This window comes from Pseudomonas sp. (assembly GCF_017744435.1).
In the GTDB taxonomy this organism is placed as follows: domain Bacteria; phylum Pseudomonadota; class Gammaproteobacteria; order Pseudomonadales; family Pseudomonadaceae; genus Aquipseudomonas.
The window spans coordinates 1-55887 of the sequence record NZ_JAGIBG010000004.1; the positions used below are offsets into that span (position 1 = coordinate 1).

The window sequence follows — 55887 nt, forward strand, 5'->3', positions numbered from 1 at the left end:
CCCTGCCTGTCGCGCCAGCTGGGCGTGGAGTTGGGCCAGCCGGCCTGATTGAACCTGTCCCGGCCTCTTCGCGGGCACGCCCGCTCCCACAGGATTTGCACAGTTCTCGAAGGCTGTGCAGTACCTGTGGGAGCGGGCGTGCCCGCGAAGAGGCCGGGACAGGTTCAATCAGGCCGGCTGGCCCAACTCCACGCCCAGCTGGCGCGACAGGCAGGGCCAGCGCTTCCAGGCGGCGCCGGTTTCCGGGCTGCACAGGGTGTCGCGATAGGCCTCGACCGATTCGGCGGCAAAGCTATCGTCATCGAGCATCTCGTCCACCGAGTGGTGCACCACTTCATCAAGCTGGTTGGCGAAGGTTTCACCAATCAGCTGGTGGGCGATCAGGTTGGCCACCGTGGTGTCGACCGGGATCAGCGGTTGCTGGAAGTGGCGGATATACAGGTCGTTGACCTCCTCCACCAGGCGGTGCGCCAGGTAGGCTTCATCCAGCAGGCAATCGAGCCCCACATGCCCCTGCATCACGCTCGGCGGCTGCAGGAAATAGGCCTCGGCAATTTTCAGCACAGGTTTGATCTGGGATTCGATTCCCGCTTCGCGGGCCACGTCGTGGGCGGCTTCCAGCAGCTCCGGAACTTGATCGATGTAAGCGCTGACGAAGCGCGCCAAAGTACCCTGGGCGTCCTGCTCAGGCAGTTGGATCGAGGGGTGCAGGTGAGGCAGTTGCAGCTCGAGACGCTCTTTCAATTGGCCGGTACGGCCTTCGTGATCGTGGGCTTGGCTAATCTGCTCGCGTACAGCAGCGATGTTCATGACAACTCCAGGGACAAGACGTTTCAAACGGAAGACACTAAATTAGCTCGGTATACAGAATACCTAAGACGCATTTGTTATAAACCCCGCAAACGTGTGCGCACTTTGATATATCGCGGCGCCACTATTTTGCCACAACCCTTCAAGTCCGCACCTTTGCAGGCTTTTCCTTATTTCGCGAAGTTCATTTCACCGGTGCCGTTGCGTGCCGTTGGTCGCTGTCTATACTCCCGTTGAACGTGATTCGTTGATGAGGCCCGACTGCTTTTGCAGGGGCTCGGTCGTCGAAGCCAGGCAGTCTTGACCGCCGTTCCCTCTTGCCGCAGGCCACGCCTCCGGGACTACAAGAACGAGAAGGGGAACCCGCAATGATGCGACATCCACATGTCTGGATGGGCCTCCTGTTGTGGTCGGTTTTTGGTCAGGCCAACGCTGCCTGGACCGTGAACATGCACCCGGGGGCGACGGAAGTCTCCAACGCTGTGTTCGACCTGCACATGACGATCTTCTGGATCTGCGTGATCATCGGCATCGTGGTTTTCGGTGCGATGTTCTGGTCCATGGTCATCCACCGCCGTTCCACCGGCCAGCAGCCAGCGCATTTCCACGAGCACACCTGGGTGGAAATCCTCTGGACCATCGTGCCCTTCCTGATTCTGGTGGCCATGGCCATTCCGGCCACCAAGACCCTGATCGACATCTATGACGCCAGCGAGTCGGACATCGACATCCAGGTCACCGGCTACCAATGGAAATGGCACTACAAATACCTGGGCCAGGACGTGGAGTTCTTCAGCAACCTGGCCACACCCGCCGATCAGATCCACAACAAGGCACCCAAGGACGAGCACTACCTGCTTGAAGTCGACCAGCCGCTGGTGCTGCCGGTGGGTGCCAAGGTGCGCTTCCTGGTAACCGCCGCCGACGTCATCCACTCCTGGTGGGTGCCGGCCTTCGCGGTCAAGCGCGACGCCATTCCCGGCTTCGTCAACGAAGCCTGGACCCGTATCGAGAAGCCCGGAATCTACCGCGGCCAGTGCACCGAGCTGTGCGGCAAGGACCATGGCTTCATGCCGGTGGTGGTGGAGGTCAAGTCCAAGGCCGACTACGACACCTGGCTCGGCGAGCGCAAGGCCGAGGCGGCCAAGCTCAAGGAACTGACCAGCAAGGACTGGACCCTCGAAGAACTGGTCGAGCGTGGCGACAAGGTCTACCACACCACCTGCGTGGCCTGTCACCAGGCCGAAGGCCAGGGCCTGCCACCGATGTTCCCGGCGCTCAAGGGGTCGAAAGTGGCCACCGGGCCGAAGGAAGAGCACCTGAGCACGGTGTACCACGGCCGCCCGGGCACGGCGATGGCCGCGTTCGGCAAGCAGCTCTCGGAAGTCGACATCGCCGCCGTGGTCACCTACGAGCGCAACGCCTGGGGCAACAACAAGGGCGACATGGTCACGCCGAAGGACGTGCTGGCGCTCAAGCAGGCAGAAGCCAAGTGAACCGGGTTTTGCGCGGCAATCAGCGGATTGCAGGAGACAGGACATGAGTGCAGTGATCGACGACCACGCCCACGGCCATGACCACGCCCACGGCCCGGCCAAGGGCCTGATGCGCTGGGTGCTGACCACCAACCACAAGGACATCGGCACGATGTACCTGTGGTTCGCCTTCACGATGTTCCTGCTCGGTGGCTCGTTCGCCATGGTGATCCGCGCCGAGTTGTTCCAGCCCGGGCTGCAGATCGTCGAGCCGGCGTTCTTCAACCAGATGACCACCATGCATGGCCTGATCATGGTGTTCGGCGCCGTGATGCCGGCCTTCGTCGGGCTGGCCAACTGGATGATCCCGCTGATGATCGGCGCGCCCGACATGGCCCTGCCGCGGATGAACAACTTCAGCTTCTGGCTACTGCCGGCGGCTTTCCTGCTACTGGTTTCGACCCTGTTCAGCCCCGGCGGCGGTCCGAACTTCGGCTGGACCTTCTACGCCCCGCTGTCGACCACCTATGCGCCAGCCAGCGTGACCTTCTTCATCTTCGCCATCCACCTGATGGGCATCAGCTCGATCATGGGCGCGATCAACGTGATCGCCACCATCCTCAACCTGCGCGCCCCGGGCATGACCCTGATGAAGATGCCGCTGTTCGTCTGGACCTGGCTGATCACTGCGTTCCTGCTGATCGCGGTGATGCCGGTGCTGGCCGGCGTGGTGACCATGATGCTGATGGACATCCACTTCGGTACCAGCTTCTTCAGCGCCGCCGGTGGCGGTGACCCGGTGTTGTTCCAGCATGTGTTCTGGTTCTTCGGCCACCCCGAGGTGTACATCATGATCCTGCCGGCCTTCGGCGCGGTCAGCTCGATCATCCCGGCGTTCTCGCGCAAGCCGCTGTTCGGCTACACCTCGATGGTCTACGCCACCGGCGCGATTGCCTTCCTGTCGTTCATCGTCTGGGCCCACCACATGTTCGTGGTCGGCATCCCGGTGGTTGGCGAGCTGTTCTTCATGTACGCCACCATGCTCATCGCCGTGCCTACCGGGGTGAAGGTGTTCAACTGGGTCAGCACCATGTGGGAAGGCTCGCTCAGCTTCGAGACGCCGATGCTGTTCGCCATCGCCTTCGTCATCCTGTTCACCATCGGTGGTTTCTCCGGGCTGATGCTGGCCATCGCCCCGGCGGACTTCCAGTACCACGACACCTACTTCGTGGTGGCGCACTTCCACTATGTGCTGGTGCCGGGGGCGATCTTCGGCATCTTTGCCTCGGCCTACTACTGGCTGCCGAAATGGACCGGCCACATGTATGACGAAACCCTCGGCAAGCTGCACTTCTGGCTGTCGTTCATCGGCATGAACATGGCCTTCTTCCCCATGCACTTCGTGGGGCTGGCCGGCATGCCACGGCGTATCCCCGACTACAACCTGCAGTTCGCCGACTTCAACATGGTGTCGTCGATCGGTGCCTTCCTGTTCGGCACCACGCAGCTGTTCTTCCTGTTCATCGTCATCAAGTGCATCCGTGGCGGCGCACCCGCCCCGGCCAAGCCCTGGGATGGCGCCGAGGGCCTTGAATGGTCGATCCCCTCGCCGGCGCCTTACCACACCTTCCAGACGCCACCGGAAGTGAAGTAGGAGCGCCGCCATGAAAGGCTCGTCGCTCAAGCGCCTGGTTACTCGCCTGCTGCTGCTGACGGTGGTGATGTTCGGCTTCGGTTTTGCCCTGGTGCCGATGTATGACGTGATGTGCAAGGCCTTCGGCATCAACGGCAAGACGGGCGGGCAGTACGAAGGCAGCCAGGTCAGCGACCCGACGCGTTCGGTGCGGGTGCAGTTCATGTCGACCAATGCCGCCGACATGGTCTGGGACTTCTATTCCAAGGGCGACGAGCTCGAGGTCAACCCGGGGGCGGTGAACCAGATGATCTTCGTCGCGCACAACCCGACCAACCGGCCGATGAGTGCGCAAGCGATACCCAGCATCACCCCGGCCGAGGCCGCGGCGTATTTCCACAAGACCGAGTGCTTCTGCTTTACCCAGCAGGTGCTGCAGCCCGGCGAACGCATCGAGATGCCGGTGCGCTTCATCGTCGACCGCGACCTGCCGGAAAGCGTGAAGCACCTGACACTGGCTTACACCTTGTTCGACATCACTGCGCGTCATCCGCCGGTCGCCCATGCCGCGGTACAGGACGTCCAGGGCGCCCGTTGAGGGAAGGAGAACAGCAATGGCAAGTCATGAGCACTACTACGTTCCGGCGCAGAGCAAGTGGCCGATCATCGCCACCATCGGCATGTTCATCACGGTGTTCGGCCTGGGCACCTGGTTCAACGACATCAAGGCCGGCCACCCGTCCTCGCACGGGCCGCTGATCTTCTTCGTCGGCGCGCTGTTCCTGGCCTACATGCTGTTTGGCTGGTTCGGCTCGGTGGTCCGCGAAAGCCGTGCCGGGCTGTACAGCCCGCAGCTGGACCGCTCGTTCCGCTGGGGCATGAGCTGGTTCATCTTCTCGGAAGTGATGTTCTTCATGGCCTTCTTCGGCGCGCTGTTCTACGTGCGTGTACTGGCCGGGCCCTGGTTGGGCGGTGAGGGGCACAAGGGCATCGCCCACATGCTGTGGCCGAGCTTCGAGTTCGCCTGGCCGTTGCTGCACACACCGGACCCGAAACTGTTCCCGCCGCCCAAGGAAGTGATCAACCCGTGGCACCTGCCGCTGATCAACACCATCCTGCTGGTCAGCTCCAGCGTGACCATCACCATCGCTCACCACGCCCTGCGCCGTGACCATCGTGGCCCGCTGAAATTCTGGATGGCGTTGACCATCCTGCTGGGTATCAGCTTCATCACGCTGCAGGCCTACGAGTACCACGAGGCCTACACCAAGCTGGGGCTGACCCTGGGCTCGGGCATCTATGGCGCGACCTTCTTCATGCTCACGGGTTTCCACGGGGCCCACGTGACCTTGGGCACGATCATCCTGATCGTGATGTTCGTGCGCATCCTGCGCGGGCACTTCAACCCCGACAAGCACTTCGGTTTCGAGGCGGCGAGCTGGTACTGGCACTTCGTCGATGTGGTGTGGGTGGGGCTGTTCATCTTTGTGTATGTGCTGTGATCAGAACGGTGCGTGAGACACCAGCTGACCACTGATGAAACCCCAGGCGACCAGGCCGATGGTCAGGGTGGCGAGGGCCACCCGCACGGTCAGGGCTTTCAGCAGGCGGGTCGAGTTTTCATCGTCCTTGACCAGAAACACCAGGCCACTGAACAGGCTGGCAACCGTGGCCAACAGCATCAGGACAATCGCGGCCTTGAGCATGGCGATACTCCGGGGGGATGCGGTGATGTGGATAAGTATAGCGATTGGCCCGGCGAGGCTGCGATGAGGCGCTTTCGCCCAGGCTGGATACCGACCCTGGTGGTGCTTGCGCTGCTGCCGGGGCTGATCGCGCTTGGCTGCTGGCAACTCGGCCGGGCCGAAGAGAAGCGCGTATTGCTGGAGACCTATGCCCAGCGTGAGGTCGATGCCCCGCTGGCCACCACCCAGTTGCAGCAGACCCAGGACACTGCCTTCCGCCGTGTGCATCTCTATGGCCGCTTCGACACCGAGCACAGCGTGTTGCTGGACAACCGCATACGTGACGGCCAGGCCGGCGTCGAGCTGCTGCAACCCTTCCATGACCAGGCCAGTGGCCTCTGGCTGCTGGTCAACCGCGGCTGGATGCCGTGGCCAGACCGCCGCGTGCCGGTGCATTTCGACACCCCCGACCAGGTACTGGCGCTGAACGCGTCGGTGTATGTGGCACCGGGCAGCACCTTCCAGCTGCACCCCGACCCGGTCGGGGGGCAATGGCCGCACCTGCTCACTGCGGTCGACGCTGCGCAAGTGTGGCAGCAGCTCGATCGTGAAGGCTTCGCCCATGAAGTACGCCTGGAGCCCGGCCCGGCTGCTTATCGGCTGGACTGGCCGGTCGTCGCCATGGGCCCGGAAAAACACCTCGGTTACGCCGTGCAGTGGTTCGCCCTGGCCACTGCGCTGGTGCTGCTCTACCTCTACTTCGGCTGGCACAACAACAAGGAGAAACAGCATGGCCACCGCCCCTCCACTGAGCGTGCCTAAGCGTGGCAAACCCACAGCCCGCGGGCGTTTGCAGCTGATTCTGATCCTGCTGGTGGTGCTCGGGCCGATGATCCTGGCTACCTGCATGTACAAGCTCCAGTTCTGGGTACCGGACGGCCGCAGCTACCACGGCGCGATGATCGGCAACGGCGAGAGCCGCGCCGATATCGGCATTGCCGGCGAGGACGAACGCTGGCAACTGCTGGTCAGCGCGCCCGAGGCCTGCGCCGAGGAATGCCAGCGCCTGGTGTATCTGGTGCGCCAGATCCAGGTCGGCCTGGGCCGCGACGCCAGCCGTGCCAGCCACGCCTTGGCTGCCGCCCAGCCACTGGCCAGCGACTATCAGGCGCTGCTGGGGCGTGAGTATCCACAGCTGCAACGCTACCCACTGGATGCCCAGCGCTACCTGCAGAAGGTCGGCGAAACCGGCCCGCAACTGTGGATCGTCGACCCGCACGGCAACCTGGTGCTGCGCTACGACGGCAAGGTCAACGGCAAGCACGTGCTCGATGACCTGCGTCACCTGCTCAAGCTGTCCAACATCGGCTAGGAGCCTGCCATGGCCAGACCCGGATTCCGCATCGCTGTGTTCGCCACCCTGCTGGCACTGCTGGTCGTCCTGCTCGGTGCCTACACCCGCCTGACCCACGCCGGGCTCGGCTGCCCCGACTGGCCGGGTTGCTATGGTTTCATCAGTGTGCCCAGCAGCGAATCGCAGCTGGCCCATGCCGGGCTGCACTTCCCGGACCACCCGGTGGTAGAGGCCAAGGGCTGGGCCGAGATGGTCCATCGCTACTTCGCCGGCACCCTCGCCGTGGTGATCGCCCTGCTCGCCCTGCAGGCGCTGCGCCGACATGCCCGCGATGGCCAGCCTTATCGCCTGCCCCTGCTGTTGCTGGGCGTGGTGCTGGCGCAGGCAGCGTTTGGCATGTGGACCGTCACCCTCAAGCTGTGGCCGCAAGTGGTTACTGCGCACCTGCTGGGTGGCTTCACCACCCTGAGCCTGCTGTTTCTGCTGTCCCTGCGTCTGTCCCGGGCCTTTGCGCCCTTGCCAAAATTGCCGCTCAGCCTGCGGCGGATAGCCGCATTGGCCTTACTGGTGGTGATCGGCCAGATCGCCCTGGGCGGCTGGGTCAGTGCCAACTATGCGGCGGTCGCCTGCATCGACCTGCCCACCTGCCATGGCCAGTGGTGGCCGGCGGCCGACTTCAGCAACGGCTTCCACCTTAGCCAGCACGTCGGCCCCAACTACCTGGGCGGGCAACTCGACAGCGATGCGCGCACGGCCATCCACATCAGCCACCGCCTGGGCGCGCTGTTGGTGACCTGTGTGCTGCTGATGCTCAGCTGGAAGCTGCACCGCTGTGGCCTTACTGGCCTGTCGCGGCTGGTGCTGCTGGCGTTGGCCGTGCAAGTCGGCCTGGGGATCAGCAATGTGCTGTTCCACCTGCCGCTGGCCGTGGCCGTCGCGCATAACGCGGGTGGGGCATTGCTGCTGCTGAGCATGGTGCTGGTGAACTACCGCATCCGCGTGGTCGACAAGGTCCGTGTCGGCGTCGGGCAGGGCTGGCGCCTGCGGCCTGTAGCCGGAGTGAGCATCAACCATCACATGAGGAACGATTCGTGGCGACGCTTCTGAGCGCACGGCGTGCCGTTTGGCGCGATTACCTGGAGCTGACCAAGCCCAAGGTGGTGGTGCTGATGCTGATCACCTCGCTGGCGGGCATGTTCCTGGCAACCCGCGCCGGGGTCAGCTGGAGCGTGCTGCTGTTTGGCAACCTGGGTATCGCCTTGTGCGCGGGCAGCGCGGCAGTGGTCAACCACGTGGTGGACCGGCGCATCGACGCGCTGATGGCGCGTACCCACAAGCGCCCATTGGCCCAGGGCCGGGTCGAGCCGTTGCCGGCATTGCTGTTCGCCCTGGCCCTGGCGCTGCTTGGCATGCCCCTGCTGCTGGTGTTCACCAACGCCCTCACCGCCTGGCTGACCCTGGCGTCCTTACTCGGCTATGCGGTGCTCTACACCGGCTTTCTCAAGCGTGCCACACCACAGAACATCGTCATCGGTGGGCTGGCCGGCGCCGCGCCACCGCTGCTGGGCTGGGTCGCAGTGAGCGGCCATGTCAGCGCCGAGCCCTTGCTGCTGGTACTGATCATCTTTGCCTGGACGCCACCGCACTTCTGGGCGTTGGCCATCCACCGCAAGGAAGAGTACGCCAAGGCCGATATCCCGATGCTGCCGGTTACCCATGGCGAGCGTTACACCAAGCTGCATATTCTGCTGTACAGCCTGATATTGCTGGCAGTGAGCCTGCTGCCGTTTGCCATCCACATGAGCGGCCTGTTGTACCTGGCCTGCGCCCTGGCACTGGGCCTGCGCTTCCTGCAATGGGCCTGGGTGTTGTACCGTGGCAGCCAGCCGCACGCGGCGATCGGCACCTTCAAGTACTCCATCGGCTACCTGTTCGCGCTGTTCATCGCGTTGCTCGTTGACCACTACCTGTTGCTGACTCTATGACCCGAACCCAGAAAACCGTCTTCATCCTCGTCGCCCTGGTCGCGCTGATCCTGGGCCTTACCGTCAACAAGGTGCTCAGTGAACGGGGCCAGCTGAACCCGACCGAGCTGATCGATGCCGGCATCATCCTGCTGCCGCAGAGCCGCGCGGTGGCCGACGTGACCATGACCAACCAGGATGGCCAGCCGGTGCAGCTGGACGACCTGAAGGGCAAATGGTCGCTGCTGTTCTTCGGCTATACCTACTGCCCGGACATCTGCCCGACCACCCTGGCCCAGCTGCGCCAGGTGAAGAGCGAGCTGCCCAAGGAGGCCGTGGACCGGTTGCAGGTGGTGCTGGTGAGCGTGGACCCGAACCGCGATACACCGAACCAGCTGAAGCAGTACCTGGGCTATTTCGACAAGGATTTCGTCGGAGTGGCGGGGTCGATCGAAGATACCCAGAAGCTGGCCAATGCCTTGAGCATTCCGTTCATTCCAGCGGATACCAGCAAGCCGGGGTACACCGTGGATCACAGCGGCAACCTGGCGGTCGTCGGGCCGGATGGGCGTCAGCGCGGGTTCATTCGTGCGCCGTTCAACAACCAGAAGCTGGGGGCGCAACTGCCTGGGCTGGTCAAGCGGGATTGATGGGGCTTTAAAAGCTTCGCGGGGCAAGCCCGCTCCTACAGGGGAATGTAGGAGCGGGCTTGCCCCGCGAAGAATCCTGCGCGATTGTTCGGCTTAGAACGCCGGCACCACAGCGCCTTTGTACTTCTCGTTGATGAACTGCTTCACCTCAGGCGAGTGCAGTGCAGCAGCCAGCTTCTTCATCGCGTCCGAGTCCTTGTTGTCCGGGCGGGCAACCAGGATGTTCACGTACGGCGAGTCTTTGCCTTCGATGGCCAGGGCGTCTTTCTCCGGGTTCAGCTTGGCTTCCAGCGCGTAGTTGGTGTTGATCAGGGCGATATCGACCTGGGTCAGCACGCGCGGGATGGTGGCCGCTTCCAGCTCACGGAACTTCACGCTTTTCGGGTTTTCGGCAACGTCCTTCACGGTCGACAGGATGTTGGTGTTGTCCTTCAGCTTGATCACGCCGGCCTTGTCCAGCAGCAGCAGGGCGCGGCCGCCGTTGGTGGCGTCGTTGGGGATGACCACGGTGGCGCCGGAGGACAGCTCGTCGAGCTTCTTGATCTTGGTCGAGTACACGCCCAGCGGCTCGATGTGCACGCCGGCAACGCTGACCAGGTTGGTGCCCTTGGCCTTGTTGAACTCATCCAGGTACGGCTGGTGCTGGAAGAAGTTGGCGTCCAGGCGCTTCTCGGCCACTTGCACGTTCGGCTGGATGTAGTCGGTGAATTCCTTGACCTTCAGGTCCACGCCCTCTTTCGCCAGCTGAGGTTTGACGAAGTTGAGGATCTCGGCGTGCGGCACCGGGGTGGCGGCGACGGTTAGGGTTTCGGCGGCGTTGGCCGAGAAGGCCGCGACAGCGGCGACAACAGCAAGCAGCTTCTTCATGAATCACTCCTTGTGAGGGCCGCGACGGCCCCCGAACGGGTCGGCCGGGCCGACCCCATTGGGGTTACTTACGGGAAAAATGCACGACCAGTTTGTCGCCCACGCTCTGCAGGACTTGAACCAGTACCAGCAGCAGCACCACGGTCACGACCATCACGTCGGTCTGGAAACGCTGGTAACCGAAGCGGATGGCCAGGTCGCCCAGGCCGCCAGCGCCGACCACGCCGGCCATGGCGGTGTACGACACCAGGGTGATGGCGGTGACGGTAATCGCCGCGAAGATGCCCGGACGGGCCTCCGGCAGCAGTGCACTGGTGATGATCTGGCGAGTGGTGGCGCCCATCGACTGGGTGGCCTCGATGATGCCGCGGTCCACTTCACGCAGGGCGGTTTCCACCAGGCGCGCGAAGAACGGCGTGGCACCCACCACCAGCGGCGGGATGGCGCCGGCGACGCCCAGCGAGGTGCCGGTGATCAGCACGGTGAACGGGATCATCACGATCAGCAGGATGATGAACGGCAGCGAGCGCAGGATGTTGACCACCAGCGACAGCAGTGCATACACGCCCTTCTGCTCGAACATCTGCTTCGGCCCGCAGAGGAACAGCAGCACGCCCAGTGGCAGGCCCAGCAGCACGGTGAAGAACAGCGAGCCGAACAGCATGATCATGGTATCGACGGTGGCCAGCCAGATTTCGGCCCAGTCGACGTTGGCGAAGAAATTCAGGGCGTCCATCAACGCAGTACCTCCATATGTACGTCAGCTGCCTTGAAGCGGGCGAACGCCGCTTCCATGTCCCCGCCGATCAGGGCGAGGGTGAGCTGGCCATAGGGGACATCCTTGATGCGGTCGATACGCCCGGCGAGGATGCTGTAGTCCACGCCGGTTTCGCGGGCCACGGTGCCCAGCAGCGGGGCGTAGGTAGCGTCGCCCTGGAAGGTCAGGCGCACGATACGGCCTGGCACGTGGGCGAAGTCGTCGCGTTGCTCGCCTTCGTCGACCTGTTCATCTTCCTGGACGAAACGCTTGGTGGTTGGATGCTGCGGGTGCAGGAACACATCGGCCACCGGGCCTTGCTCGACGATCTGGCCGGCATCCATCACCGCCACGCGGTCGCAGACACGGCGGATCACGTCCATTTCGTGGGTGATCAGCACGATGGTCAGCTTCAGCTCACGGTTGATCTCGGCCAGCAGCTGCAGCACCGAAGCGGTGGTCTGCGGGTCGAGGGCGCTGGTGGCTTCGTCGCACAGCAGGATCTTCGGGTTGGTCGAAAGGGCGCGGGCGATGCCGACGCGCTGTTTCTGGCCGCCGGACAACTGCGCCGGGTACTTCTTGGCGTGGTCCGAAAGGCCCACGCGGGCCAGCAGCTCGGTAACCCGCTTGTCGATCTCGCTGCGCGACAGCTCACCGGCCAGGGTCAGCGGCAGGGCAACGTTGTCGGCGACAGTCTTGGACGCCAGCAGGTTGAAGTGCTGGAAGATCATCCCGACCTGCTGGCGGAAGCCGCGCAGCTGGCTGGCGTTGAACGCGGTGACGTCTTCGCCGTCGACGATGATCGTGCCGCCGGAAGGCTCTTCGAGGCGGTTGATCAGGCGCAGCATGGTGCTCTTGCCGGCGCCGGAATGGCCGATCAGGCCGAACACCTGGCCATTTTCAATGGTCAGGCTGGTCGGATTCAATGCGGGGATTTCCCTACCGGCAACGCGGTAGGTCTTATGTACCTGTTGGAACTCGATCACGTAGCGAACCTTGTGGGGCGCATGGAATGTGGGGCAGCGGTTAGCTGAGGTCGCGCATTTTAGCCTTTTCCCATAGCTGTTCTTAGCATTTATTTCGTAATGCACCAATCTTTCGGGCATATCGCGACAACCGGTAATTCTGATTGAACGCTCGACAAAGCCCTCCAGTCACTACTTGCACAAGCCCGACAGGGGCACGCCTGAAGACTGACGAGGAGAGCCGACCATGCCCAGCAAGAAAACGGACGCGCCCAAACACAGCGAGGCCGCTGGCACCCAGACCCCTGACCGGGCCAACACCAATGCCAAGCTGCAGAGCCTGGAAACGTTCCGCAGTGACGCTACCGGCCAGGCACTGCGCACCAACCAGGGGGTGAAGATTGCCGACAACCAGAACAGCCTCAAGGCCGGCGCGCGCGGGGCCTCGCTGCTCGAAGACTTCATCCTGCGCGAGAAGATCACCCACTTCGACCATGAACGCATCCCTGAACGCATCGTCCACGCCCGCGGCACCGGGGCCCACGGATACTTCCAGAGCTACGGCTGCCATGCCGAGCTGACCAAGGCCGGTTTCCTGCAGGACCCTGAAAAGATCACCCCGGTGTTCGTGCGCTTTTCCACGGTGCAGGGGCCTCGTGGCTCTGCCGACACAGTGCGCGATGTCCGCGGCTTTGCCGTCAAGTTCTACACCGATGAGGGCAATTTCGACCTGGTTGGCAACAACATGCCGGTGTTCTTCATCCAGGACGCGATCAAGTTCCCCGACTTCGTGCATGCGGTCAAACCCGAGCCGCACAACGAGATGCCTACCGGTGGTTCGGCCCACGATACCTTCTGGGACTTTGTCTCGCTGGTGCCGGAGTCCGCGCACATGGTGATCTGGGCCATGTCCGACCGCGCCATTCCGCGCAGCTTGCGGATGATGGAAGGCTTTGGCGTGCACACCTTCCGCATGATCAATACCGAGGGCGTGGCCAGTTTCGTCAAGTTCCACTGGAAACCGCGCCAGGGTGTGCACTCGGTGCTGTGGGACGAGGCGCAGAAGCTTGCAGGCAAGGACACTGACTACCACCGCCGCGACCTCTGGGAGGCGATCGAGACCGGTGATTACCCCGAATGGGAGCTGGGCGTGCAGATCGTGCCGGAAGCCGACGAGCACAGGTTCGACTTCGACCTGCTCGACCCGACCAAGCTGATTCCCGAGGAGCTGGTGCCGGTGACCAAGCTGGGCAAGATGGTGCTCGACCGCAACCCAGACAACTTTTTCGCCGAGACCGAGCAAGTGGCCTTCTGCCCGGGGCATATCGTGCCTGGCATCGACTTCAGCAACGACCCGTTGCTGCAGGGCCGGTTGTTCTCTTACACCGACACCCAGATCAGCCGCCTTGGCGGCCCCAACTTCCATGAAATCCCGATCAACCGGCCGGTGGCGCCGAACCACAGCAGCCAGCGCGACGCCATGCACCGCATGACCATCGACAAGGGCCGGGCTTCGTACGAGCCTAACTCCATCGATGGCGGCTGGCCCAAAGAGACGCCGCCCGCCGCGCAGGACGGCGGCTTCGAGAGCTATCAGGAGCGTATCGATGCGCACAAGATCCGCCAGCGCAGCGAATCGTTCGGCGACCACTTCTCCCAGGCGCGGCTGTTCTTCCAGAGCATGAGCCCGACCGAGCAGCAGCACATTATCAAGGCCTACAGCTTCGAGCTGGGCAAGGTGGAGCGCGAGACCATTCGCCAGCGCGAGGTGAACGAGATCCTCGCCAACATCGACCTGAAACTGGCAACGGCGGTGGCAGCCAACCTCGGGCTGCCGGCGCCGAAGCAGGGCAGGGTGCAGGTGAAAGGCGGCAAACCCGCGCAGTCCAAGGCGTTGAGCCAGATGAGCCACCCCGGTGATGTCGGGATCAAGGGGCGCAAGATCGCCGTGCTGGTGGCCGAGGGCGTGGAGGCTGCGAGTGTCGACAAGCTGGTCAAGGCGCTGGAGGCCAAAAGTGCTCGGCCGATGCTGCTGGGCCCGACTTCGGCGCCGGTGAAAACGGCGGACGGCAAGCCGTTGCCGGTCGATGCGTCGATGGAGGGGATGCCGTCGATCATGTTCGACGGGATTGTGGTGCCCAAGGGGGTGGACAAGGCCTTGGCTTCAAGTGGGGTGGCCAAGCACTTCCTGCTGGAGGGCTACAAGCACCTCAAGGCAATGGTGTTGACCAAGGACTTGCTGAGCAGCCTGGGGCTCAAGGAAGACAAGGGATTGTTGCTGGGGGATGAGCAGAAGAGCGTGGGTGCCTTTGTCAAAGCAGTAGAGGGGCATCGGGTGTGGGAAAGGGAAGCAGCTGCAGAGGCTGTACCGGCCTAGGGGGCTGCTTCGCAGCCCATCGCAGGCAAGCCAGCTCCTACAGGGGTTGCACAGGCCTTGGTGCTTGCGCCGTACCTGTGGGAGCGGGCTTGCCCGCGAAAGCTTTTATCGCTGATGCGGGACCAACACCACCTGTGCCGGCATCGACCGCTGAATCTCATGCTTCTGCTTCAACTGGAACCCGCTGTCGAGCTTGTGCACGCGCTTCTCCAGCAGGCTCTTCAGCCAGGGCGCATCCTGAGTACGGGGTACCTGGAACACCACGTCACACTGGTAATTGACCACGTCCTTGGCAATTTCGTCGAGCTGGCGACGCATCGCCCGGATGTCGGTGGTCTTCAGCGCGATCACCGTGCTCGGTGCCGTCGGGTCGATCACCCGCGCCTGGGGCTTGGCCTCAGCCGCCTTCAAGGCCGCTTCGGCCTTCTCCAGCTCGGCCTTGCGCGCCTGGGTCACGGCATCGCCGCCGGTCACGGCCGGTGCCTGCGGCATCAGCGCCCGGGCGCGGGCCAGGGCGGTGGCGGCGGCATTGACGTCACCCTTCTGCAGCACGATCTGGCTGCGTTTCAGGTAGGCCTCGGCCAGCTGGCGCTGGTTTTGTTCCAGGCGTGCGTCATCCGGTGACTGCGCCTGCAGGGCAGCCAGCTGGTCTTCGGCGGTGGCCAGCTCGTTGCTGGCGATACTCTGTTGCAGCTGCTGCCAGGCATCGGCTTGGGCAGGTGCATCGGCCTGCTCCACCGGCGCGCTGGAACACGCGGCCAGGAACAGGGAAAACGCGGCAACAAGCAGATAACGGGATGCGAACGGCTTCATTCCTGCGACTCTCTATTTGCGCAAAAAGCGAGCAAGTCTACACCCAGGTGCGCACGCTCGAAAATAAGTCTTACAGACCCTTTACCGGTGAAAAGGTTGCAGGGTGCAACTCTGTGCACCCCGGTTTTCAGCGTTTTGGCAGGGCCAGGCTCAGCAAGAATAGCACTGCCGCGCAGACCACGATCGACGGCCCGGCCGGGGTGTCCTTGAACCAGGACATGGCCAGGCCGCCGCACACGGCGGTAATGCCGAGCAGGCTGGCACCCAGTGCCATCTGCTCTGGCGAGCGGGCGTGGCGCTGGGCGGCAGCGGCGGGAATGATCAGCAGCGAGGTGATCAGCAGCACGCCGACGATCTTCATGGCCACGGCAATGACCACGGCGATCAGCAGCATCAGCGCCATGCGCAGGCCCGCTACCGGCAGGCCTTCGACCATGGCCAGTTCCTCGTGCACGGTGACCGCCAGCAACGGCCGCCACAGCGCGGCGAGCAGCAGCAGGACCAGCGCGCTGCCGCCCAGGATCCAGGCCAGGTCGGTGGTGCTGATGGCCAGCAGGTCGCCGAACAGGTAGGCCATCAGGTCGATGCGCACGTCGTGCATGAAACTCAGCACCACCAGGCCCAGCGACAGGGTACTGGGGGCGAGGATGCCGAGCAGGGTATCGGAGGCCAGCGGCTGGCGTTGCTGCAAGGTCACCAGCAGGATCGCCAGCAGCAGGCAGCCCACGGTCACCGCCAGGGCCGGGCTGACATCCAGCACGAAGCCCATGGCCACGCCCAGCAGCGCGGCATGGGACAGGGTGTCGCCGAAGTACGCCATGCGCCGCCACACCACGAACGAGCCGAGCGGGCCCGCTACCACTGCCAGGGAAAGGCCCGCAAGCAAGGCGTAAAGAAGAAAATCAGCCATGCTTGCAGTGCTCTCCGTGAACATGGGCGCCAGGGGCGACGACCGAGCCATGCAGGTCGTGGCTGTGGTCGTGATGGTGGTGGTAGACAGCCAGGCTCGGGGCATTCTGGCCAAACAACTCGACGAAGGCCGGGTCGTTGCTGACCTGCTCGGGGTGGCCCGAGCAGCACACGTGGCGGTTCAGGCAGACCACCTGATCGGTGGCGCTCATCACCAGGTGCAGGTCGTGGGAGACCATCAGCACGCCGCAGCCGTGGCGGTCGCGCAGGCGGGTGATGAGGTTGTACAGCTCGGTCTGGCCGACTACGTCGACACCTTGAACCGGCTCGTCGAGCACCAGCAGCTGCGGCTCGCGCAGCAGTGCCCGGGCCAGCAGCACCCGCTGCATCTCGCCGCCGGAAATGGTCTGGATAGGGCTGTCGATGACCTGTTCGGCGCCCACTTCCTGCAGCGCCGACAAGGCAGCCGCGCGGTCTACGCCGGGCACCAGGCGCAAGAAGCGCAGCACCGACAGCGGCAGCGTGGCGTCCACCTGGATCTTTTGCGGCATGTAGCCGATACGTAGCTTCGGCTTGCGCCAGACCTTGCCGCGGTGCGGCTTGAGCAGCCCGAGTACGGCGCGCACCAAGGTGGTCTTGCCGGCACCGTTGGGGCCGATCAGGGTGACGATCTGGCCGGGCGCCACCGACAGGTCGATGCTGTCGAGCACGGCCTCGCCACCAAAGCTGACGCCGACCTGCTCGAGGCGGATCAGGGCGTCGCTCATGCCGCGCTCCGGCAGTTGGCGCACAGGCCGACGATTTCCACCGTCTGGGTTTCGACGCTGAAGCCCACGCCCTTGGCGCTGTTGATGATGGCGTCGCTGATGCTGTCCTGCTCAAGCTCGATGGCCACGTGGCATTCGCGGCAGATCAGGAACTGGCCCTGGTGCGCGTGCTCCGGGTGGCTGCAGCCGATGAAGGCGTTGAGCGACGCGATGCGGTGTACCAGGCCGTTCTCCAGCAGGAAGTCCAGCGCGCGGTACACGGTCGGCGGCGCAGCGCGGCGGCCGTCCTGTTCACTGAGCACGGCAAGGATGTCGTAGGCGCCCAACGGCTTGTGGCTCTGCCACACCAGCTCCAGCACACGCCGGCGCAGTGCGGTCAGGCGCAGGCCTTGGCGCGTGCACAGGGCATCGGCTTCGGACAGCGCGCTGTGCACGCAATGGGAATGATCGTGGGGACGGTGAGCCAGCGGCGTGATGGACATGGGCAGCGACGGTTCTGGATGGAGACGTTATTATGTTACCTGTTTCTGACGAGTCGAGTATTCATCGTGCCCAGATTCCTTGTGCTTTTTGTCGCTTTCATCGCCTGTTCGGCGCAGGCCGACGTGCGTGTGCTGACCAGTATCAAACCCCTGCAGCAGATTGCCGCCGCCGTGCAGGATGGCGTGGGCAACCCGGACGTGCTGCTGCCGCCGGGCGCTTCGCCGCACCACTACGCCCTGCGCCCGTCCGACGTGCGCAAGGTCGGCGATGCCGACCTGCTGTACTGGATCGGCCCCGACATGGAGAACTTCCTGCCACGGGTGCTGGGCAGCCGCAGCAAGCCGACGGTGGCCGTACAGTCGCTTTCAGGCATGAAGCTGCGCCACTTTGGCGAGGACAGCCATTCCCATGAGGAGGCGGACCAGGACGACCATGACCACGATCACCGCCCAGGCAGCCTGGATGCGCACCTGTGGCTGTCGTCAGTCAATGCCCGGGTGATTGCGGCGAAGATGGCGGCTGACCTGGCGGCGGCGGACCCGGCCAATGCGGCGCGCTACCAGAGCAACCTGAAAGCCTTCACCGAGCGCCTGGATGGCATGGATGCGCGGATCAAGGCGCGGGTGGCCGGTATCGCCGGCAAGCCTTACTTCGTGTTCCATGAAGCGTTCGACTACTTCGAGTCGGCCTATGGCCTGCAGCACACTGGCGTGTTCAGTGTGGCATCCGAGGTGCAGCCGGGCGCACAGCATGTGGCCGCGATGCGCAAGCGCCTGCAGGAAGTGGGCAAGACCTGTGTGTTCAGCGAGCCACCACTGCGGCCGCGCCTGGCCGAGACACTGACGGTCGGGCTGCCGGTACGTTTGGCGGAGCTGGATGCCCTGGGTGGCACCGATCCGGTGGATGCCAAGGGCTATGAGCGCTTGCTCGAGAAGCTCGGTGGTGACCTCGCAGGCTGCCTGGAACAACTCTAAGGCGAGGCACGGCCCTTGTAGGAGCGGCCTTGTGTCGCGAAAGGGCCGCGCAGCGGCCCCAGATTTCCAGCGTCAAGGCATAGTTTGCTGGGGCTGCTTCGCAGCCCTTTCGCGACACAAGGCCGCTCCTACAAAAGCGACCGCAGCTGGGTTCAGAGGGCGAACGGCAGGTGCAACGCCACCTTCTGGCGCTGCGCCAGACGCACCTCGAACTCGCTCGGGTCGTGGATCATCACATCCATCCCGGCAAACGACTCCGCGGCAATCAGGCGCGACAGCCAGAAGCGCACGCAGCCTACCCGCAACATCTCCGGCCACAGCTCGGCTTCGGCAGCGGTAAACGGCCGCAGCGCCGCATAGGCCCCCAGCAGTGCCTGAGCGCGTGGCACATCGATCGCACCGTGGTCATCCAGGCACCAGTCGTTCACGGTGATGGCGATGTCATACAGCATCGGCCCGGAACAGGCGTTGTAGAAGTCGATCACACCGGTCAGGTGGGTGCCTTCGAACATCACGTTGTCGCGGAACAGGTCAGCGTGCAGGTTGGCACGCGGCAAGGCCAGGATCTGCGCCTTGTGCGCGGTGATCTCGTCCAGCGCCGGTTGCAGCAGCGCAGCCTGCTCGGGGCTCAGGCGCGGCAGCAGTTCGGCACCCGATGCCAGCATCCAGTCCAGGCCACGGTCGGTGCGGCGCTCGATGATGCGTTCGCGGGTGGCCAGGTGAATGTGTGCCAGCAGCTCGCCAACCTGAGCGCAGTGCTGGGGGTTCGGTGCCTTGATGTGCTTGCCCGACAGCCGTGGCTGCAGCAAGGCCGGCTTGCCGCACAGCTCGCGCAGGGCGTTGCCGTCACGGTCACGCAGGGCGTAGGGCACCGGCATGTCGGCGTCGTGCAGCACGTCGAGCAGGTCGATGAAGAACGGCATGTCCTCGACTGGCCCGCGCTCGACCAGCGTCAGGACGAACTCACCCTGTTCGAGGCTGACGAAGAAGTTGCTGTTCTCGGTACCGGCGGCAATGCCCTGGAAGTCGAGCAGACGGCCCAGCTCGTACGGCGCCAGAAAGGTTTCCAGCTCAGGCCGGGTCACGGGGGTGAAGACTGACATGATGAAAAAATGCCCATACGGGCACTTCCGCCGGGAAGTGCCGGGTTGATGTGAACGGTGCGCGCGTCAGATTACCACTCGAAGATCTTCCAGGACGGGATCAGCATGTCCGGTTGGTCGGAACGAATGAAATTGGCATCGGTGCCATCGGCGCGTACCAGGAAATACGGCTTGCCGTTTTTCGGCGTGATCTTGATCGCATACAGGAAGCCGTTCTGCCGGTATTCCTGGATGGTTTTATCGCCTTCCGTGCGAATGGTCACCTCGGGATCGGCCGAGGGGGCGTCTTCCGCCGCCAGGGTGACGACCGGCATGGTTGCCAACAGGCCGAGCAGTAACAGGCGATTGAGTGTACGCATGATAACCTAGTCCCTTTGTCGTCATTGATCCGGCTATTCTAGCTCCGGACCCGCCGAAAAGGTTGATTCTGCTCATGAGCCAAGCGCCCCTCGTCCTGGTGGACGGTTCCTCCTACCTCTACCGCGCCTTCCATGCGCTGCCGCCGCTGACCACGTCCAAGGGCATGCCGACCGGCGCGGTCAAGGGTGTGCTGAACATGCTCAAGAGCCTGCGCAAGCAATACCCCGACAGCCTGTTCGCCGTGGTCTTCGACGCCAAGGGCGGGACCTTCCGCGATGCCATGTTCGCCGAGTACAAGGCCAACCGCCCGAGCATGCCTGATGACCTTCGGGTGCAGGTCGAGCCGCTGCACGCCAGCGTCCGGGCGCTGGGCTATCCCTTGCTGTGCGTTGAAGGCGTCGAGGCCGATGATGTGATCGGCACCCTCGCCCGCAGCAGCGCGACCCAGGGCCGGCCGGTGATCATCTCGACCGGCGACAAGGACATGGCGCAACTGGTGGACGGCCACGTTACCCTGGTCAACACCATGACCGGCAGCGTGATGGACGTCGCCGGCGTGCACGAAAAGTTCGGCGTTGGCCCGGAGCACATCATCGACTTCCTCGCCCTGATGGGGGACAAGGTCGACAACATCCCGGGCGTGCCTGGCGTCGGTGAAAAAACCGCTGTTGGCCTGCTGACCGGCATCGGCGGTGGCCTCAGCGACCTGTACGCCAACCTCGACAAGGTCCCGACCCTGGCCATCCGCGGGGCCAAGACCCTGCCGGCCAAGCTCGAAGAGCACCGCGACTCGGCGTTCCTGTCCTACGAGCTGGCCACCATCAAGTGCGACGTGCCGCTGGATGTCGAGGTCGAGGCGTTGGTTTGCGGCGAGCCTGACCGCGAGGCACTGCTGGCGCTGTACAGCGAAATGGAGTTCAAGAGCTGGGTCGCTGAAGTTCAGCGTGATGCTCAGCGCGGTGCGAGCAAGGCAGGCGACGATATGGCCCCGGTGGCCGACGAGCCGGCCGCCAAGGTCGAGCCCAAGTACGAAACCATCCTCGACCAGGCCCGTTTTGACGCCTGGCTGGAGAAGCTGCGCCAGGCACCGCTGTTCGCCTTCGACACCGAAACTACCGGCCTGGACGCCCAGCAGGCGCAGCTGGTGGGCCTGTCGTTCGCGGTCGAACCCCATGAAGCGGCCTATGTGCCGCTGGCCCACGACTACGAAGGCGCCCCGGCCCAGCTGGACCGTGAAGCCGTGCTGCTGGCGCTGAAGCCGCTGCTGGAAGACCCGGCCAAGGCCAAGGTCGGGCAGAACGCCAAGTACGACATCAACATCCTCGCCAACAACTCGCCCGCCATCGAGATGCGCGGCGTGGCCTACGACACCATGCTCGAGTCGTATGTGCTCAATTCCACCGCCACCCGTCATGACATGGACAGCCTGGCGCTGAAGTACCTCGACCACACCACCATCGCCTTCGAGGACATCGCTGGTAAAGGCGCAAAACAGCTGACCTTCAACCAGATCAACCTGGACAAGGCCGGCCCCTACGCCGCCGAGGACGCCGACATCACCCTGCGCCTGCACCACGCGCTGCAGGCGCGCCTGGCGCAGACGCCGAGCGTGCAACCGGTACTGATGGACATCGAGATGCCGCTGGTGCCGGTGCTGGCCAAGATCGAGCGCCAGGGTGCGCTGGTCGATGCCGCGCTGCTGCAGGTGCAAAGCGGTGAGCTGGGCGTGAAGATGGCCGAACTGGAGCAGCGTGCCTATGCGCTGGCCGGCGAGGAGTTCAACCTCGGTTCACCCAAGCAGCTGGGGGCGATCCTCTATGACAAGCTGGGCATGCCGGTACTGAGCAAGACCGCCAAGGGCCAGCCTTCCACCGCCGAAGCGGTGCTCGACGAACTCGCCGAGCAAGGCTACCCGCTGCCCGAGGTGCTGATGCAGTACCGCAGCCTGAGCAAGCTCAAGAGCACCTACACCGACAAGCTGCCAGGGCAGATCAACCCGCGCACCGGGCGTATCCACACGTCCTACCAGCAGGCCGTGGCCGCCACCGGGCGCCTGTCGTCCAGCGACCCGAACCTGCAGAACATCCCGATCCGTACCGCCGAGGGTCGGCGCATTCGCCAGGCCTTCGTTGCCAGCCCCGGCTACAAGCTGCTGGCGGCGGACTATTCGCAGATCGAACTGCGCATCATGGCCCACCTGGCCAAGGACGAAGGCCTGCTGCATGCCTTCCGCAACGATCTGGATGTGCACCGCGCGACGGCGGCGGAAGTGTTCAGCGTGGCACTGGAAGACGTCACCACCGACCAGCGCCGCAGCGCCAAGGCCATCAACTTCGGCCTGATCTACGGCATGAGTGCGTTCGGCCTGGCCAAGCAGATTGGCGTCGACCGCAAGCAGTCGCAGGATTACATCGACCGCTACTTCGCCCGCTACCCGGGTGTGCTGGCCTACGTGGAGCGCACCCGCGCCCAGGCAGCCGAGCAAGGCTTCGTTGAAACCCTGTTCGGCCGCCGCCTGTACCTGCCGGACATCAACGCCAAGAACCCGGCCCTGCGCAAGGGCGCCGAGCGCACGGCGATCAACGCGCCGATGCAGGGCACCGCCGCCGACATCATCAAGCGCGCCATGGTCAACGTCGACAACTGGCTGAGCGAGAGCGGCCTGGATGCACGGGTGATCCTGCAGGTGCACGACGAACTGGTATTGGAAGTGCGTGAAGACCTGGTCGAGCAGGTGAAAGATGAAATTCGCACGCACATGAGCAACGCCGCGCAGCTGGATGTTCCGCTGGTGGTGGAAGCAGGAGTTGGTTCGAATTGGGACGAAGCTCACTGATTGAGCTGGGAAAGCTGTGTAGGATCTGTGACGTGGTGACGCGGATCCTGGCATGGCTCGATGCCATTAGTTCGGCAGTTTCATGAAACTATCGCAAATAGTTTTGAGGGCTCCGGAACTAAACCGGTGAAGTGGAACTCAGAGTAACTGAATGGCTGGTGAAGCCTTTCGATGCTCCTATGTTGTGTTAAGTGTTGGCAGATACCTGGACCCCGCCCTAGCGGTCCAGACTTGAACCCCGAACTTCCCCCTCCCCATACGAAGTCCGGGGTTTTTTTTGCCCGGAATTTGACTTGCAGCTGGCGAATAACACTGTGGGAGCGGGCGTGCCCGCGAAAAATCCAGCGCGGTGTCTGGCCTGGGCTTCGCCCAGGTTCGCGGGCTCGCCCGCTCCCACAGGATCAGTGAACTGCCATCAAACAGCTGGCTTGTCTTCCAGCTCCATCCAGTCCGCCAGCACCCGGTAGGCCTCTTCCAGGCCCAGGCGCTTGGGTGCCGAGAACAGCTGGATGGTCGCCGCGTCACCCCACCCCTTGCGAATCTCCGACTGCACCTTGAGCAAGGTGTTCTTGCCCGCACCGTGGGTCAGCTTGTCGGCCTTGGTCAGCAGGATATGCATCGGCATGCCGCTGGCCTTGGCCCAGTCAAGCATCATCTTGTCGAAGTCGGTCATCGGGTGACGCACATCCATCATCAAAATGATGCCTTTCAGGCAATCACGGCTGCCCAGATAGGCCTCCAGGTGCTTCTGCCAGTGTTGCTTCAGCGGAATCGGAACTTTTGCATATCCGTAGCCCGGCAGGTCGACCAAACGCCGTTCATCGTCCAGACTGAAGAAATTCAACAGCTGGGTGCGCCCTGGGGTTTTCGAGGTACGCGCCAGGCTGGCATGAGTCAGGGTATTGAGGGCGCTGGATTTGCCGGCGTTGGAACGGCCGGCGAAAGCCACCTCGTAACCCTGGTCGTCCGGGCATTGTTCGACCTTGGCAGCGCTGAGGGCGAATTTGGCTCTCTGGCAGAGGCCGAGGATGGGGTTATTGACTTGCATGGGATATCCGATGTGGGTGTTGCCAAAGCCTAGGCCGGCAAGCGGTGTCGTTTCCGTTTGGATGGCGGAAGTATATAATGCCCCAGTTTTTGTGTGCTCATTCTCCCAGCGAAGGGGAATGTGCATGGGGTGTCGAACAATAGCTCGCGCATCAGAACGCAGCGCGTCCCCCAACCCTGTCAGGTCGTTTCGCATGGCGAAATGGCTGCTAGCTGTCGGTATGTTCCTGCCGTTTTTCAGCGCACAGGCTACACAGGATCCCGAGGCGTTGTACAACCGCACGTGTGCGGCCTGTCACGCCGGGCAGTTGCCACAGGCACCCAAGAAGGGTGACCCGGCAGCTTGGGAGCCAAGGCTGGCGCAAGGCATGGAGCAACTGGTGGTGCATGTTACCCAGGGTTTCAAGGCTATGCCGCCGCGTGGATTGTGCATGGACTGCAGTGCCGAGGACTACCGTTTGGTCATCCTTTGGATGAGCGGCAGTCCCGATACATAACATTTCACCCTTAGCCGTGTTGGATTAGCTGATGAACAAACTAGTCGTGAGTCTGCTGTTGACCCTGGGTGTCGCAGGTGCGGCCACTGCTGCGGAACCCATCAAAGGCGATGCCGCCGCTGGCCAGGCCAAGACTGCCGTCTGTGGCGCCTGCCACAACCCGGACGGCAACAGCCTGGCGCCGAACTTCCCGAAACTGGCTGGCCAAGGCCAGCGCTATCTGGAAAAGCAACTGCACGACATCAAGTCGGGCAAGCGCACCGTGCTGGAAATGACCGGCATGCTGGCCAATTTCAGTGACCAGGACCTGGCCGATATCGCCGCCTGGTTCTCCAGCCAGAAAGGCAGCGTTGGTGCCGCCGATCCCAAGCTGGTCGAACGCGGCCGCGCGCTGTTCAATGGCGGCAATCTTGAGAAAGGCATGCCTGCCTGTACCGGTTGCCACTCGCCGAACGGCGCAGGTATCGCCCTCGCCGGCTTCCCGCACCTGGGCGGCCAGCATTCGCAGTACGTGACCAAGCAGCTCACCGACTTCCGCGAAGGCAACCGCACCAACGACGGCGATGCGATGACCATGCGCACCATCGCCGGCAAGCTGAGCAACCATGAGATCGAAGCACTGGCCAGCTACATCCAGGGCCTGCATTAACATTCGGTTAATGCTGCAACGCTAAAGATGAAAGGGCGGCGCAGACCGCCCTTTTTTCTGTCCGCAGCCGTTACACTACAGAACTCGGGCCCTTCGCCACCGGTCACAGCACGGTCGCGTCGAGGCGACCAATGAATGCTCAGGAGTAAAGCATGCGTAAACTGATTCTCAGCGCCGCGCTGGTCGCTGCCAGCGTCTTCGGTATGACTGCCGTCCAGGCCGCAGAGCCTGCCACTGCCGGCAAGGAATACATCGAGCTGAGCAACCCTGTTCCGGTATCCCAGCCAGGCAAGATCGAAGTGGTCGAGCTGTTCTGGTATGGCTGCCCTCACTGCTATCACTTCGAGCCAACCATCAACCCATGGGTCGAGAAGCTGCCCAAGGACGTCAACTTCAAGCGCGTACCGGCCATGTTCGGCGGCCCGTGGGACGCCCACGGCCAAATGTTCCTGACCCTCGAAGCCATGGGCGTCGAGCACAAGGTTCATGCCGCGGTGTTCGACGCCATCCAGAACCAGCACAAGCGCCTGACCGATCCGAAAGACATGGCCGACTTCCTCGCTACCCAGGGCGTCGACAAGGACAAGTTCCTCGCCACCTTCAACTCGTTCGCCATCAAGGGCCAGGTCAACCAGGCCAAGGAACTGGCGAAGAAGTACGAAATCACTGGTGTACCGAGCATGGTGGTCAACGGCAAGTACCGCTTCGACCTGGGTACCGCCGGCGGCCCGGACGGCGTGCTGGACGTTGCCGACCAGCTGATCGCCAAGGAGCGCGCCGCTAAGTAAGCGGCGTACCCCATGCCCCGCTTCAGAACTACGCGTGGCATTGGCCTGCACCAGCCGCAGGTCAACGAGCATCACCTGCAGGCCCCTGGCCTGCCCGAGGATGGTCGTCTGCGGCTGCTCAGCTTCAACATCCAGGTGGGTATCAGTACCGAGCGCTACCGGCATTACCTGACCCGCAGCTGGCAGCACCTGCTGCCGCACACCGGGCGGGCCGGTAACCTGCAGAAAATCGGTCAGTTGCTCAACGACTTCGACCTGGTGGCCCTGCAGGAGGCCGATGGCGGCAGCCTGCGCTCAGGCTACGTCAACCAGGTGGAGCATCTGGCTCAGCTGGGTTCCTTCCCTTACTGGTACCAGCAGCTCAATCGCAACCTCGGGCGTTTTGCCCAGCACAGCAATGGTGTGCTCAGCCGCCTCAAGCCGCAACTCCTCGAAGATCACCCGCTGCCCGGCCCGGCTGGCCGTGGTGCGATCCTGGTGCGTTTCGGCGAAGGTGAGGATGCGCTGATCGTGGTCATGATGCACCTGGCCCTGGGTGCCAAGACTCGCGCCCTGCAACTGGGCTACATTCGCGAATTAATCGGCGGCTACCGCCACCAGGTCCTCATGGGCGACATGAACACCCATGCCACCGACCTGCTCGAGCATTCGCCCCTTCGTGATCTGGGCCTGATCGCACCGCAGGTCGAAGCCACCTTCCCCAGCTGGCGCCCGCAGCGCTGCCTGGACCACATCCTGCTCAGCCCGAGCCTGACCCTGGAGCGGGTCGAGGTGCTGGCACAGCCAATTTCCGACCATCTTCCCGTTGCGGTAGAGATCCGATTGCCTGATGCACTGACTGTGGATACGCTGCCGGTCTTGAGCTAGATCAGCTAAAGCGCGGCAAGCCCTCAAGTGTTCGAGGGGCGCGCCGACAGCGTGTAATTACACAGCCCACAGATGCATTACCCGTCGCGGATCCAGGCATGACCGAAGAAGCCGAGCGCTGGAAAGAAAAATACCTTAAAAGCATCGAGCAGCAGGAAAAGCTCGAACGTCGCTGGGACGCGCGCCTTGACCTGCTGCGCCGTGGCCTGGTGCGTAGCACCCTGGCGGCCGAAGGCAGCGACAAGGTCGTCGACCAGTGCATGAAGGAAATGCGAGAGGTCATCCGCAGCGACAACATGGACGCTGGCCTGGCCGGGTTGATCCCGCGTCTGGAAAAGGCGGTGCTGGACTCCGAGCAGCGCCGGGAAACCCGCATGAATCAGGTCAGTGACGCCCTGAACGCGCTGGTCACCCAGCTTCAAGGCTTGCCGCTGCCCGGTGAAGTGGCCCGGCCACTGAAAAAGCTGGCGAAGAAGCTCGATGGTGGGGTCGCCCAGTCACGTGAGTTGCCGCCTCTGCTGGGTGAGCTCAGTGGCCTGCAAGGTCGAGCCCTGTCATCCCTGAGCAAGCCGGCTGACGAGGCCCGGCCGGGCTTCCTGCAGCGCCTGTTCGGTAACCACGACAGCGAGCCCCAGCCAGAGGCCGCTCGGTCTGCGCAACCTGCGCCTGAAATTGCGCCGGCCGAAACCCAGCCGCAACCGGATGGGCCTGTGCTGGTGGACTTGCCGCCGCGTGATGCGGACGAGCTGCAACCGTTGGCTGCCGCCGCGCCTGCCCCGGAGCCAGAGGAAGCTGCGCATGCTGCCCAGCCGGAGTTGATTGCAGAGCCACATGCCGTTGAACAACCGGTAGTGGTCGAGCCTGAAGCTGAGCCGCCAGCAGATGAAGCGCCCGAGCTGCAGGAGCAGCCTGAGCAGCCGACGGCCCCGGTGCCGACGACACTCGAAGAAGTATTCGGTGAGGACGGCCCCTACTCCCTTCCCGATGCGGTGGAGCCGCCTTACAGCCAGGTCGCCGCGCACATCGAACAGACCCTGATCGGCCTGCTGGACGACCTCAGCCTGCCAGAGCGCCACAAGGCTCAGGCCCTGGAAATGCGCGAGCGGGTGGCACGCGGGCTGAACTGGTATGAACTGATTCCGGTCCTCGATGACCTCGCCGTGCTCATGCTGGCGATCACCGATAGCGGGCAGCACGAATTCGAGACCTACCTGCAGCAGCTCAACGAACGCCTCGACAGCTTCCAGAGCCACCTGCACGAAGCCAGCGCCGGCCATGCCGACAACAGTTCCGCCGCGCGCGAGCTGGACAGCCAGCTGCGCGAACAGGTCGATGGCCTGCAAAGCAGCGTGCAGGGCGCCGTGGATGTGGACAGCCTCAAGCACATCCTGGAGAACCGCCTGGAAACACTGCTTGGCACCATGGACGAGCACCAGCACGAGCGTGATCGCCGCGAGCAGGAACTTGCCGGGCGCCTGCAGGGCCTGGCCGAGCGGGTCGCCAGCATGGAGCAGGAAGCGCTTGGCTATCGTGAACACCTGGAGGAACAGCGGCAGAAGGCGTTGATCGACCCGCTGACGGGCTTGCCCAATCGCGCGGCCTGGACCGAGCAGGTCGAGCGCGAAATGCTCGACTGGCAGGAAAGCGGCGGTCACCTGGCCATGGCCATCCTCGACCTGGACCACTTCAAGCGTATCAATGACAGTTACGGCCACCTGGCCGGTGACAAGGTACTGAAGATCGTTGCCGACCAGCTGCGCAAGCGCCTGCGCGCACGGGACTTCATCGCCCGGTTCGGCGGCGAAGAGTTCGTGCTGTTGCTGCCGCAGACGTCTCCTGAAGCCGCCGCTCAGGTTGCCGAAGCGCTACGCGCGGCGATCGAGGCCTGCCCGTTCCATTTCAAGGGCGAACGCGTGGTCATCACCACATCCATCGGCTTGAGTGCCTTCCGCTCCGGCGAGCGTGGCGACCAGGTGCTCAAGCGCGCCGATGCGGCGTTGTATCGCGCCAAGGACCAAGGCCGAAACCGCGTGCTGTCGGCGTAAATAGATACCTCATCCAGGCCCCGTCTGATCCTGAAAATGACCCCCCGCCTACCTGTTATTCAGGCCGGCAAAGTCGATCAGACCGGAGTAGAAAGATGAAGATGAGTAATGGTCTCGTGATGCTCGCCTTGGGCGCGGCTTTCCAGGGTGCCGCCTTTGCCAATGATGACCTGCTGACGGCCCATGTGTCGGCAGATGGCAAGGTGCTCAGGCAGTGGCCGCAGTGGATTACCGAAGTCGATCACCAGCCGCAGAAAAATTACTTCAGCCAGTACACGCTGAAGCTGAACAAGCGAATCGTGCACAAGGACCCGGGCTTTTGCAGTGTTTCGCCAATCGATGTCAGCACTTATGAGCGGCAATTGCATGGGCAGGCGAAGGTGATTGGCAAGCCTTTGGCCGAGAAGGTCAATGTGATGACCCAACTGGTCGACCAGCAGAAAGCGAGCGGTGACAACTCGCTGGAGTTTCTGGTGATGTGCAGCCGTTGACATTACGGCGGTAGAAGCACCGAAACCGGAGGAGCACGTTATACTGTAGCACTGTCGTCAATGTCCCTAACTATGTGCTCCTCTGCCATGAAAACGCTTTTTGCCGGGCTTTTGCTACTCATTCTTGCCGGATGCTCGACCGGCCTGCGCATCGACCGCAACCACCCTTCTGCCAATCAGGACAGCCGAATCCAGTTCGTCGTGCTGCATTACACCAACGCGTCGCTGGAGCGCTCGCTGGCATTGCTGACCCATGGCGAAGTCAGCGCCCACTACCTGATCGGCGACGGCCCGGGCACGGTCTACCAGCTGGTCGACGAGAACCGCCGCGCTTGGCATGCCGGTGACAGCCAGTGGCAGGGGCGCACCTGGTTGAACTCCAGCTCCATCGGCATCGAAATCGTCAACCCGGGGTTCGACGATACTGCCAAGGGCCGCGTCTGGTACCCCTACAGCGAGGCGCAGATCCAGTCGCTGATCGCTTTGCTCAAGGACATCGTCAAGCGTAACAACATCGAGCCGCGGCACATCATCGGGCACAGCGACATCGCCCCGGCGCGCAAGCTCGACCCTGGCCCGTTGTTCCCCTGGAAGCGCCTGGCGGATGCAGGCCTCGGCGTCTGGCCTGAAGCCAATGCCGTGGCGCGTCAGCAGGCTTACTTCAACGTCAACCCACCGACCATTGGCTGGTACCAGCAGGAACTGGCGCGCTTTGGCTATGCCATCGAGCAGACCGGGCAGCTGGATGTCGCCACGCGGAACGTTATCGCCGCCTTCCAGATGCACTTCCGCCCGCAGCGTTTCGACGGCATGCCGGACGCGCAGACCGCAGCCATGCTATCGGTGCTCAACCGCATGCGTTAAGGCGAATTGCATTCGGGCGCCAAACGGCAAAGCCGATTCTCATTCCAGTTGCTATACCTTGTTAATCAACTGGATGCTGCCCATGTCTGCCCTGATTTCTGCATTGCGCCAATTTTTTTACCGCCCCTGGATGCTGGCCTCCCTGGCAGCGTTGGCCAGTGCCGCGGTATTGCTGACCGCCAGCATTGGCATTGCGCTGCAGCAGATGAAGGAAAGCGAGAGCGCGCAGATGAACGCCCAGGGCGAGCGCTTTCTCGACCGCCTGGAGCAGGTGTTCGGCCAGTTGCGCGAGGGCGTCGACGAACTGCAGGCGCAGTCGCTGCGCGGCTGCAACCCGGCGATGATCTCGGTGTTGCAACAGGTCGGCCTGGGTTCGCGCTTCATCTATGAAGCGGCTTATGTGGATGCCAATGTCGCCTGCTCCAACCGGGGCGGGGCAAGGGCTTTCGTGCCAACGCGCGCGCCGGATATCCAGGGCCCGACCTACAGCTACTGGCTCAATACCACCACTGAACCCAACGAAAACCTCGCGGCCTTGATGCTGGCGCGGGGTAATTTCCTGGTTTCCACCTCACGTGGGCACCTGACCGACGTGGTCGACTTGCCACCGGGCGGCAGCTTGCTGGTGGTGCTGGATAACGGTACCCGTGCAATCCCTGTGCTGGGCCCGCCCCAGGCTTGGCCGCCGACCAGTAGCTGGCCACCGCCCAGCCAGAAGTCCTTGTTCGAGTTACGCGATCGGCTGGTCTACCGCATGCCGACCAAGTCGCCGGACTACCAGCTGGTGCTGATCGCACCGCGGGCCAGCCTGCCATTGCGCATGAACGGCATGCTCTGGCTGCTGTTCCCGGGCAGTGTGCTGGCGGCCTGCTGTATCGGCTGGCTGGTGCTGCAGCTGATCCTGCAGCGGCGCTCGATGAGTTCCGAACTGCAGAATGCCCTGCGCCGGGGCGAGCTGCAGGTGTTGTATCAGCCGATCATCGAGCTCGACAGCCGTCGCTGTGTCGGTGCCGAGGCCCTGGTGCGCTGGCGCCGCCCGGACGGTTCGCTGACCAGCCCGGACTTGTTCATTCCACTGGCGGAAAACACCGGGCAGATCCGCCAGATCACCGATTTCGTGCTGCAACGCGTGCTTGAGCAGCTGGGCCAGCTGCTGCGCTCGCATCGCAATCTTTACATCTCGGTGAACCTGGCGGCCTGCGATGTGATGGTGCCGCGCATTGGCCGGGTGGCAGCGCGGCTGCTGGCGCTGCACCGCGTCGCTGCCAGCCAGATTGCCTTTGAAGTCACCGAGCGCGGGCTGATCGACGTGGTGGTGGCGCGGGATAACCTGCAAGCCCTGCGTGCGGTCGGGCATCAGGTGCTGATCGATGATTTCGGCACGGGCTATTGCAGCCTGGCCTACCTGCAGACCTTGCCGGTGGACTGCCTGAAGATCGACAAGGCATTCATCGACGCCCTGGGGCACGACGCCGCCAGCAGCGGTGTGGCGCCACACATCATTCGCATGGCCCATGACCTGCACCTGCGGGTGATTGCCGAGGGCATCGAGTGCGAGGCGCAGGCGGTGCTGCTCAACAGCGAGGGGGTGAATTACGGGCAGGGCTGGTTGTTTGCCCATCCGCTGAATGCCCGGCAGTTCGCCGAACTGGTGACCCGTGGCCGGCAACCACGACGGGCGCGGATCGATGATGAGCCCTGAGTGCGGAAAAAGTCAGACTGGCAGGGCCATGTAGAACTGTGTGCCCTGCCCTGGCCGGGAAAACACCCCCATACGCCCGCCATGCAACTGCACGATCTCCTTGCACAGCGCCAGCCCCAACCCGGCGCCACCTTTCTTGCGCCCCACCTGTACGAACGGTTCGAAGATCCGCCCCTGCTGCCCGTAGGCAATGCCTTCACCATTGTCCTCGACACTGATGATCACCCGCTCCGCATGCCGCCGTGCATGCAGGCGGATGCGCCCGCCACTGGCGGTATGGCGAATGGCGTTGTGCAGCAGGTTGTCCAGCACCCGGTCGAGTTGCACTACGTCGGCCTGGATGCGTGGCAGCGGTGGCTCCAGGGCCTTGATCAGCTCGATCTGCTTGTTGGCGGCCTGTTCGCTGAAGCGTGCTTGCGCCCTGTCGAGCAGTTCGTCGATGGCGCAGGGGGCAAGCTCGAGCTTCTGCAGGCCGCTCTGGTAGCGCGAGAAGTTGAGCAGGTCGTTGATCAGTTGGGTCAGGCGCTGCATTTCCTCGCCGATGGTCTCCAGCAGATCGCTCTCGCGAGCTTCGGGCGGAAACTTCAACCGCTCGCGCAGCAGGCCGAATGCCATGTGCATGCCCGTGACGGGTGTGCGCAATTCATGGGAAGCACGTAGCACGAACTCACTGCGCACACGTTCGAAGGCTCGTTGCTCGGTGACATCGTGCAATACCATCACCGCACCCAGAATCGGCCCTTGCGGATGGCTGACAGGGGTCAGGCTGTAGGTCAGCAGGCGGGACTCTTCATCGACCTCGATGCTAAGGTCTTCCGGTGGCCGATCCAGGCTGCCGCCGCGCAGTACCTGGCGCAGCTGTTGCTCTAGCTCCGGGCGCTGCAGGGCGTCGGCCAGGCCACTGCCGACCCGGCTGTCGTTCCAGCCCAGCTGCCGCTGGGCGACCGGGTTGAGGTGCTCGAGGTGCCCTTGGCGGTCGATGATCAGCAAACCATCGTCGATGCTGTCGAGCACGGCCTGCAGACGCTGCTGGCCAGCCAGCAGTTCATCGACATTGGTTGCCTGGTGCTTGCGCAGGGCGTCGGCCATCAGCCCGAAGCGGCGGGTCAGCTGGTTCAGCTCGATGGCCTGGGTGACCGGCAAGGTGATTTCGAAGTCACCCTGGCCGAGCTGGTCGGCGGCCTTGGCCAGCGCTTCGATCGGCTGGCCAAAGCGGCGGGCGATGTTGTGCGCGGTGACGAAACCGAGCACTAGCACCACCAGCCCCATCAGGCCGAGTACCCCGCTGACCAGCAAGGCGCGGTCACGGGTGTGCTCTTCGCTGCGGGCCATGAAATCGAGGGCTTGCTTGTGCGAATCGATCAGGTCGGTGCGCACCTGGTTGAATGCCACGCCCAGTGGTTGTTCCATGCCCATGCTGCGGGCCGGCGCCGGGCTGTCGCGGTAAGCCTGGAGGAAGGCCTGGTAGTTGCTGCTGGCCTTGCTGAAGCCGGTGCGTTCACCGCCTTGCGCCAACCCCTGGTTGAGCAGCGCCTGGAAATTGTCCTGCAGGGGCCGCAGGCTGTCCGGGGCGGTGTCTTCGTCCAGCAGCAGTGTCAGTTGCTCACCGAGGTTCTGCCGCAGTTTCAAGCCCACTTCCAGCGCAAGGGTGGTTTCGCGCACCGACTGTTGTTGCACCGTGGCCATCTGCAGCACGCTCACCAACCCCAGCAACAGGCCCAGCAGGGCCACGGTCACCAGGGCCGAGATGCTGAGGAACAGCCGCGTGCGCAGCTTCATCGGCAGCTTCACAGGTTGTACTGCTTGCGCTTGCGGTAGAGCGTGGAGGCGTCGATGCCGAGGGTCTTGGCGGCCTGGTCGAGGGTGTCGCTGGTGGCCAGCACGGCGCCGATGTGCGCGCGTTCCAGCTCGTCCAGGCTCATGGCTGCGCCTACCCGAGGTGCATTGCCTGTCGGTTGTTCGCCCATTCCCAGGTGGCTGATTTCCACGCGCTCCTGGGGGCAGATGATGCTGGCGCGTTCGATCACGTTGCGCAGTTCGCGAATGTTGCCCGGCCAGCGGTAGTTGAGCAGCGCGCTGCGTGCCTCGTCGCTGAAGCCACGGGCCGGGCGGGAGTATTCCTTGACGAAGCGGGCCAGGAAACGGTCGGCCAGGGTCAGGATGTCCTCGCTGCGCTCGCGCAGCGGCGGCAGGTGCAGGGTAATGACGTTGAGGCGGTACAGCAGGTCTTCGCGGAAGCGGTTCTCGCGCACCATGTCGTCAAGGTTGAGGTTGGTCGCGGCAAGAATGCGCACGTCGGCGCGGCGGGTGACCGGGTCGCCTACCCGCTCGTATTCCTTGTCCTGGATGAAGCGCAGCAGCTTGGGCTGCAAGGTCAGGGGGAAATCGCCGATTTCATCGAGGAACAGCGTGCCGCCATCCGCCTGGTTGACCCGGCCCAGGGTGCTCTCGCTGGCGCCGGTAAACGCCCCGCGGGTATGGCCGAACAATTCGCTCTCCATCAGCTCGGCGTTCAGCGACGGGCAGTTGATGGTCACGCAGGCCTTGCGTGCCCGCTTGCTCCAGCCGTGGATGGCACGGGCCAGCTCGCCCTTGCCGGTGCCCGACTCACCCAGAATGAGGATGTTGGCATCGGTGGTGGCGACCTGGCGGGCGGTTTCCAGCACGGCCATCATCGCCGGGCTGTGCGAGTCGAGGCCGTCCTTGGGCTTGCGCACTTCGCCTTCGAGGGCCTCCAGGCGCGCCGACAGTTGACGGACTTCCAGCTGCTTGGCGGTGGCCAGGCGCAACTGGTCGGGGCTGCAGGGCTTGACCAGGTAATCGGCGGCACCGGCCTGGATGGCATCGACGGCGGTGTCGATCGCCGAATGTGCGGTGACGATCACCACGCGCATCCAGGGTGCCTGGATACGCATCTGTGCCAGCACATCGAGACCGTTGTCCTCGCCCAGGCGCAGGTCGAGGAAGCACAGGTCGAACACCTGGCGCTGCAGCAAGGCATCAGCCTGTGCGGCGCTGTTGGCCGTGGCCACGCTGTAGCCTTCGTCTTCCAGGCAGTAGCGGAAGGTGCGCAGGATCGCGGACTCGTCATCCACCAGCAGAATGCGGCCTTGGTTGTCCTGGGCTGATTCCATTTCCTGCGCTCCTTCGGGTAGATCTTCAATTAGTGTGGGGAAAATCGGGCAAGTTGCACGGTCAATTGTGAAGGAATCGGTCCTTTGCATGCTAGCCAATGGCCAAGTCGTACCGTGACGCCGGATATCTCGATGATTTTCTTAGAGCAGCGCGCTGGCACATTGGTTGCGATGATTTTCAGCTTTTGCCAACTAAAAGGAGGTACACCCGTGTCCCCTGTCATCCGAATGGCCGTGTTGGCGGCCTCCCTGTTGTCCGTTTGCACACCCGCCTCGGCCGACCCGGTTCAGGACGCCCGCCTGGAGGGCTCGCTGCAAACCGCGCTGGCCCTCAACCAGGTGCTCAACCCGTTCCGCATCAAGGTCGAGGTCGATGGCAAGCGGGCTCGCCTTTCCGGTGAAGTCGAGAACGGCGTCGAGCGCGACTTGGCCGAGCAGGTGGCCCTGGCCACGCGGGGAGTCGAGCAGGTCGACAACCAGCTGCGGGTCAATGCCGCACTGGTCGAGCGCCCGCTGGAGCTGCGTGCCTACGCCCAGCGGCTGGAAGATGTGACCTTAGCGGCTGTGATCCGCGCCCGATTGCTGTGGAGCAAGGCCACGGAAAAATCACCTATCGAAGTGCAAAGCCAAGACGGTGTGGTGACCTTGCGTGGAAAAGTCGACAGTGCCGAGGCCAAGGAGCTGGCAGGCGTGGTGGCGCGCACCACCGACGGCGTGCACCTGGTCAACAACCTCGTCAGCATGGATACCGCAGCCATGGCGCAGGCAAGGGAAACCCCCATTGAGGCTTCGAGCGGCCGGCAGCCGAGTGATGGCTGGGTGATCGACAAGATTCAGACCAGCTTCCGCTTCAGCCGCAATCTGGACGGCCTGAACATCAAGGTTGCCAGCGAACAAGGCATGGTCCGGCTGACCGGTGAAGTGGTCAGCAGCGAGCAGAAGAGCATCGCCGTGGATATCGCCAGGCAGATCATCGGGGTGCGGGGTGTCGACGCTGATTTGCTTAAAGTGGCGACCAAGGTTGAGGGCTGAATCGTGCAATTCGCACGACGCCATCAGGTACATCGTGCAGGATACGTCCTCAGCGGCATTGTGTATCGCTGTTAACTAATTGATTTGTAGGCATTTTATTTTATTTGATGGGCTGGCATGCAGGCTGCAATTACTAGTTCAGGTTTGAACAGAAAAATTACAGCAGGAGAAGCCGGCATGAACCGCCCATCCGTCAACCGCTCGCTGAATGCCGCACTGCCTGTGCGCCAGTTGTTGATCCTTGGCATGGCGTTGCTGCTGACCTTGGCCGCTGGCCTCTTCTATTACAGCTGGCAGACCGCGCGCCTGGCCGATCAGGTGGCAGCGCAAACCGCGCTGCTGACGCAGATTCAGGCAAGCCGCGCCAACACCCTGGTAAAAGCCGCCGAACCCGTCGGGCAGCGGCCTGCCGCCAATACCTCACCGGCCACTGTGGATAACGTCGCGCCCCAGCAGCGCTGGGTGTTCTGAGACGCTGGCCGGACCGATTTCAAAAAAAGAAAGGAGAAGCATCATGCTTAGCTGGGCTGTCACTTTCCTCATCATCGCCATTGTTGCCGCTGTGCTTGGCTTCGGTGGTATCGCTGGCGCCGCTACGGGTATCGCGAAGATCCTGTTCATTGTCTTCCTGGTCCTGTTCGTAGCCTCCTTCTTCTTTGGACGTGGTCGAGGTTGAAGATGACCAGGAAGCTATACGCAGCCCTGGCTGCTGCTGCCTTGATGTCGGGCGGTAGTGCAGCGGTGCTGGCGGCCAATGATGGCCAGGTCCGGGTCGAGCAGTTGCTCGGCTCGGACCCCGAATACCGGGAAACCTGGCAAGACACGATCAAGGGCGAGGAACGCTTGCCTGATTGGGTGATCAACCTGAGCGGCAGCGGCCAGGAGCAGATGTCTGCCGTCACTGAAGACGGCGACAAGTATCTGGTCGGCCCGCTGTGCGAGTCGCCGCAGAACTGCACCTACAAACGTCTGATCGTGGCGTTCAGCTGGGACAAGGACGACGCCTACGGAATGCTGGTGGAAGTGCCCGAGGGTTTGCCGAGTGACAAGTCGCCAACCCGCCATGCGCAGTACCGCTGGCTGGGCAAACCGGACGACGGCATGAAGGCGATGTTGCAGGAGCAACTGAAGCGTGATCCGAAGTGGTACTGACCAGCGGTCGCGCGCTGTCATGTAATGGAAGCGGAACCTTTCTATCTTTCTCGCTTCTATGATGCGCCGCCCCGAGGAGGGGCAGCGCATGACCAGGGGGCCGGGCTGTTCTGATTGTTGCAGGATCGGAGTGGCCTAGGGGTACAGGGAGTACCTCCAGCATTGGGCCGGGTCAGGCAAAGGCAGAATCGGAAGCTTCAGGTCGGGGGTGTCTGACAAACACCGCAACCGGGCCTGGCTTCCGAGGCGCCATATCCCCCTTTTGCTGATTCCTTTCAGGTCCTGACCTCCAAGACACATTTTGTCTTGACCGTACATCAATTTTTTTTCGTCCGGTACAGGGGGCGCGCAAGTGCCATTTCGGCCATTCGGATTGTCGAACAAGCCGTTTTCATCCCCGCCTACATACCGCCAAAACTGCCGAAATATGGCGGTTTGGTCTTGTTCGGATTTCCGAACGTTATAAATCAATGACTTACGTGCGGCGTATTTTGACCTGAATGACTATGCCGTATCGGCATGGGGTATGCGTTTCCGGCATTAGATTTCAGCCTTGCCCATCGCAATAGTTGCCGCCTTTTTCGCTGGCCCGAGCGCCCTGTCGCTCGCTCGCGGTGTCCTTACACGAGGTCTCCGGACGGAAGCCAAAAGCTCCCCGTGACGTTGCCAACGGCTTTGTTACGCGCTTTTCCGGTCGGTACCCGTGACCACTAGAACAAAGGGTAAAGACATGAAGAAGGCAAAACTGAGCCTCGCCTGGCAGATCGTCATCGGTCTGCTCCTGGGCGTTGCAGTCGGCGCGCTGCTGAACCACTTCAGCGCGGAAAAGGCCTGGTGGATCAGCAACGTCCTCCAGCCCGCCGGTGACATCTTCATTCGCCTGATCAAGATGATCGTCGTCCCGATCGTGATTTCGTCGCTGATCGTGGGTATCGCCGGGGTTGGCGATGCGAAGAAACTGGGCAGCATCGGCCTGAAGACCATCCTCTACTTCGAGGTGGTGACCACCATCGCCATCGTTGTCGGCCTGGTGTTGGCCAACCTGTTCCACCCGGGCGCCGGCATCGACATGAGCACCCTGGGTACCGTCGACATCTCCAAGTACCAGGCCACCGCGGCCGAAGTGCAGCATGAGCACGCGTTCATCGAGACCCTGCTCAACCTGATCCCGTCGAACATCTTCGCAGCGCTGATGCGTGGCGAAATGCTGCCGATCATCTTCTTCTCGGTGATGTTCGGCCTCGGCCTGTCGAGCCTGCAGGCCGACCTGCGCGAGCCGCTGGTGCGTACCTTCCAGGCTGTGTCGGAAACCATGTTCAAGGTCACCCACATGATCATGAACTACGCCCCGATCGGTGTGTTTGCCCTGATCGCCGTGACCGTTGCCAACTTCGGCTTCAGCTCGCTGCTGCCGCTGGCCAAGCTGGTGCTGCTGGTGTACTTCGCCATCGCCTTCTTCGCCTTCATGGTGCTGGGCCTGGTGGCGCGCCTGTTCGGCTTCTCGGTGATCAAGATCATGCGCATCATGAAAGATGAGCTGATCCTCGCCTACTCCACCTCCAGCTCCGAGACCGTGCTGCCGCGCGTGATCGAGAAGATGGAGAAGTACGGTGCGCCGAAGTCGATCTGCTCGTTCGTGGTACCGACCGGCTACTCGTTCAACCTCGACGGTTCGACCCTGTACCAGAGCATCGCGGCCATCTTCATCGCCCAGCTGTACGGCATCGACCTGTCCTGGAGCCAGCAGCTGCTGCTGGTGCTGACCCTGATGGTCACCTCCAAAGGCATCGCCGGCGTACCGGGCGTGTCCTTCGTGGTGCTGCTGGCGACCCTGGGCAGCGTGGGCATTCCGCTGGAAGGCCTGGCCTTCATCGCCGGTGTCGACCGCATCATGGACATGGCGCGTACCGCCCTGAACGTGATCGGCAACGCCCTGGCAGCCTTGGTGATTGCGCGTTGGGAAGGCATGTACGACGCCGCCAAGGGCGAGCAGTACTACGCCTCGCTGATGGCGGACAAGCAGGAAGCTGCCTTGGTTGGCGAAGCCGCCAAGCGCTGAGCCTGAACGGCTGAACCAGAAAGCCCCGACTTGTCGGGGCTTTTTGTTGCCTGTGGATTTGTCCGGTCTGCTGGCCGGTTCGCGATCTCTGTGGGAGCGGGCTTGTCCCGCGAACACCGGCGAAGCCGGTGCCATACACCGCGTTGCCTGCTTCGCGGGACAAGCCCGCTCCCACAAGGTCCGCCGTCAGGTCAGGGGGCTCCAGCCAGGCGCCGCGATACGCTATGATTCGGGCATTTTTCAGGGGGAACACACGGATGCTCAACGGCCTTTGGCTCGGCTTTTTCCTGGTGGCGGCCGTTTCCGCACTGGCCCAATGGCTGGTCGGTGGCAATGCTGGCATCTTCGCCGCGATGGTCGAGAGCATCTTCGCCATGGCCAAGCTCTCGGTGGAGGTCATGGTCCTGCTGTTTGGCACCCTGACCCTGTGGCTGGGTTTCCTCAAGATCGCCGAAAAGGCCGGCATCGTCGAATGGCTGGCCAAGGTGCTCGGGCCGCTGTTCGCCCGCCTGATGCCGGAAGTGCCGCCCGGCCACCCGGCTCTGGGCCTGATCACCATGAACTTTGCCGCCAACGGCCTGGGCCTGGACAACGCCGCCACGCCGATCGGCCTCAAGGCCATGCGCGCGCTGCAGGAGCTCAACCCCAGCAGCACCACGGCCAGCAACGCGCAGATCCTGTTCCTGGTGCTCAATGCCTCGTCGCTGACCCTGCTGCCGGTGACCATCTTCATGTACCGCGCCCAGCAAGGCGCCACTGACCCCACCCTGGTGTTCCTGCCGATCCTGCTGGCGACCAGTGCCTCGACCCTGGTCGGCCTGCTGTCGGTGGCAGTGATGCAGCGCCTGCGCCTGTGGGACCCGGTGGTGCTCGCCTACCTGATCCCCGGCGCGCTGCTGCTGGGTGGCTTCATGGCTTTCCTGGGCACCCTGTCGGCCGCAGCGTTGGCCAGCCTGTCGTCGATCCTCGGCAACCTGACTTTGTTTGGGGTGATCATCCTGTTCCTGGTGATCGGCGCGCTGAAGCGGGTGCAGGTGTACGAAGCCTTCGTCGAGGGTGCCAAGGAAGGTTTCGATGTGGCCAAGAGCCTGCTGCCCTACCTGGTGGCGATGCTGGTCGCGGTGGGCGTGCTGCGCGCTTCGGGCGCACTCGAACTGGCCCTGGATGGCATTCGCCACATGGTCAACTGGATGGGCCTGGACACCCGCTTCGTCGAGGGCCTGCCCACCGCGCTGGTCAAGCCGTTCTCCGGCAGCGCGGCGCGGGCCATGTTGATCGAAACCATGCAGACCCACGGCGTCGACAGCTTCCCTGCCTTGGTGGCCGCGACCATTCAGGGCAGCACCGAAACCACCTTCTACGTGGTGGCGGTGTATTTCGGCGCAGTCGGCATCCAGCGAGTGCGCCACGCCGTCGGCTGTGCCTTGCTGGCCGAGCTGTCCGGCGTGATCGCCGCGATCTGCGTCTGCTACTGGTTCTTCGCCTGAGCCTGCTTCTGAGCCTGGCCGCTTTGCGCCACGGTCCAGTTCACCACCTGCCCGGCCAGCTGATCGCTGGCCGCGCCGAAACCGGCGACCACGGCTGACACCTGGGTATCAGCCAGTGGCTGGCGCACTTCGAAGCGCCTGCTGCTGAGGATGCGCTGGCTGCGGCCTTGCACCAGGCGTGCGTCGTAGCGAATCACCACTTCCACCTTGCCCCCTGGCTGATATTCGCTCTGGAATGCCTGCAGCTCGCCGCTCAGCTCGTAGTCGGCCTGCAGGTTGCTGTCGTCAGCGCTCAGCCGCTGCACCCGGCCGTCACGCTGGAAACCATCGAGCAGGCGGTTGCGCACCAGCAACGGCACCGGGTCGCTCCAGCGGGCACCCTTGTAGCTGCTGATCACATCGCCTTGAGGAATCACGGCGATACGTGGCCCGGCCAGCACTTCGCTGGCCAGCGGTTTGTTCAGGCGCAACGACCAGTCCACCGGGCTGGCGCTATGGCTAGATTGGTTGACTGGCAAGCGGTAGGTATCCACCGGCTCGCTCTGCGGCAGGATCGAGCAGGCGCTGGCCAGGCTCAGGGTGGTTGCCAGGGCCAGCAGGCGCAGCGATGGGGTCATGGCTGGAACTCCTTGTTGTTGTCACGGCCCAGCAGGTAGCCGCTCGGGTCGGCCTCCAGGCGCCGGGAAATGCCCTTGAGCGAGTTGAGGGTTTCGCGCAGCTCACGGATGGCCGGAGACAGCTGGTTGAGCCCTTGGGCGCCGTCGTCGATGGACTGGCGGTTGTCCTGCAGCAGGCTGTTGAGGGTCGCGGCGCTTTCGGCCAGCGACTGCATGGCCTGCTCGGCGCTGCCGATGGCCTGCTTGCCCTGGGTGCCGAGCAAGCCGTTGGCGTTGCGCATCAGTGCCTGGGTTTCGGCCAGGGTGGCGTTGGCCTGTTTGCCGACCTGGGCCAGCTGGGCGATTGCCTCGCTGACACCGCCGTTCTGGTTGGCGAAGGCGCTTGTAGTCTGGTCGAGGTTGGCCAGGGTGTTGCTCAGGTGCTCGATGTTGCTGTCCGAGAACATCTGCGTGGCGTTGTGCAGCAGCAGGTTGATGTTGGTCACCAGGTCGCTGCTGTCGTTGAGCAGGCGCGAGATCGGCGACGGCGAGGCGACGATCACCGGCAGCTTGCCGTCCTTGCCCTTGAGCTCCGGGCTGTGCGGCGTGCCGCCGGTGAGCTGGATGAACGAGTTGCCGGTGACCCCGGCCAGGGTCAGCTTGGCCTGGGTATCTTCCTTGACCGGGGTATCACCGCTCAGGCGCACACGGGCCAGCACCCGGCGCGGGTCCTTCGGGTCCAGGCGCAGACTGGTGACATCGCCGACCTTGATGCCGTTGTATTGCACCGGGCTGCCGCGGGACAGGCCCGAGACCGCTTCGTTGAAGATCACTTCGTAGTCCTTGAAGGCGTCGTCGACGCTGGACTTGGTCAGCCACAGGCCGAACAGCATGGCGCCGGCCACCACCAGGACGGTGACCAGGCCAATCAGGACGTGATGAGCTCGGGTTTCCATTGTTCAGCGCTCCTGCCCGGCGCTGGCGGCGGCGTTTTCGGCTGCGCGCCCGCGTGGGCCGTGAAAGTATTCGTGGATCCAGGGGTCGTCGGTCTGCTCGACCTCGGCCAGGGGGCCGGCGACCAGTACCTTCTTCTGTGACAACACGGCGACGCGATCGGTGATGGTGTAGAGGGTGTCGAGATCGTGGGTGATCAGGAACACGCTCAGGCCCAGGGCATCGCGCAGGGTCAGGATCAGCTGGTCGAAGGCGGCGGCGCCGATCGGGTCGAGGCCGGCAGTGGGTTCGTCGAGGAACAGGATGTCCGGGTCCAGCGCCAGGGCGCGTGCCAGGGCTGCGCGCTTGATCATGCCGCCGGAGAGCGATGCGGGGTACTTGTCGGCGGCGGAGATCGGCAGGCCGGCCAAGGCCAGCTTGACCCCAGCCAGGTGCTCGGCATCGGCGCGCGACAGGCCGGCATGCTCGATCAGCGGCAGGGCGACGTTTTCGGTGACGGTCAGCGACGAGAACAGCGCGCCTTTCTGGAACAGCACGCCAAAGCGGCGCTCGACCTGTGAACGTTGTTCCTCGCGCAAACCGGCCAGGTCTTCACCGAACACCTTGACCTGCCCCTCGTTGGGGCGGCGCAGGCCGATGATGCTGCGCAGCAGCACCGACTTGCCGCTCCCCGACCCGCCGACCACCGCGAGGATTTCGCCGCGGTACAGGTCGAGGTCGAGGTCCTTGTGCACCACCTGGCTGCCGAAGCGATTGCAGATGCCCCGCGCCTCGATTACCGCTTCCCGGCCACTCACCAGCCCATCTCCATGCAGAACAGCGCGGCCACCGCATCCAGCACGATGACCACGAAAATCGATTGCACCACGCTGGAGGTGGTGTGGGCACCGACCGATTCGGCGCTGCCGCTGACCTTGAAGCCTTCGAGGCAGCCGATGGCGGCGATCAGGAAGGCGAAGACCGGCGCCTTGGCCAGGCCGACCAGGAAGTGCTGCACACCGATGTCGCTTTGCAGCAGCGACAGGAACATCGCCGGCGAGATGCCCAGTGTCAGGGCGCAAACCACCGCACCCCCGACGATGCCGCAGATCATCGCGACAAAGGTCAGCAACGGCAGCGAGATCAGCAGCGCCAGTACTCGCGGCACCACCAGCAGTTCGATCGGGTTGAGGCCCAGGGTGCGGATGGCGTCGATCTCTTCGTTGGCCTTCATCGAGCCGATCTGTGCGGTGAAGGCACTGGCGGTGCGCCCGGCCATGAGGATGGCGGTCAGCAGCACGGCGAATTCACGCAGGAATGAAAAGGCCACCAGGTCGACGGTGAACACCGTTGCACCAAAATTGGCCAGCACCGTGGCACCGAGGAAGGCCACCACTGCGCCCACCAGGAAGGTCAGCAAGGCGATGATGGGGGCGGCGTCCAGCCCGGTCTGCTCGATGTGCGCGATCACCGGGGTGACGCGCCAGCGGTGTGGCTGCAGCAGGCGGCGCAGCAGGGTCTCGATGATCAGGCCGAGGAAGCCGAGCAGCTGCATGGTGTCCTGCCACAGCGTGCCGACCGCACAACCGATGCGTTCCAGCAGCACCAGCAACACGTTGCGCTCGGGCTCCTTGATCGGGATGCAGTAGTCCTGCACCGAGCAGTAGACATTCTTGAGCAGGGCGCGGCTGGCGTCAGGCAGGCCGTTGGTGCAGTGCGAGAGGCGCTCGGAGCCGAGCAGCTCGGCCAGCAGCGAGGCACCGGCGGTGTCCAGGCGGCCCAGCTGGCTGAGGTCGACGACGGTATCGGCGCCGTACTGCGTGCGCAGGCGTTCGCTGTCGCGCCTGAGGCTGGCGTAGTGGGCCAGGGTCCAGTCACCGGCAATCCGCAGGCAGGCCGGCTGGCAGCTGGTGTCCAGGGTGGCGCTGGGGGTGGTCATAGGCTCCATGCATCCGGCTGGGCTAGAGGCTGATCATAGCGCAGCGGGCATGGAGCGGTTTGTTGAATGTGTGCTGTCCTTCGCCAATGTCACGGCGCGGGCGCGTCGTCCACCACCTTGAAGCGCAGCACACCGATCACCTGGCCATCCTCGGTCAGCACCCGCACCTGCCACTTGCCCACCGGGTTGGGCGGGAAGTTCTGCTTGTGGGTCCAGGCACGGTAGCCTTCCTTGCGCCCGCCATGGATGTCCAGGGCGATGCGATCGACTTCCTGGCCGTCCTTCTGCCACACGTGGTAGATGCGCTCGTCCAGGCCTCGTGGTGCGTTGATCGCGGTGTAGGCGTACAGGCCATTGCTGCGAATGCGGCTGGCGGCAATCTCCTCAAGCGACTCGCCGGGCTGGCGATTCAGCACTTCGGTGCTGACCGCCACGTCGGTCATCCACAGCGTTGCCGGTGGTACCCACGAACGCAGCAACCAGCCACTACCGCCCACCGCCAGGGTAACCAGCACCAGTGCCACGCCGCGGCGCCAGGTGGTGACCGGGAAGCTGCTGAGCAGGCTCGGGAACGACAGCGCCATGGCGGCAATCAACGCCAGCTTGAAGCTCTGTGCAGTGGTCAGGTGCAGGATGATCGGCAGCGCGGTGAGCAGCGCGGCGAACAGCGTCAGGGTGTGCATCGCGAGGAACAGCCAGCGCCGTGGCGCCAGCCACTTGTAGTACAGCGGGTCGATGATCGAGATGAGCCCGGCGGCGCCAAGCAGGCCGGTGAACACCAGCTGGCCGCTGTTCCAGGTGGTGGTGATGAAGAAGAACGGCAAGACGAAGAACAGGCTTTCCTGGTGGATCATCTGCGTCGCGTAGCGCAGCAGCGGCTGCGGGATCTCGCGCTTGAAGGTGCGCGCGAACAGGCCGGTCAGGGTGTTTTCCAGCATCAGCCAGACCCAGCTGACCAGCATGATGATGGCGATCCAGCTGGCCAGGCTGGCCTGGCGGTCGACCAGGATGAAGCTGCCGATGCCGGAGAGAAAACCTCCGAGTGCGATGACGCCGGGGTAGCGTTTGAGCAGCTCGATGACGCGCTGGACGAAGTGGGGTATTGGAGGCATGGGTCTACAACGAGATTATGAGGTGGCTGTGCCGGCCCTTTCGCGGGCAAGCCCGCTCCCACAGGTACTGCGCTGGTTTTAGATCCTGTGCGATACCTGTGGGAGCGGGCTTGCCCCGCGAAAGGGCCGGTACTGGCAAAAGGATACCGCCGATTTACTGCTGCCGTGTAGCACCACTGGGTCGTTGTGGCTTATGTCGCCGCCAGCGCAGCAGCCCCAGCGCCAGTATCAGCCCCAGCAGTAAAGCAACCAGCCCATAGAGCTCGTCATACCCGAGGAACGGCTTCTCGATCCGCAGGTAACCTTGATCTTTGAGCAATTCCTTCAAGGCCGCGTTGGCCTCTTCCAGCGTTACCTGGCGCAACTTGCGCGCCGGGTCGGCAAAGCGGCCGTGGTTGTAGTCATTCAGCGCCCCCCAGTAGTAATCGGCCAGTGCACTGTTGCCCTGGGTGCTCCAGCTTTCCTTGGCCACGGCGGCATCCTTGATGCGGGCGAAGGTATCCGGGTCGAGGCCTTCCTTGCGCAAATGATCGAACAGCTGCTGCATCACCTTCACGGCTGGGTCGATGTCATCGCGCTCAAGGTCGGCATTGAGGCTGAGCATGCCGCTGTCGCCAAAGCTCTCGCGTTGTACCGATGGCCCATACGACAGGCCGTTGCGCAGGCGTAGCTGGTCGTATACGGCCCAGTCGAGGTAGCGCGACAGCAGGTCAAGGGTCTGCTGATGGTCACTGTCCAGGACCGGCTCGATGAACAGCCAGTGCAACTTGACGCTGTCGCCCAGCAGGCCACGGGTCAGGTCGCGGCGCTGCTCGGCCTGTTGGCTGATGGTTTCGAGGGTGCGCCGCTCTTCCGGTTCGGTGGCAGGCAATTCGCCGAAGGTGCGCTCCAGATAGGCCGGCAACAGGCGATCCAGGCCGCCGACCACGATCAGGGTCATGTTGTTGGCGGCGTACCAGTGATCACGCAGGGTTTTCACCTGTTCCAGGGTCATGTCCGCGACATTGGAGCGTTCGGGGCATTTCAGGCCCAGCTCGGTGGCCAGCTGGTCGCTGGCCGGGTGGCCGATGTCCTGGCGGTCGAGCCAGCGCTGCAGGTGGCCATAATGGCCGCCATCCTCGCGCTCGATGATGCGCTTGGCCGTGGCCAGGGCCTTGGCGTCGATGCGTGTGTCGCGGATGATTGCCAGCAACAGGTCGAGCACCTTGCGCTGATTGCGTGCCGGCGCCTCGATCACGAAGGTGGTGTCGGCGCTGCTGGTGTAGGCGTTCCACTCGCCACCCAGGCTCTGCAGGCGTTCTTCCAGGCCGCCTTCACCGGTTTCGTCGATGCCGGTGAACAGCAGGTGTTCGAGCAGGTGCGGCAACTCCTTCTGCTCGCAGTCGAAGTCATCCAGGCCAACGCCCACCACCAGGCGGATCGCCACATGGTCGCGCTCGTAACCGGACTTCAGGATCACCTGCAGGCCGTTGGGCAAAAGGTAACCCTCGACCCGCGAGCGATCGAGGGCAAATGAGGGCAGGCTGCAGATCAGCAGGCAAACGAACATCAGGCAACGCATGGGCGAGCGACAGTCTCCAGGTGTGCGAGATCAGGACAGGTGGGCGTCTTCCGGGACGCTGTCGAGCAGCAGCCCGCCAGTGTCCGAGCCACCCAGTACCACATAGGCACTGCTGCAGAACAAAGAGTTCAACCGCTTCATGTCGGCGATCAGCTCCAAGTGTAGCGAACTCGTCTCGATACTTTGCACTACCTTACGCTGCAAACGGCTGACATGGGCATGCGCCAGTCGCCGTTCCTGGGCGCGGAAGCGACGCTTTTCGCGCAGCAGCAGGCGCGCGCTTTCCGGATCGGCGCTGAGGAACACCGACAGCCCCAGGCGCAGGTTGGCCAGCAGCTGCTCCTGCAGCCCGGTGAGCTCTTCCAGGCCGACCTGGGAAAACTCCCTGCGCTGGCTGGTTTTCTGCTGCTGCACCTTGCGCAGCATGCGTTCGATCAGGTCGCAGGCCAGCTTCAGGTTGATCGCCAGCTCGATGATTTCGGCCCAGCGCCGGTTGTCCTGGTCGCTGAGGTCTTCCCGTGGCATCTGCGCCAGGTACAGCTTGATCGCGCTGTACAGCGCTTCGGCATCCTCACTCAAGGCTCGCACTTGCTGGGGCATGGCGGTGTGGGTCCCGCGCAGGGCGCCGAGCATGGCCTCCAGCAGGCTGTCGACGATGTCGCCCAGGCGCAGGGTTTCACGGGCGGCATTGGCCAGGGCCAGGCTGGGCGTGGTCAGCGCCGAGGCATCGAGATGGCGCGGGCGTATCTGGCCATTGCCAGTCTCGCGTTCGGGCAGCAGCGCATTGCACAGGCGGCCCATGGGTTTGACCGTCGGCAGCATGATCAGGCAACGCAGGGTGTTGTAGAGCAGGTGGAAACCGATCACCAGCTCCTGCGGGCTGAAGCTCAGGCTGTCCATCCACTCCACCAGTGGGTGCAGCACGGGGATGATCAGCACCAGGCCGATCAGCTTGTACAGCAGGCTGCCCAGGGCCACGCGGCGACCCGCGGCGTTCTGCATGCTGGTGCTGATGAAGGCCAGCAGGCCGCTGCCGATGTTGGCGCCAACCACCAGGCCGATGGCCACCGGCAGGCTGATTACTTCGGCACCGGCCAGGGTGGCAGTGAGCAGCACGGCAGCCAGGCTGGAATACGAAACCATGGCGAACAGCGCGCCGACCAGGGCATCGAGCATGATGTCGCCGGTCAAGGACGCGAACAGCACCTTCACGCCTTGTGCGTGGGTGATCGGCGCTGCCGCCTGCACGATCAGCTGCAGGGCCAGGATGATCAGGCCCAGGCCGATTGCCACGCGGCCCAGTTGCCCGGCGCGGGTCTGCTTGCGTGAGAGGAAGAAGATCACGCCGAGGAACAGCAGCAGTGGCGATAGCCACGACAGGTCGAAGGTCAGCACCCTGGCCATCAGCGCCGTACCCACGTCGGCACCGAGCATGATCGCCAGCGCCGGTGTCATGGCCATCAGGCCCTGGCCGACGAAGGAGGTGACCAGCATGGCGGTGGCGTTGCTGCTTTGCACCACTGCAGTCACTACGATGCCGGCAATGAACGCCAGCGGGCGGCGGTTCATGTTCTGGCTGAGCACGCGGCGCAGGTTGGAGCCGAACACCCTGAGGATGCCGGTACGGACGATATGCGTGCCCCACACCAGCAAGGCCACGGCGGAAAGCAGGTTGAGCAGGGTCAGCATGGTCGAGCCCCCCTTTGTTCTAGGGCTCCAGCAACGGAGCCAAATTGTGTGAAGCCGTAAGCCTGGCCCGGGGGTGGGTGTTTTGATCCAGTGCTTACTCAAGCTTTAGTTGTTTTGCGGACCTCGCGCCAGCTTGGCACGCTCTGCAAGTATTTGAAATGTTTGTGTCATGAAAGCCGGTACATGAAAAAGGGCCCCGAAGGGCCCTATTTGCTGCGCGTCCTGATCTTATTGACCTGGAATGTCCTTGCGCAGTTTCACTGGCTCATGTTCCTTGCCCTGCTTGCGCGCCATGGCGGTGCGCATGCGGATGTTGATCGCCTCCACGGCCAGCGAGAAGGCCATGGCGAAGTAGACATAGCCCTTCGGTACGTGCACGTCGAAAGATTCGGCAATCAGCACGGTACCGACGACGATCAGGAAGGAAAGTGCGAGCATCTTCAGCGACGGGTGCTTGTCGATGAAGTCGCTGATGGCACCGGCGCAGGCCATCATCACCAGCACTGCGACGACGATGGCGGCAATCATCACCGGTACGTGCGAGACCATGCCGACGGCGGTGATCACCGAGTCCAGCGAAAACACGATGTCGATGATGGCGATCTGAATGATGGTGTAGAAGAACTTGCCGCCAGCCCCCTTGGGTTCGTCTGCGCTCTCTTCCTCGCCTTCCAGGCCGTGGTAGATCTCTTGCGAGCTTTTCCACAGCAGGAACAGGCCGCCGCAGAACAGGATCAGGTCACGGCCGGAGATACCCTGGCCGAATACCACGAACAGGTCGGCGGTCAGGCGCATGACCCAGGTGATCGACAGCAGCAGCATGATGCGGGTGACCATGGCCAGGGCCAGGCCGAAGATTCGGGTGCGTGGCTGCATGTGCTTGGGCATGCGGCTGACCAGGATCGAGATCATGATGATGTTGTCGATCCCGAGGACGATCTCAAGCGCTGTGAGGGTAAAAAAGGCAACCCAGATTTCCGGGCTGGTCAGCCATTCCATGTGTATTCCTTCAAACGATAAAGGCGATGCACCCCTTCAGGGGCGCATCGCATTGGGTGATGCGTGTTAATTAAAGACTACTGAACAACGGGAAAATGCCCATCAGCAGCGCGGCGAACATTATGCATAGGCATACCAGCACTGCCCACTTGAGCGTGAAGCGCTGGTGATCGCCGAACTCGATACCGGCCAGGGCCACCAGCAGGTAGGTCGAAGGTACCAGTGGGCTGAGCAGGTGTACCGGCTGCCCGACGATCGAGGCACGGGCCATTTCCACCGGGCTGATGCCGTAATGGCTGGCCGCTTCCGACAGCACCGGCAGCACGCCGTAGTAGAAGGCATCGTTGGACATGAAGAAGGTGAACGGCATGCTCACGATCGCGGTGATCACCGCCAGGTACGGGCCCAATGCTTCAGGGATGACCGCCAGCAAACTCTTGGACATGGCCTCGACCATGCCGGTACCGGACAGGATGCCGGTGAAGATGCCCGCAGCGAAGATCAGCCCGGTCACGGCCAGCACGCTGCCGGCGTGGGCGGCGATGCGGTCTTTCTGCTGCTGCAGGCAGGGGTAGTTGACGATCATGGCGATGCTGAAGGCGATCATGAACAGTACCGGCAGCGGTAGTACGCCGGCGATCAGTGCGACCATCAGGCCGGCGGTCAGGGCGCCGTTGAAGTAGATCAGCTTGGGGCGGCGTGCTTCCGGGAACTGCGACACGCTGATTTCGCTGTGGTCGATGTCATCGGTCGGCAGGTGCAGTTCACCCAGGCGGGCACGTTCGCGCTTGCCGTACATATAGGCGATGGCGAGGATCGCCAGCACACCGAAGGCCATGGCCGGGATCATCGGCACGAAGATGTCCGATGGGTCTACGTGCAGGGCGCTGGCGGCACGGGCGGTCGGGCCACCCCACGGGGTCATGTTCATCACTCCACCGGCGAGGATGATCAAGCCGGCCATGATCCGCGGGCTCATGCCCAGGCGGCTGTACAGCGGTAGCATGGCGGCGCAGCAGATCATGTAGGTGGTGGCGCCGTCACCGTCGAGCGAGACCACCAGGGCCAGCACCGCAGTACCGACCGAGACTTTCAGCGGGTCACCCTTGACCAGCTTGAGGATCTTGCGCACGGCCGGGTCGAACAGGCCGGAGTCGATCATCAGGGCGAAATAGAGGATGGCGAACATCAGCATCACGCCAGTGGGCGCGAGCTTGCTGATGCCTTCGAGCATCATCGGGCCGATCTTGGCGGAAAAACCGCCGAACAGGGCGAACAGGATCGGTACCAGGATCAGCGCGATCAAGGCCGACAGGCGCTTGGTCATGATCAGGTACATGAAGGTGATGACCATGGCAAAGCCGAGGAAGGTCAGCATGGCAATACTCCAGGCGTGGCGCAGCGAAAGGAATGGCTATTCGGGCGGATCAGCGCGTGAGGCGCTGCACGGGGAGCATGGGTCGGGGGGCTACATGAAGGCGGGCGCAGGAATACATCAGAATCACCATTGTTGTTGTTGATGGGCCGGGCGCGGAAATTTCCGGGTGCCCTGGCTGACCGGTCTGGTGCCGGTAGTGGCGGCTATCCTAGGGGGGCAAGCTTTCAGCCAGCTTTCGCCGGGAAAACGGCGACGGGAGGTAGGTGATGCAGGATGTAACCGAGGGTGGCTGCCATTGCGGCGCCTTGCGCTATCGGCTGCAGGGTGACCTGACAGATGTCGCCCATTGCCATTGTTCGATCTGCCGGCGAGTCAGCGGCGGGCTGGTGGTGACCTGGGTCACCCTGCCCCGTTCTGGTTTCCGCTGGATGGCGGGAAGGCCTCAGTGCTATGTGGCACCGGCCAGTTGCAAGCGGTATTTCTGTGGGGAATGTGGGGCGCATGTGGCACTGGTGACCGAGCATAGCCCGGGAACCATCGATGTGACCGTGGCAACGCTGGACCACCCGGAGCAGGTGCCGGCCAGGCGGCATATCTGGACGACAAGCCGATTGCCCTGGATGCATCTGGATGAGGAGTTGCCTGGAGAGGCAGAGGAAGAACTGTAGGAGCGGCCTTGTGTCGCGAAAGGGCCGCAAAGCGGCCCCAGCAATATCTGCAGCAAAGCTGAAATCGCGGGGCTGCTCTGCAGCCCTTTCGCGACACAAGGCCGTTCCTACAGACGATCTGTTGGCCGGCGCTAGGGCAATTGCAGGCCGCCAGCCGCCTTGTGCAGGGCTCGCAAATGCTCGCCAATCTGCTTCACGTTAGCCTCGACCGCAGCAATCTCCCTGGCCCGCGACGGCTCCAATAGTGCCCTCACCTCTTTGTCCAAGGCGCTACTCAGCCGCAGCAGCTTGGCCTGCCGCTCGCTGCTGACCTGCTCCAGCTGCTTGCGCTCTTCCGGCTGCGGCAATCCGTAACCCTTGGCATCCAGCAACTCGGCCGGGCGGCTGAGGAAGCCGCTGTTGGCGAGCATCTGCTTCAGGGTCTCGTCGGCCTTGTTGATACTGCCGTCCTTCAGCGCTGCAGCGTTCAGGTAGCGCTGTTTCACTTCGTCCTGAGCCAGCAGCAACTGCCGTCGCAGGCTGGCCTGCTCGAGTAGCAGCAAGGCCGCGCTGGTGCGCAGGTCGGCTTTGTCGAACCAGGGGCGCCTTTGCTCTGCATCCAGGGCCAGCCAGTCTTCGACCTCGGTCTGCTTGATTGGCAGTTGCTTCCTCAGCACATCGAACATGGCCTGGTAACGGTCGCGATAGGAGTCGAAGCGGTAACCCAGGCGCAGGGCCTCTCGCGGGTCATCGAGCACGCTGGTATCGGCCAGCCCCCTGCCCTTGAGCACGGCCAGCAAGCCATTGGGCATGATGCTGTCGAGGTCGTTCAGGCGTGGGTTGGCAGTGCCGCTGCGCAGCAGCTTCAACGATTCCACTGCGCAGTTGTTGGACAGGAACCAATAGTTGCCATCGTAGCTCCAGTGCATCTCGGCGGCCTGGCGTACCAGGTTTTCAATCTCGTCGCGGTTGAGCTTGAGCGGTACCGAGGCCAGGCTGCGCAGTTCGGTCTTGGTGTATTCATCGATCACCTGGCCCAGCGGCAGCACGAACAGCCGTGAGGGGTAGGCACCGACCAGGCCGTCCCAGCTGGACAGCTGCACGTCGTTGACGAACGCACGGTAAGACAGCACCAGGCTCTGGTCGAGGTCCAGTCGGCAGTCCGGGCCACGTGGGCGGCCGGGTTTGCAGATCACCAGGCGCAACATGCTGTGGCCCCAGCGGCTGACCAGATTCTGGTTGGCTTCAGCCAGCAGGAAGTCGACTTCGTAGACCCGTTCGGGGTCGATCTCGCCCAGTGGCTGGCGGGCAAAGTCGCTGCCGGCATTGATGAACGGCAGGCCTTTGGCGCAGGTGTTCTGCTCTGGGGCCCAGCCAAAATGCTCACGCAGGTATTGATTCAGCGCCGGTCGACGGCAACCGTAGCTCGGGTCGAGGAGGAAATACTCCATGTTGACCGCGATGTATTCCTTGGGGCTGCTCAGCTCGTAACTGTCGGGGCTGCGCATGAACTGGGCGTTGTGCTGCTCACGTTCGCCACGGCGACCGACGTATTGTGGCCAGCCAGCCAGGTCGAGCAGGCGTGGGTCGTCGCTGAGGGTAAAGCGGCGTTCGGCTTGACCGCGGCATTCTTCCAGCTGGCCGATCTTGCCCAGCGTGCCTTGCTGGCGAGCGCAACGGGCGAACAGCGAGCGCTCGGCGCTGGGCCACAGGCGGGCACGATCATAAATATGGGTGAGCTCATGCAGGACGGTGGCCAGCAGCTCTTCACGCACCGTGCCATGGGGCCGGTTGGTACGCTCGGTGGCGGCACTGCCGTCCGTCAGGCTGGGTAGCAGGCGGCGATTGAGTTCGAGGGTCGATACCAGCGAAGCCTGGCCATAGGCATCGGCTGGCATATTGTCGCTCCAGCTGACCGTGACGCGCCGGTCCAGCCGTTGCTTGAACAGTGGCGGCAGCTTGGCCATGGCCTCGTCGAGCAGGGCCTGGCTGGCTTGGGTCTGTTGCGGGTCGAGGCCCGCCGCCTGCAGCTCCAGCTGCAGGTCGGCCAGGGCGGGTGTGCCCAGCAGCGTCAAGGCGCAGCCGAGCAGCCAGGCACGCACGCGGTTCACAGCGCGAGGATGGCTTCGGCCAGTACTTGGTCGCTGGCGTCGCGTGCTTCTGGTACGCGCTCGCGCAGGGTGCTGAATGCAGCTTCGAGCTGCGCGCCACGGATATCGCCATTGCTGGCGACGAAGCTGGCGGCGTCGTCATGGGCTTCGCGTACCACTTTGGCGTCGCGGATCGACGTGGTGGTGTCAGAGGTGAAGTCGATCGAACGGCCAAAGGCGCGCACGATGATGTTGCTGGTGGCCACCAGGGTCTGTGCATGGGCCAGGTCGGCCAGCAGCAACATGCCGAGGGAAGCGGCAATCAGCGGTTTACGCATGGAGCATCTCCGAAAAATACAGGGAGTCAGGTGTAGTTATTGGACGAGAATTGCTTCTGCCAGTTCAAGGTCGCCGACGGAGTGCCGAGCGCAGTTGTGGCGCAGCGAGTCGAGCGCCGCTTCCAGGCGTGCACCGCGGATCAGGCCATCGCTGGCAACGTATGCCGCAGCATCGTCGCGGGCCTGCCTGACCAGTTTGCGGTCGAAGGGGGCGGCAGTGACCTGGCTGGTAACGTAGCCCGTGATGACCAGGCCTTGTGTGGTGGTGTCCATGGCGTGGGCACTGGCCATGGCAGTGGCGCTGAACAGCAACGGCAACAGATAACGCATGAGCTTTCTTGACGGCAAGGGAAGTGAACGGCGAAGGCTACCCCAGGTGCGAGGCCGCTAGCCAACGCACCTGCTGTGCATGGCCTTGATCAGATCGCGAGGATGGCCTGGGCCAACTGTGCATCACTGGCTTGCAGCTGCGGCATGGTCGAACGGATGTGCAGGAAGGCACTTTCCAGTCGCGCACCACGAATGGCCCCTTGTGTGCCGACGAAGCTGGCGGCGTCATCACGGGCTGCCTGCACGATCTTGTCATCGCGGAACGATGAGGTCAGGTCGGAGGTGGCGTCGGTGGAGGCGGCGAAGGCGCGTACCACGGCATCGGTGGTGACAACAAAACTGCTCGCTTGGGCGGTGCTGGCCAGGCCGAGCAGCAGGGCGGCACCAATCAGGTATTTACGGGACATGTTCTTGGACTCCTGGATAGGGTTCTGCTTTATCGGACGCTTGCAGAGCTCGTCGCGGTACGTGTTTGACAACGGGTTCTACCAGACTGCTGAGCGAAGCGTATCACGCGGTGCTGTTTCTGGATGTTAAGGAGAGCGGAAGCGGGCAACTGTTATGGTCAATTTTCTAAATTTATTAACTGTGCATGTCTTGCATGGAACGGCTCTGGGACGCACCTTGCGGGCAATAAAAAACCCGCTGCAGTCGCCTGCAACGGGTTGGGGAATTCGCGGTGCCAGCTTGCAGCCGGCAAACCGGAGCTTAGCGCCAGAACGGCTTGCTCAGCTCTTCATAACGCTGCGACTCGCTGATACCGGCGTCGGCCAGCAGGCGGGCATCCAGGCGAGCCAGTTGACGGCGGCTGGCCATGCGACGCTGCCACAGCAGCAGAGTGGAGATAGCGCGCAGTGGCAGGGAAGCCTGGGACTGCTGGGCGTTGCTTTCAAAAACCAGACCGGAACTGAGGGTACGTTCCATGATGTTTCATCCTTCCGCTTATGGCGGGATTAGGTAGTGATTTAACTGATGCCAATGATCCTCCTCTGCTGTCCATAACAGTAGATACAGTTCAACAGTAATGCGATGGGCCAGTTAACTGTTTAACCCTACTGTTGCACTCGAAATAGGCGCAACTGTACCGGTCTGCACTGAGGTGGTGCATTTTGGCTTGGCATTGGAGATTTTAAAGGTAGGAAGGCCTGAAAATAGCAGTACAGTAGTACAGTTTTAATCAGGAAATTGAGCGAAGTGTTCAGACGGGATGGTTTGACTGTTGTGGTCCTGTCGTCGGCGTGGCGACGACAGGGCCAAAACAGTTGAGACAGCTGGATCAGCTGGCGAGCATGCGCCCGGTTTCTTCCAGGTTTTCGTGCCAGCTCAGTGCTTCACGCAGGATGTGCGGGGTGTGGCCACCACGTTGGCAGGCGCGATCGAAGTAATCGTTCAGCGCTGCGCGGTAGTCCGGGTGCACACAGTTGTCGATGATCGCCCGCGCCCGCTCACGCGGTGCCAGGCCACGCAGGTCGGCCAGGCCTTGTTCGGTGACCAGGATGTCGACGTCGTGCTCGGTATGGTCAACGTGGCTGACCATCGGCACTACGCTGGAAATCGCACCGCCCTTGGCGATCGACTTGGTGACGAATACCGCCAGGTGGGCGTTGCGGGCGAAGTCACCCGAACCGCCGATGCCGTTCATCATCTTGGTGCCACAGACGTGGGTCGAGTTGACGTTG

At 63.2% G+C, this 55887-nt stretch carries 56 protein-coding genes (1 of these 56 only partly in view); 27 read left to right on the forward strand and 29 right to left on the reverse strand.

All coding sequences use genetic code 11. From position 1 onward, the window contains the following. Positions 1 to 168 precede the first annotated feature (168 nt). A complete protein-coding gene (locus J7573_RS04185; protein ID WP_294325982.1) occupies positions 169 to 810 on the reverse strand; it encodes a hypothetical protein in 642 nt (213 codons plus the stop codon). A 368-nt stretch (positions 811 to 1178) separates the two neighbouring features. Between J7573_RS04185 and coxB the strand changes: the two genes are divergently transcribed. From coxB to J7573_RS04205, 4 genes are read left to right on the forward strand one after another with little or no spacing between them, the layout of a single operon-like run. Beyond that, the gene (gene coxB, locus J7573_RS04190) at positions 1179 to 2306 is read left to right on the forward strand and encodes a cytochrome c oxidase subunit II (protein ID WP_294325986.1); all 1128 of its coding nucleotides are present in this window, start codon (positions 1179 to 1181) and stop codon (positions 2304 to 2306) included. 43 nt (positions 2307 to 2349) lie between these two features. Further along, positions 2350 to 3939, forward strand: coding sequence for a cytochrome c oxidase subunit I (gene ctaD / locus J7573_RS04195; protein ID WP_294325988.1), 1590 nt, complete (start codon positions 2350 to 2352; stop codon positions 3937 to 3939). A gap of 10 nt (positions 3940 to 3949) precedes the next feature. Then, positions 3950 to 4516, forward strand: coding sequence for a cytochrome c oxidase assembly protein (locus J7573_RS04200; RefSeq protein ID WP_110639501.1), 567 nt, complete (start codon positions 3950 to 3952; stop codon positions 4514 to 4516). 16 nt (positions 4517 to 4532) lie between these two features. Then, entirely contained in the window at positions 4533 to 5420 is an 888-nt protein-coding gene (locus tag J7573_RS04205) for a cytochrome c oxidase subunit 3 (RefSeq protein ID WP_294325991.1), read from the forward strand. On the opposite strand, the gene J7573_RS04210 is transcribed toward J7573_RS04205, so the two are convergent. After that, the gene (locus J7573_RS04210; RefSeq protein ID WP_060507818.1) at positions 5421 to 5624 is read right to left on the reverse strand and encodes a twin transmembrane helix small protein; all 204 of its coding nucleotides are present in this window, start codon (positions 5622 to 5624) and stop codon (positions 5421 to 5423) included. Between the two features lie 63 nt (positions 5625 to 5687). Between J7573_RS04210 and J7573_RS04215 the strand changes: the two genes are divergently transcribed. From J7573_RS04215 to J7573_RS04235, 5 genes are read left to right on the forward strand one after another with little or no spacing between them, the layout of a single operon-like run. Beyond that, positions 5688 to 6425 carry an SURF1 family protein gene (locus J7573_RS04215; RefSeq protein ID WP_294325995.1) on the forward strand — a complete coding sequence of 246 codons (738 nt, stop codon included), beginning with the start codon at positions 5688 to 5690 and terminating at the stop codon, positions 6423 to 6425. Next, complete coding sequence (locus J7573_RS04220) at positions 6394 to 6975, forward strand: hypothetical protein (RefSeq protein WP_294325997.1); 582 nt, start codon at positions 6394 to 6396, stop codon at positions 6973 to 6975. Before J7573_RS04215 ends, J7573_RS04220 begins: the two co-directional genes overlap by 32 nt. Positions 6976 to 6984: 9 nt before the next feature. Then, on the forward strand, positions 6985 to 8064 hold the full coding sequence (locus J7573_RS04225) for a COX15/CtaA family protein (protein ID WP_294326000.1): 1080 nt from the start codon (positions 6985 to 6987) through the stop codon (positions 8062 to 8064). After that, positions 8049 to 8942, forward strand: coding sequence for a heme o synthase (gene cyoE, locus J7573_RS04230; protein WP_294326002.1), 894 nt, complete (start codon positions 8049 to 8051; stop codon positions 8940 to 8942). Before J7573_RS04225 ends, cyoE begins: the two co-directional genes overlap by 16 nt. After that, a complete protein-coding gene (locus J7573_RS04235) occupies positions 8939 to 9571 on the forward strand; it encodes an SCO family protein (RefSeq protein WP_294326003.1) in 633 nt (210 codons plus the stop codon). The genes cyoE and J7573_RS04235 overlap by 4 nt, the downstream gene beginning before the upstream one ends. Positions 9572 to 9664: 93 nt before the next feature. On the opposite strand, the gene J7573_RS04240 is transcribed toward J7573_RS04235, so the two are convergent. The 3 genes from J7573_RS04240 to J7573_RS04250 form a co-directional block, all read right to left on the reverse strand. Then, positions 9665 to 10438 carry a MetQ/NlpA family ABC transporter substrate-binding protein gene (locus tag J7573_RS04240; protein WP_294326005.1) on the reverse strand — a complete coding sequence of 258 codons (774 nt, stop codon included), beginning with the start codon at positions 10436 to 10438 and terminating at the stop codon, positions 9665 to 9667. A 64-nt stretch (positions 10439 to 10502) separates the two neighbouring features. Further along, positions 10503 to 11174, reverse strand: a complete 672-nt coding sequence (locus J7573_RS04245; RefSeq protein WP_010951513.1) for a methionine ABC transporter permease — start codon at positions 11172 to 11174, stop codon at positions 10503 to 10505. Further along, positions 11174 to 12181 (reverse strand): methionine ABC transporter ATP-binding protein, encoded by a 1008-nt coding sequence (locus J7573_RS04250; protein WP_294326034.1) that lies wholly within the window; start codon positions 12179 to 12181, stop codon positions 11174 to 11176. The genes J7573_RS04245 and J7573_RS04250 overlap by 1 nt, the downstream gene beginning before the upstream one ends. Positions 12182 to 12407: 226 nt before the next feature. Here J7573_RS04250 and katE point away from each other — a divergent pair, with 226 nt between their 5' ends. Next, positions 12408 to 14537, forward strand: a complete 2130-nt coding sequence (gene katE, locus J7573_RS04255) for a catalase HPII (RefSeq protein ID WP_294326036.1) — start codon at positions 12408 to 12410, stop codon at positions 14535 to 14537. Positions 14538 to 14642: 105 nt separating this feature from the next. Here katE and J7573_RS04260 read toward each other — a convergent pair whose 3' ends face one another. From J7573_RS04260 to zur, 4 genes are all read right to left on the reverse strand, one after another. After that, positions 14643 to 15350, reverse strand: a complete 708-nt coding sequence (locus tag J7573_RS04260) for a PA5502 family lipoprotein (protein ID WP_294326037.1) — start codon at positions 15348 to 15350, stop codon at positions 14643 to 14645. A 127-nt stretch (positions 15351 to 15477) separates the two neighbouring features. Next, positions 15478 to 16260, reverse strand: coding sequence for a zinc ABC transporter permease subunit ZnuB (gene znuB, locus J7573_RS04265; RefSeq protein WP_294326039.1), 783 nt, complete (start codon positions 16258 to 16260; stop codon positions 15478 to 15480). Next, a complete protein-coding gene (znuC, locus tag J7573_RS04270; RefSeq protein WP_060483860.1) occupies positions 16253 to 17026 on the reverse strand; it encodes a zinc ABC transporter ATP-binding protein ZnuC in 774 nt (257 codons plus the stop codon). The genes znuB and znuC overlap by 8 nt, the downstream gene beginning before the upstream one ends. Beyond that, a complete protein-coding gene (gene zur / locus J7573_RS04275) occupies positions 17023 to 17508 on the reverse strand; it encodes a zinc uptake transcriptional repressor Zur (RefSeq protein WP_110639512.1) in 486 nt (161 codons plus the stop codon). Before zur ends, znuC begins: the two co-directional genes overlap by 4 nt. 18 nt (positions 17509 to 17526) lie before the next feature. On the opposite strand from zur, the gene J7573_RS04280 reads away from it, so the two are divergent. Then, positions 17527 to 18483, forward strand: coding sequence for a zinc ABC transporter substrate-binding protein (locus J7573_RS04280; protein ID WP_294326048.1), 957 nt, complete (start codon positions 17527 to 17529; stop codon positions 18481 to 18483). Between the two features lie 152 nt (positions 18484 to 18635). Here the strand turns inward: J7573_RS04280 and J7573_RS04285 are convergent, their stop codons facing one another. Together J7573_RS04285 and J7573_RS04290 are read right to left on the reverse strand one after the other, a co-directional pair. After that, positions 18636 to 19586 (reverse strand): homoserine kinase, encoded by a 951-nt coding sequence (locus J7573_RS04285; protein ID WP_294326050.1) that lies wholly within the window; start codon positions 19584 to 19586, stop codon positions 18636 to 18638. A gap of 71 nt (positions 19587 to 19657) precedes the next feature. Beyond that, positions 19658 to 19945, reverse strand: coding sequence for a DUF2782 domain-containing protein (locus tag J7573_RS04290; protein ID WP_027917186.1), 288 nt, complete (start codon positions 19943 to 19945; stop codon positions 19658 to 19660). 74 nt (positions 19946 to 20019) lie between these two features. On the opposite strand from J7573_RS04290, the gene polA reads away from it, so the two are divergent. Further along, the gene (gene polA / locus J7573_RS04295; RefSeq protein WP_294326057.1) at positions 20020 to 22782 is read left to right on the forward strand and encodes a DNA polymerase I; all 2763 of its coding nucleotides are present in this window, start codon (positions 20020 to 20022) and stop codon (positions 22780 to 22782) included. Between the two features lie 415 nt (positions 22783 to 23197). On the opposite strand, the gene yihA is transcribed toward polA, so the two are convergent. Further along, complete coding sequence (gene yihA, locus J7573_RS04300) at positions 23198 to 23830, reverse strand: ribosome biogenesis GTP-binding protein YihA/YsxC (RefSeq protein WP_294326059.1); 633 nt, start codon at positions 23828 to 23830, stop codon at positions 23198 to 23200. 193 nt (positions 23831 to 24023) lie between these two features. Between yihA and J7573_RS04305 the strand changes: the two genes are divergently transcribed. The 8 genes from J7573_RS04305 to J7573_RS04340 all read left to right on the forward strand — a co-directional run bounded on the left by J7573_RS04305 (position 24024) and on the right by J7573_RS04340 (position 31732). Next, positions 24024 to 24326 (forward strand): c-type cytochrome, encoded by a 303-nt coding sequence (locus J7573_RS04305; protein WP_027917189.1) that lies wholly within the window; start codon positions 24024 to 24026, stop codon positions 24324 to 24326. Positions 24327 to 24357: 31 nt separating this feature from the next. After that, positions 24358 to 24975 (forward strand): c-type cytochrome, encoded by a 618-nt coding sequence (locus tag J7573_RS04310; protein WP_079230207.1) that lies wholly within the window; start codon positions 24358 to 24360, stop codon positions 24973 to 24975. 152 nt (positions 24976 to 25127) lie between these two features. Then, complete coding sequence (dsbA, locus tag J7573_RS04315; protein WP_110639518.1) at positions 25128 to 25763, forward strand: thiol:disulfide interchange protein DsbA; 636 nt, start codon at positions 25128 to 25130, stop codon at positions 25761 to 25763. Positions 25764 to 25775: 12 nt separating this feature from the next. Continuing rightward, the gene (locus J7573_RS04320; protein WP_110639519.1) at positions 25776 to 26630 is read left to right on the forward strand and encodes an endonuclease/exonuclease/phosphatase family protein; all 855 of its coding nucleotides are present in this window, start codon (positions 25776 to 25778) and stop codon (positions 26628 to 26630) included. Between the two features lie 98 nt (positions 26631 to 26728). Further along, positions 26729 to 28675: a diguanylate cyclase gene (locus J7573_RS04325; RefSeq protein WP_294326070.1), complete on the forward strand. Its 1947-nt coding sequence runs from the start codon at positions 26729 to 26731 to the stop codon at positions 28673 to 28675. A 101-nt stretch (positions 28676 to 28776) separates the two neighbouring features. Next, on the forward strand, positions 28777 to 29166 hold the full coding sequence (locus J7573_RS04330; RefSeq protein ID WP_294326072.1) for a hypothetical protein: 390 nt from the start codon (positions 28777 to 28779) through the stop codon (positions 29164 to 29166). Positions 29167 to 29253: 87 nt separating this feature from the next. After that, positions 29254 to 30030 carry an N-acetylmuramoyl-L-alanine amidase gene (locus tag J7573_RS04335; RefSeq protein ID WP_294326074.1) on the forward strand — a complete coding sequence of 259 codons (777 nt, stop codon included), beginning with the start codon at positions 29254 to 29256 and terminating at the stop codon, positions 30028 to 30030. A gap of 82 nt (positions 30031 to 30112) precedes the next feature. After that, the gene (locus tag J7573_RS04340; protein WP_294326075.1) at positions 30113 to 31732 is read left to right on the forward strand and encodes an EAL domain-containing protein; all 1620 of its coding nucleotides are present in this window, start codon (positions 30113 to 30115) and stop codon (positions 31730 to 31732) included. Between the two features lie 12 nt (positions 31733 to 31744). Here the strand turns inward: J7573_RS04340 and J7573_RS04345 are convergent, their stop codons facing one another. Together J7573_RS04345 and algB are read right to left on the reverse strand one after the other, a co-directional pair. Then, positions 31745 to 33523 carry a KinB sensor domain-containing domain gene (locus J7573_RS04345; RefSeq protein ID WP_294326079.1) on the reverse strand — a complete coding sequence of 593 codons (1779 nt, stop codon included), beginning with the start codon at positions 33521 to 33523 and terminating at the stop codon, positions 31745 to 31747. Beyond that, positions 33520 to 34866, reverse strand: coding sequence for a sigma-54-dependent response regulator transcription factor AlgB (gene algB, locus J7573_RS04350; RefSeq protein ID WP_294326081.1), 1347 nt, complete (start codon positions 34864 to 34866; stop codon positions 33520 to 33522). The genes J7573_RS04345 and algB overlap by 4 nt, the downstream gene beginning before the upstream one ends. 228 nt (positions 34867 to 35094) lie before the next feature. On the opposite strand from algB, the gene J7573_RS04355 reads away from it, so the two are divergent. The 6 genes from J7573_RS04355 (at position 35095) to J7573_RS04380 (ending at position 40596) form a co-directional block, all read left to right on the forward strand. Next, the gene (locus tag J7573_RS04355; protein WP_294326830.1) at positions 35095 to 35898 is read left to right on the forward strand and encodes a BON domain-containing protein; all 804 of its coding nucleotides are present in this window, start codon (positions 35095 to 35097) and stop codon (positions 35896 to 35898) included. A gap of 177 nt (positions 35899 to 36075) precedes the next feature. Continuing rightward, complete coding sequence (locus J7573_RS04360; protein WP_294326083.1) at positions 36076 to 36369, forward strand: hypothetical protein; 294 nt, start codon at positions 36076 to 36078, stop codon at positions 36367 to 36369. 43 nt (positions 36370 to 36412) lie between these two features. Further along, complete coding sequence (locus J7573_RS04365) at positions 36413 to 36574, forward strand: DUF1328 domain-containing protein (RefSeq protein WP_103448315.1); 162 nt, start codon at positions 36413 to 36415, stop codon at positions 36572 to 36574. Between the two features lie 2 nt (positions 36575 to 36576). Further along, positions 36577 to 37050 carry an inhibitor of vertebrate lysozyme family protein gene (locus J7573_RS04370; RefSeq protein WP_294326086.1) on the forward strand — a complete coding sequence of 158 codons (474 nt, stop codon included), beginning with the start codon at positions 36577 to 36579 and terminating at the stop codon, positions 37048 to 37050. A gap of 730 nt (positions 37051 to 37780) precedes the next feature. After that, complete coding sequence (gltP, locus tag J7573_RS04375; RefSeq protein WP_103448313.1) at positions 37781 to 39109, forward strand: glutamate/aspartate:proton symporter GltP; 1329 nt, start codon at positions 37781 to 37783, stop codon at positions 39107 to 39109. Between the two features lie 257 nt (positions 39110 to 39366). Next, positions 39367 to 40596: a spore maturation protein gene (locus J7573_RS04380; RefSeq protein ID WP_294326091.1), complete on the forward strand. Its 1230-nt coding sequence runs from the start codon at positions 39367 to 39369 to the stop codon at positions 40594 to 40596. Here the strand turns inward: J7573_RS04380 and J7573_RS04385 are convergent. From J7573_RS04385 to J7573_RS04425, 9 genes are all read right to left on the reverse strand, one after another. Then, the gene (locus J7573_RS04385; protein WP_294326093.1) at positions 40578 to 41213 is read right to left on the reverse strand and encodes an ABC-type transport auxiliary lipoprotein family protein; all 636 of its coding nucleotides are present in this window, start codon (positions 41211 to 41213) and stop codon (positions 40578 to 40580) included. The two genes, J7573_RS04380 and J7573_RS04385, sit on opposite strands and share 19 nt — an antisense overlap. After that, positions 41210 to 42148: an MlaD family protein gene (locus J7573_RS04390; protein ID WP_294326095.1), complete on the reverse strand. Its 939-nt coding sequence runs from the start codon at positions 42146 to 42148 to the stop codon at positions 41210 to 41212. Before J7573_RS04390 ends, J7573_RS04385 begins: the two co-directional genes overlap by 4 nt. Before the next feature lie 3 nt (positions 42149 to 42151). Next, on the reverse strand, positions 42152 to 42943 hold the full coding sequence (locus tag J7573_RS04395) for an ABC transporter ATP-binding protein (protein WP_294326096.1): 792 nt from the start codon (positions 42941 to 42943) through the stop codon (positions 42152 to 42154). Next, positions 42940 to 44073, reverse strand: a complete 1134-nt coding sequence (locus J7573_RS04400; protein ID WP_294326098.1) for an MlaE family lipid ABC transporter permease subunit — start codon at positions 44071 to 44073, stop codon at positions 42940 to 42942. Before J7573_RS04400 ends, J7573_RS04395 begins: the two co-directional genes overlap by 4 nt. Positions 44074 to 44153: 80 nt before the next feature. Beyond that, positions 44154 to 45176 (reverse strand): DUF5924 family protein, encoded by a 1023-nt coding sequence (locus J7573_RS04405; protein ID WP_294326100.1) that lies wholly within the window; start codon positions 45174 to 45176, stop codon positions 44154 to 44156. A gap of 154 nt (positions 45177 to 45330) precedes the next feature. Further along, complete coding sequence (locus J7573_RS04410) at positions 45331 to 46737, reverse strand: pitrilysin family protein (RefSeq protein ID WP_294326102.1); 1407 nt, start codon at positions 46735 to 46737, stop codon at positions 45331 to 45333. 30 nt (positions 46738 to 46767) lie between these two features. Next, complete coding sequence (locus J7573_RS04415; protein ID WP_294326104.1) at positions 46768 to 48426, reverse strand: Na/Pi cotransporter family protein; 1659 nt, start codon at positions 48424 to 48426, stop codon at positions 46768 to 46770. A gap of 228 nt (positions 48427 to 48654) precedes the next feature. Then, on the reverse strand, positions 48655 to 49425 hold the full coding sequence (locus J7573_RS04420; protein ID WP_294326108.1) for a TerC family protein: 771 nt from the start codon (positions 49423 to 49425) through the stop codon (positions 48655 to 48657). A gap of 70 nt (positions 49426 to 49495) precedes the next feature. Beyond that, positions 49496 to 50803, reverse strand: a complete 1308-nt coding sequence (locus J7573_RS04425; protein WP_294326110.1) for a CitMHS family transporter — start codon at positions 50801 to 50803, stop codon at positions 49496 to 49498. A 266-nt stretch (positions 50804 to 51069) separates the two neighbouring features. Between J7573_RS04425 and J7573_RS04430 the strand changes: the two genes are divergently transcribed. Continuing rightward, positions 51070 to 51471, forward strand: a complete 402-nt coding sequence (locus J7573_RS04430; protein WP_294326112.1) for a GFA family protein — start codon at positions 51070 to 51072, stop codon at positions 51469 to 51471. A gap of 131 nt (positions 51472 to 51602) precedes the next feature. Here J7573_RS04430 and J7573_RS04435 read toward each other — a convergent pair whose 3' ends face one another. The 6 genes from J7573_RS04435 to J7573_RS04460 form a co-directional block, all read right to left on the reverse strand. Further along, entirely contained in the window at positions 51603 to 53561 is a 1959-nt protein-coding gene (locus J7573_RS04435; protein WP_294326114.1) for a DUF4105 domain-containing protein, read from the reverse strand. Then, entirely contained in the window at positions 53558 to 53878 is a 321-nt protein-coding gene (locus J7573_RS04440) for a DUF2388 domain-containing protein (protein ID WP_103448300.1), read from the reverse strand. The genes J7573_RS04435 and J7573_RS04440 overlap by 4 nt, the downstream gene beginning before the upstream one ends. Positions 53879 to 53914: 36 nt before the next feature. Beyond that, complete coding sequence (locus tag J7573_RS04445) at positions 53915 to 54208, reverse strand: DUF2388 domain-containing protein (RefSeq protein WP_103448299.1); 294 nt, start codon at positions 54206 to 54208, stop codon at positions 53915 to 53917. Between the two features lie 89 nt (positions 54209 to 54297). Continuing rightward, positions 54298 to 54615 carry a DUF2388 domain-containing protein gene (locus J7573_RS04450; protein WP_294326118.1) on the reverse strand — a complete coding sequence of 106 codons (318 nt, stop codon included), beginning with the start codon at positions 54613 to 54615 and terminating at the stop codon, positions 54298 to 54300. A 301-nt stretch (positions 54616 to 54916) separates the two neighbouring features. Further along, positions 54917 to 55132 (reverse strand): DUF1127 domain-containing protein, encoded by a 216-nt coding sequence (locus J7573_RS04455; protein WP_054884336.1) that lies wholly within the window; start codon positions 55130 to 55132, stop codon positions 54917 to 54919. Positions 55133 to 55484: 352 nt separating this feature from the next. Beyond that, positions 55485 to 55887 carry the 3' portion of an acetyl-CoA hydrolase/transferase family protein gene (locus J7573_RS04460; RefSeq protein WP_294326122.1) on the reverse strand. Its footprint extends 1091 nt past the window's final position, so only the last 403 of its 1494 coding nucleotides appear in the window; its start codon lies off the right edge, out of view; it ends in the stop codon at positions 55485 to 55487.

Bases quoted from the DNA above. Each gene is read 5' to 3' on its own strand.
- J7573_RS04210 (WP_060507818.1), bottom strand. From the start codon at position 5,624: ATGCTCAAGGCCGCGATTGTCCTGATGCTGTTGGCCACGGTTGCCAGC.
- J7573_RS04215 (WP_294325995.1), top strand. From the start codon at position 5,688: ATGAGGCGCTTTCGCCCAGGCTGGATACCGACCCTGGTGGTGCTTGCG.
- J7573_RS04320 (WP_110639519.1), top strand. From the start codon at position 25,776: ATGCCCCGCTTCAGAACTACGCGTGGCATTGGCCTGCACCAGCCGCAG.
- J7573_RS04240 (WP_294326005.1), bottom strand. From the start codon at position 10,438: ATGAAGAAGCTGCTTGCTGTTGTCGCCGCTGTCGCGGCCTTCTCGGCC.
- J7573_RS04365 (WP_103448315.1), top strand. From the start codon at position 36,413: ATGCTTAGCTGGGCTGTCACTTTCCTCATCATCGCCATTGTTGCCGCT.
- gltP (WP_103448313.1), top strand. From the start codon at position 37,781: ATGAAGAAGGCAAAACTGAGCCTCGCCTGGCAGATCGTCATCGGTCTG.
- J7573_RS04400 (WP_294326098.1), bottom strand. From the start codon at position 44,073: ATGGAGCCTATGACCACCCCCAGCGCCACCCTGGACACCAGCTGCCAG.
- J7573_RS04455 (WP_054884336.1), bottom strand. From the start codon at position 55,132: ATGGAACGTACCCTCAGTTCCGGTCTGGTTTTTGAAAGCAACGCCCAG.
- J7573_RS04420 (WP_294326108.1), bottom strand. From the start codon at position 49,425: ATGGAATGGCTGACCAGCCCGGAAATCTGGGTTGCCTTTTTTACCCTC.
- J7573_RS04360 (WP_294326083.1), top strand. From the start codon at position 36,076: ATGAACCGCCCATCCGTCAACCGCTCGCTGAATGCCGCACTGCCTGTG.
- J7573_RS04330 (WP_294326072.1), top strand. From the start codon at position 28,777: ATGAGTAATGGTCTCGTGATGCTCGCCTTGGGCGCGGCTTTCCAGGGT.
- ctaD (WP_294325988.1), top strand. From the start codon at position 2,350: ATGAGTGCAGTGATCGACGACCACGCCCACGGCCATGACCACGCCCAC.
- J7573_RS04415 (WP_294326104.1), bottom strand. From the start codon at position 48,426: ATGCTGACCCTGCTCAACCTGCTTTCCGCCGTGGCCTTGCTGGTGTGG.
- J7573_RS04370 (WP_294326086.1), top strand. From the start codon at position 36,577: ATGACCAGGAAGCTATACGCAGCCCTGGCTGCTGCTGCCTTGATGTCG.
- J7573_RS04325 (WP_294326070.1), top strand. From the start codon at position 26,729: ATGACCGAAGAAGCCGAGCGCTGGAAAGAAAAATACCTTAAAAGCATC.
- yihA (WP_294326059.1), bottom strand. From the start codon at position 23,830: ATGCAAGTCAATAACCCCATCCTCGGCCTCTGCCAGAGAGCCAAATTC.
- J7573_RS04225 (WP_294326000.1), top strand. From the start codon at position 6,985: ATGGCCAGACCCGGATTCCGCATCGCTGTGTTCGCCACCCTGCTGGCA.
- J7573_RS04205 (WP_294325991.1), top strand. From the start codon at position 4,533: ATGGCAAGTCATGAGCACTACTACGTTCCGGCGCAGAGCAAGTGGCCG.
- J7573_RS04445 (WP_103448299.1), bottom strand. From the start codon at position 54,208: ATGCGTTATCTGTTGCCGTTGCTGTTCAGCGCCACTGCCATGGCCAGT.
- J7573_RS04280 (WP_294326048.1), top strand. From the start codon at position 17,527: ATGGAGACGTTATTATGTTACCTGTTTCTGACGAGTCGAGTATTCATC.
- J7573_RS04390 (WP_294326095.1), bottom strand. From the start codon at position 42,148: ATGGAAACCCGAGCTCATCACGTCCTGATTGGCCTGGTCACCGTCCTG.
- J7573_RS04185 (WP_294325982.1), bottom strand. From the start codon at position 810: ATGAACATCGCTGCTGTACGCGAGCAGATTAGCCAAGCCCACGATCAC.
- znuB (WP_294326039.1), bottom strand. From the start codon at position 16,260: ATGGCTGATTTTCTTCTTTACGCCTTGCTTGCGGGCCTTTCCCTGGCA.
- J7573_RS04380 (WP_294326091.1), top strand. From the start codon at position 39,367: ATGCTCAACGGCCTTTGGCTCGGCTTTTTCCTGGTGGCGGCCGTTTCC.
- J7573_RS04200 (WP_110639501.1), top strand. From the start codon at position 3,950: ATGAAAGGCTCGTCGCTCAAGCGCCTGGTTACTCGCCTGCTGCTGCTG.
- dsbA (WP_110639518.1), top strand. From the start codon at position 25,128: ATGCGTAAACTGATTCTCAGCGCCGCGCTGGTCGCTGCCAGCGTCTTC.
- algB (WP_294326081.1), bottom strand. From the start codon at position 34,866: ATGGAATCAGCCCAGGACAACCAAGGCCGCATTCTGCTGGTGGATGAC.
- J7573_RS04235 (WP_294326003.1), top strand. From the start codon at position 8,939: ATGACCCGAACCCAGAAAACCGTCTTCATCCTCGTCGCCCTGGTCGCG.
- J7573_RS04260 (WP_294326037.1), bottom strand. From the start codon at position 15,350: ATGAAGCCGTTCGCATCCCGTTATCTGCTTGTTGCCGCGTTTTCCCTG.
- J7573_RS04355 (WP_294326830.1), top strand. From the start codon at position 35,095: ATGGCCGTGTTGGCGGCCTCCCTGTTGTCCGTTTGCACACCCGCCTCG.
- polA (WP_294326057.1), top strand. From the start codon at position 20,020: ATGAGCCAAGCGCCCCTCGTCCTGGTGGACGGTTCCTCCTACCTCTAC.
- katE (WP_294326036.1), top strand. From the start codon at position 12,408: ATGCCCAGCAAGAAAACGGACGCGCCCAAACACAGCGAGGCCGCTGGC.
- J7573_RS04340 (WP_294326075.1), top strand. From the start codon at position 30,113: ATGTCTGCCCTGATTTCTGCATTGCGCCAATTTTTTTACCGCCCCTGG.
- zur (WP_110639512.1), bottom strand. From the start codon at position 17,508: ATGTCCATCACGCCGCTGGCTCACCGTCCCCACGATCATTCCCATTGC.
- J7573_RS04450 (WP_294326118.1), bottom strand. From the start codon at position 54,615: ATGTCCCGTAAATACCTGATTGGTGCCGCCCTGCTGCTCGGCCTGGCC.
- J7573_RS04440 (WP_103448300.1), bottom strand. From the start codon at position 53,878: ATGCGTAAACCGCTGATTGCCGCTTCCCTCGGCATGTTGCTGCTGGCC.
- J7573_RS04410 (WP_294326102.1), bottom strand. From the start codon at position 46,737: ATGCGTTGCCTGATGTTCGTTTGCCTGCTGATCTGCAGCCTGCCCTCA.
- J7573_RS04220 (WP_294325997.1), top strand. From the start codon at position 6,394: ATGGCCACCGCCCCTCCACTGAGCGTGCCTAAGCGTGGCAAACCCACA.
- J7573_RS04285 (WP_294326050.1), bottom strand. From the start codon at position 19,586: ATGTCAGTCTTCACCCCCGTGACCCGGCCTGAGCTGGAAACCTTTCTG.
- J7573_RS04385 (WP_294326093.1), bottom strand. From the start codon at position 41,213: ATGACCCCATCGCTGCGCCTGCTGGCCCTGGCAACCACCCTGAGCCTG.
- J7573_RS04305 (WP_027917189.1), top strand. From the start codon at position 24,024: ATGGCGAAATGGCTGCTAGCTGTCGGTATGTTCCTGCCGTTTTTCAGC.
- J7573_RS04425 (WP_294326110.1), bottom strand. From the start codon at position 50,803: ATGCTGACCTTCCTCGGCTTTGCCATGGTCATCACCTTCATGTACCTG.
- J7573_RS04310 (WP_079230207.1), top strand. From the start codon at position 24,358: ATGAACAAACTAGTCGTGAGTCTGCTGTTGACCCTGGGTGTCGCAGGT.
- J7573_RS04405 (WP_294326100.1), bottom strand. From the start codon at position 45,176: ATGCCTCCAATACCCCACTTCGTCCAGCGCGTCATCGAGCTGCTCAAA.
- znuC (WP_060483860.1), bottom strand. From the start codon at position 17,026: ATGAGCGACGCCCTGATCCGCCTCGAGCAGGTCGGCGTCAGCTTTGGT.
- J7573_RS04245 (WP_010951513.1), bottom strand. From the start codon at position 11,174: ATGGACGCCCTGAATTTCTTCGCCAACGTCGACTGGGCCGAAATCTGG.
- J7573_RS04290 (WP_027917186.1), bottom strand. From the start codon at position 19,945: ATGCGTACACTCAATCGCCTGTTACTGCTCGGCCTGTTGGCAACCATG.
- coxB (WP_294325986.1), top strand. From the start codon at position 1,179: ATGATGCGACATCCACATGTCTGGATGGGCCTCCTGTTGTGGTCGGTT.
- J7573_RS04430 (WP_294326112.1), top strand. From the start codon at position 51,070: ATGCAGGATGTAACCGAGGGTGGCTGCCATTGCGGCGCCTTGCGCTAT.
- J7573_RS04335 (WP_294326074.1), top strand. From the start codon at position 29,254: ATGAAAACGCTTTTTGCCGGGCTTTTGCTACTCATTCTTGCCGGATGC.